This window comes from Lacrimispora sp. (genome assembly GCF_036758025.1).
Classification (GTDB): Bacteria; Bacillota; Clostridia; order Lachnospirales; family Lachnospiraceae; genus Lacrimispora.
Map to the genome: position 1 here is coordinate 1 of NZ_DAIOXM010000005.1, position 57,671 is coordinate 57,671.

Annotated in this window: 47 protein-coding genes and 4 tRNA genes (1 of these 51 running past the window's edge); 8 read left to right on the forward strand and 43 right to left on the reverse strand. The window is 45.3% G+C overall.

Translation table 11 applies throughout. The annotated features are described in order from the left end of the window. Window positions 1-179: 179 nt before the first annotated feature. The gene (locus V7M78_RS06075; protein WP_333647471.1) at window positions 180-1,505 is read left to right on the forward strand and encodes a uracil-xanthine permease family protein; all 1,326 of its coding nucleotides are present in this window, start codon (window positions 180-182) and stop codon (window positions 1,503-1,505) included. Between the two features lie 29 nt (window positions 1,506-1,534). Next, window positions 1,535-2,164, forward strand: a complete 630-nt coding sequence (upp, locus tag V7M78_RS06080; protein ID WP_333647773.1) for a uracil phosphoribosyltransferase — start codon at window positions 1,535-1,537, stop codon at window positions 2,162-2,164. A gap of 88 nt (window positions 2,165-2,252) precedes the next feature. Here upp and V7M78_RS06085 read toward each other — a convergent pair whose 3' ends face one another. From V7M78_RS06085 to V7M78_RS06125, 9 genes are all read right to left on the reverse strand, one after another. After that, window positions 2,253-2,588, reverse strand: coding sequence for a DUF1904 family protein (locus V7M78_RS06085; RefSeq protein WP_333647473.1), 336 nt, complete (start codon window positions 2,586-2,588; stop codon window positions 2,253-2,255). 22 nt (window positions 2,589-2,610) lie between these two features. Next, window positions 2,611-3,810: a molybdopterin molybdotransferase MoeA gene (locus V7M78_RS06090; protein ID WP_333647475.1), complete on the reverse strand. Its 1,200-nt coding sequence runs from the start codon at window positions 3,808-3,810 to the stop codon at window positions 2,611-2,613. A 73-nt stretch (window positions 3,811-3,883) separates the two neighbouring features. Then, window positions 3,884-6,580 carry a formate dehydrogenase subunit alpha gene (fdhF, locus tag V7M78_RS06095; protein ID WP_333647775.1) on the reverse strand — a complete coding sequence of 899 codons (2,697 nt, stop codon included), beginning with the start codon at window positions 6,578-6,580 and terminating at the stop codon, window positions 3,884-3,886. Between the two features lie 47 nt (window positions 6,581-6,627). Further along, entirely contained in the window at window positions 6,628-7,890 is a 1,263-nt protein-coding gene (locus tag V7M78_RS06100) for a complex I 51 kDa subunit family protein (RefSeq protein WP_333647477.1), read from the reverse strand. A gap of 19 nt (window positions 7,891-7,909) precedes the next feature. After that, window positions 7,910-8,395, reverse strand: coding sequence for an NADH-quinone oxidoreductase subunit NuoE family protein (locus tag V7M78_RS06105; protein WP_333647479.1), 486 nt, complete (start codon window positions 8,393-8,395; stop codon window positions 7,910-7,912). Then, the gene (locus V7M78_RS06110; protein WP_333647481.1) at window positions 8,396-9,220 is read right to left on the reverse strand and encodes a formate/nitrite transporter family protein; all 825 of its coding nucleotides are present in this window, start codon (window positions 9,218-9,220) and stop codon (window positions 8,396-8,398) included. Between the two features lie 23 nt (window positions 9,221-9,243). Then, window positions 9,244-9,864, reverse strand: a complete 621-nt coding sequence (locus V7M78_RS06115; protein ID WP_333647483.1) for a molybdenum cofactor guanylyltransferase — start codon at window positions 9,862-9,864, stop codon at window positions 9,244-9,246. Between the two features lie 350 nt (window positions 9,865-10,214). Continuing rightward, window positions 10,215-10,898 carry a UDP-N-acetylglucosamine pyrophosphorylase gene (locus tag V7M78_RS06120; protein ID WP_333647485.1) on the reverse strand — a complete coding sequence of 228 codons (684 nt, stop codon included), beginning with the start codon at window positions 10,896-10,898 and terminating at the stop codon, window positions 10,215-10,217. A 12-nt stretch (window positions 10,899-10,910) separates the two neighbouring features. Continuing rightward, window positions 10,911-12,950, reverse strand: a complete 2,040-nt coding sequence (locus V7M78_RS06125; RefSeq protein WP_333647487.1) for a DNA topoisomerase — start codon at window positions 12,948-12,950, stop codon at window positions 10,911-10,913. Window positions 12,951-13,127: 177 nt separating this feature from the next. Between V7M78_RS06125 and V7M78_RS06130 the strand changes: the two genes are divergently transcribed. After that, a complete protein-coding gene (locus tag V7M78_RS06130) occupies window positions 13,128-13,610 on the forward strand; it encodes a YbaK/EbsC family protein (protein ID WP_333647489.1) in 483 nt (160 codons plus the stop codon). Here the strand turns inward: V7M78_RS06130 and V7M78_RS06135 are convergent. The 5 genes from V7M78_RS06135 to V7M78_RS06155 all read right to left on the reverse strand — a co-directional run bounded on the left by V7M78_RS06135 (window position 13,605) and on the right by V7M78_RS06155 (window position 21,248). Further along, entirely contained in the window at window positions 13,605-14,579 is a 975-nt protein-coding gene (locus V7M78_RS06135; protein ID WP_333647491.1) for a DMT family transporter, read from the reverse strand. The two genes, V7M78_RS06130 and V7M78_RS06135, sit on opposite strands and share 6 nt — an antisense overlap. Window positions 14,580-14,691: 112 nt before the next feature. Continuing rightward, window positions 14,692-15,750: an aldose epimerase family protein gene (locus tag V7M78_RS06140; protein ID WP_333647493.1), complete on the reverse strand. Its 1,059-nt coding sequence runs from the start codon at window positions 15,748-15,750 to the stop codon at window positions 14,692-14,694. Window positions 15,751-15,827: 77 nt separating this feature from the next. Then, the gene (asd, locus tag V7M78_RS06145) at window positions 15,828-16,916 is read right to left on the reverse strand and encodes an aspartate-semialdehyde dehydrogenase (protein ID WP_333647495.1); all 1,089 of its coding nucleotides are present in this window, start codon (window positions 16,914-16,916) and stop codon (window positions 15,828-15,830) included. Between the two features lie 159 nt (window positions 16,917-17,075). Beyond that, complete coding sequence (locus tag V7M78_RS06150; RefSeq protein WP_333647497.1) at window positions 17,076-19,310, reverse strand: DNA gyrase/topoisomerase IV subunit A; 2,235 nt, start codon at window positions 19,308-19,310, stop codon at window positions 17,076-17,078. A gap of 18 nt (window positions 19,311-19,328) precedes the next feature. Then, window positions 19,329-21,248 (reverse strand): DNA gyrase/topoisomerase IV subunit B, encoded by a 1,920-nt coding sequence (locus V7M78_RS06155; RefSeq protein WP_333647499.1) that lies wholly within the window; start codon window positions 21,246-21,248, stop codon window positions 19,329-19,331. A gap of 157 nt (window positions 21,249-21,405) precedes the next feature. Between V7M78_RS06155 and V7M78_RS06160 the strand changes: the two genes are divergently transcribed. After that, window positions 21,406-21,476, forward strand: a tRNA-Gly gene (locus V7M78_RS06160). A 965-nt stretch (window positions 21,477-22,441) separates the two neighbouring features. Here V7M78_RS06160 and V7M78_RS06165 read toward each other — a convergent pair. Together V7M78_RS06165 and V7M78_RS06170 are read right to left on the reverse strand one after the other, a co-directional pair. Next, complete coding sequence (locus tag V7M78_RS06165) at window positions 22,442-24,496, reverse strand: bifunctional diguanylate cyclase/phosphodiesterase (RefSeq protein WP_333647501.1); 2,055 nt, start codon at window positions 24,494-24,496, stop codon at window positions 22,442-22,444. Further along, window positions 24,493-24,717: a FeoA family protein gene (locus tag V7M78_RS06170; RefSeq protein ID WP_333647503.1), complete on the reverse strand. Its 225-nt coding sequence runs from the start codon at window positions 24,715-24,717 to the stop codon at window positions 24,493-24,495. The genes V7M78_RS06165 and V7M78_RS06170 overlap by 4 nt, the downstream gene beginning before the upstream one ends. Window positions 24,718-25,060: 343 nt before the next feature. Here V7M78_RS06170 and V7M78_RS06175 point away from each other — a divergent pair, with 343 nt between their 5' ends. Further along, window positions 25,061-25,273 (forward strand): hypothetical protein, encoded by a 213-nt coding sequence (locus tag V7M78_RS06175; protein ID WP_333647505.1) that lies wholly within the window; start codon window positions 25,061-25,063, stop codon window positions 25,271-25,273. Between the two features lie 120 nt (window positions 25,274-25,393). On the opposite strand, the gene V7M78_RS06180 is transcribed toward V7M78_RS06175, so the two are convergent. The 4 genes from V7M78_RS06180 to V7M78_RS06195 form a co-directional block, all read right to left on the reverse strand. Then, window positions 25,394-27,151, reverse strand: a complete 1,758-nt coding sequence (locus tag V7M78_RS06180; protein WP_333647777.1) for an ABC transporter ATP-binding protein — start codon at window positions 27,149-27,151, stop codon at window positions 25,394-25,396. Continuing rightward, a complete protein-coding gene (locus V7M78_RS06185; protein WP_333647507.1) occupies window positions 27,144-28,973 on the reverse strand; it encodes an ABC transporter ATP-binding protein in 1,830 nt (609 codons plus the stop codon). Before V7M78_RS06185 ends, V7M78_RS06180 begins: the two co-directional genes overlap by 8 nt. A gap of 80 nt (window positions 28,974-29,053) precedes the next feature. Then, the gene (locus V7M78_RS06190; protein ID WP_333647509.1) at window positions 29,054-29,662 is read right to left on the reverse strand and encodes a TetR/AcrR family transcriptional regulator; all 609 of its coding nucleotides are present in this window, start codon (window positions 29,660-29,662) and stop codon (window positions 29,054-29,056) included. Between the two features lie 92 nt (window positions 29,663-29,754). After that, window positions 29,755-30,036, reverse strand: a complete 282-nt coding sequence (locus V7M78_RS06195) for an acylphosphatase (protein WP_333647511.1) — start codon at window positions 30,034-30,036, stop codon at window positions 29,755-29,757. A 161-nt stretch (window positions 30,037-30,197) separates the two neighbouring features. Here V7M78_RS06195 and V7M78_RS06200 point away from each other — a divergent pair. From V7M78_RS06200 to V7M78_RS06210, 3 genes are all read left to right on the forward strand, one after another. Further along, window positions 30,198-30,270: transfer RNA gene (locus V7M78_RS06200), tRNA-Thr, on the forward strand. Between the two features lie 139 nt (window positions 30,271-30,409). After that, window positions 30,410-31,240 (forward strand): pentapeptide repeat-containing protein, encoded by an 831-nt coding sequence (locus V7M78_RS06205; protein WP_333647513.1) that lies wholly within the window; start codon window positions 30,410-30,412, stop codon window positions 31,238-31,240. Window positions 31,241-31,403: 163 nt separating this feature from the next. Further along, window positions 31,404-32,444: a penicillin-binding transpeptidase domain-containing protein gene (locus V7M78_RS06210; RefSeq protein WP_333647515.1), complete on the forward strand. Its 1,041-nt coding sequence runs from the start codon at window positions 31,404-31,406 to the stop codon at window positions 32,442-32,444. Between the two features lie 66 nt (window positions 32,445-32,510). Here V7M78_RS06210 and V7M78_RS06215 read toward each other — a convergent pair whose 3' ends face one another. The 23 genes from V7M78_RS06215 to topA all read right to left on the reverse strand — a co-directional run. Continuing rightward, window positions 32,511-32,966, reverse strand: a complete 456-nt coding sequence (locus V7M78_RS06215; RefSeq protein ID WP_333647517.1) for a hypothetical protein — start codon at window positions 32,964-32,966, stop codon at window positions 32,511-32,513. A gap of 393 nt (window positions 32,967-33,359) precedes the next feature. Then, window positions 33,360-34,028 (reverse strand): hypothetical protein, encoded by a 669-nt coding sequence (locus V7M78_RS06220; protein ID WP_333647519.1) that lies wholly within the window; start codon window positions 34,026-34,028, stop codon window positions 33,360-33,362. Window positions 34,029-34,031: 3 nt separating this feature from the next. Further along, complete coding sequence (locus tag V7M78_RS06225; RefSeq protein ID WP_333647521.1) at window positions 34,032-34,364, reverse strand: DUF4491 family protein; 333 nt, start codon at window positions 34,362-34,364, stop codon at window positions 34,032-34,034. A 189-nt stretch (window positions 34,365-34,553) separates the two neighbouring features. Continuing rightward, the gene (locus tag V7M78_RS06230) at window positions 34,554-35,429 is read right to left on the reverse strand and encodes a GGDEF domain-containing protein (protein ID WP_333647523.1); all 876 of its coding nucleotides are present in this window, start codon (window positions 35,427-35,429) and stop codon (window positions 34,554-34,556) included. Window positions 35,430-35,574: 145 nt separating this feature from the next. After that, window positions 35,575-35,646: transfer RNA gene (locus tag V7M78_RS06235), tRNA-Glu, on the reverse strand. A gap of 4 nt (window positions 35,647-35,650) precedes the next feature. Continuing rightward, a tRNA-Pro gene (locus V7M78_RS06240) sits at window positions 35,651-35,724 on the reverse strand. A 113-nt stretch (window positions 35,725-35,837) separates the two neighbouring features. Next, window positions 35,838-40,319, reverse strand: a complete 4,482-nt coding sequence (locus V7M78_RS06245; RefSeq protein WP_333647525.1) for a PolC-type DNA polymerase III — start codon at window positions 40,317-40,319, stop codon at window positions 35,838-35,840. An 11-nt stretch (window positions 40,320-40,330) separates the two neighbouring features. Next, a complete protein-coding gene (ispG, locus tag V7M78_RS06250; protein ID WP_333647779.1) occupies window positions 40,331-41,395 on the reverse strand; it encodes a flavodoxin-dependent (E)-4-hydroxy-3-methylbut-2-enyl-diphosphate synthase in 1,065 nt (354 codons plus the stop codon). Between the two features lie 20 nt (window positions 41,396-41,415). Beyond that, the gene (gene rseP, locus V7M78_RS06255; RefSeq protein WP_333647527.1) at window positions 41,416-42,474 is read right to left on the reverse strand and encodes an RIP metalloprotease RseP; all 1,059 of its coding nucleotides are present in this window, start codon (window positions 42,472-42,474) and stop codon (window positions 41,416-41,418) included. Between the two features lies 1 nt (window position 42,475). Then, window positions 42,476-43,618, reverse strand: coding sequence for a 1-deoxy-D-xylulose-5-phosphate reductoisomerase (locus V7M78_RS06260; RefSeq protein WP_333647529.1), 1,143 nt, complete (start codon window positions 43,616-43,618; stop codon window positions 42,476-42,478). Between the two features lie 34 nt (window positions 43,619-43,652). Further along, window positions 43,653-44,453, reverse strand: coding sequence for a phosphatidate cytidylyltransferase (locus V7M78_RS06265; protein WP_333647531.1), 801 nt, complete (start codon window positions 44,451-44,453; stop codon window positions 43,653-43,655). Between the two features lie 19 nt (window positions 44,454-44,472). Then, complete coding sequence (locus V7M78_RS06270) at window positions 44,473-45,195, reverse strand: isoprenyl transferase (protein WP_333647533.1); 723 nt, start codon at window positions 45,193-45,195, stop codon at window positions 44,473-44,475. A gap of 66 nt (window positions 45,196-45,261) precedes the next feature. Beyond that, window positions 45,262-45,816, reverse strand: coding sequence for a ribosome recycling factor (gene frr / locus V7M78_RS06275; protein WP_333647535.1), 555 nt, complete (start codon window positions 45,814-45,816; stop codon window positions 45,262-45,264). Between the two features lie 14 nt (window positions 45,817-45,830). Further along, complete coding sequence (gene pyrH / locus V7M78_RS06280; RefSeq protein WP_333647537.1) at window positions 45,831-46,532, reverse strand: UMP kinase; 702 nt, start codon at window positions 46,530-46,532, stop codon at window positions 45,831-45,833. 325 nt (window positions 46,533-46,857) lie between these two features. Continuing rightward, the gene (locus V7M78_RS06285) at window positions 46,858-48,546 is read right to left on the reverse strand and encodes a peptide ABC transporter substrate-binding protein (RefSeq protein WP_333647539.1); all 1,689 of its coding nucleotides are present in this window, start codon (window positions 48,544-48,546) and stop codon (window positions 46,858-46,860) included. A gap of 108 nt (window positions 48,547-48,654) precedes the next feature. Next, a complete protein-coding gene (locus V7M78_RS06290) occupies window positions 48,655-49,632 on the reverse strand; it encodes an ABC transporter ATP-binding protein (RefSeq protein ID WP_333647781.1) in 978 nt (325 codons plus the stop codon). Then, window positions 49,632-50,636: an ABC transporter ATP-binding protein gene (locus V7M78_RS06295; protein ID WP_333647541.1), complete on the reverse strand. Its 1,005-nt coding sequence runs from the start codon at window positions 50,634-50,636 to the stop codon at window positions 49,632-49,634. The genes V7M78_RS06290 and V7M78_RS06295 overlap by 1 nt, the downstream gene beginning before the upstream one ends. Before the next feature lie 15 nt (window positions 50,637-50,651). Next, window positions 50,652-51,692, reverse strand: coding sequence for an ABC transporter permease (locus V7M78_RS06300; RefSeq protein ID WP_333647544.1), 1,041 nt, complete (start codon window positions 51,690-51,692; stop codon window positions 50,652-50,654). A gap of 16 nt (window positions 51,693-51,708) precedes the next feature. Beyond that, a complete protein-coding gene (locus tag V7M78_RS06305; RefSeq protein WP_333647546.1) occupies window positions 51,709-52,626 on the reverse strand; it encodes an ABC transporter permease in 918 nt (305 codons plus the stop codon). A gap of 130 nt (window positions 52,627-52,756) precedes the next feature. Further along, window positions 52,757-53,680, reverse strand: coding sequence for a translation elongation factor Ts (gene tsf / locus V7M78_RS06310; RefSeq protein WP_333647548.1), 924 nt, complete (start codon window positions 53,678-53,680; stop codon window positions 52,757-52,759). A gap of 114 nt (window positions 53,681-53,794) precedes the next feature. Further along, a complete protein-coding gene (rpsB, locus tag V7M78_RS06315; protein ID WP_158373796.1) occupies window positions 53,795-54,535 on the reverse strand; it encodes a 30S ribosomal protein S2 in 741 nt (246 codons plus the stop codon). A 221-nt stretch (window positions 54,536-54,756) separates the two neighbouring features. Continuing rightward, the gene (codY, locus tag V7M78_RS06320) at window positions 54,757-55,560 is read right to left on the reverse strand and encodes a GTP-sensing pleiotropic transcriptional regulator CodY (protein WP_333647552.1); all 804 of its coding nucleotides are present in this window, start codon (window positions 55,558-55,560) and stop codon (window positions 54,757-54,759) included. A 130-nt stretch (window positions 55,561-55,690) separates the two neighbouring features. Further along, a protein-coding gene (gene topA / locus V7M78_RS06325) for a type I DNA topoisomerase (RefSeq protein ID WP_333647554.1) crosses the window boundary here: on the reverse strand, window positions 55,691-57,671 show its 3' portion. The gene runs 89 nt beyond the window's last position; 1,981 of the gene's 2,070 nt are visible here — the last part of the coding sequence; its start codon lies off the right edge, out of view; the stop codon is at window positions 55,691-55,693.

Here is a 57,671-nt window from a genome sequence, read left to right on the forward strand (position 1 = left end):
CTTCTTCATAGGTTCCTGGTCTCCTTTTCCTATTCCAGATATTTCTAAGCTAAATATTAATTATATTACAAGTCATCCTAAAAATCAATTTTTTTATTGGAAGCCACGGTTTTACAGTTGCTATTTACCGCTTTCTTTGATAAAATAGTTCGGAAAATAAAAAGAAATGGAGCAAACAAATGAGTAACAGCACAAAACTTACACCCCGGGATTATTTACTCAGTATTCAGCATTTATTTGCAATGTTCGGAGCTACCGTACTGGTTCCTCTGCTGACGGGCCTTAATCCATCCCTGGCCTTGTTCGCCGCAGGAGTCGGCACATTGATCTTTCACTGCTGCACCAAATTCAAGGTTCCTGTTTTTCTCGGTTCTTCCTTCGCCTTTCTGGCTGCTGTCACCGCAGTGATCCGTCCGGAAGGAACCATCATACCGGAAAACGTACCTCTCGCACAGGGCGGAATTATTGTTTCCGGTCTGGTCTATCTCCTCTTCGCCTTAATCGCTTACCGCATCGGCGCGGACAAGATCAAAAAAGTATTTCCCGCAGTTGTTACAGGGCCGGTCATCGTGGTCATCGGAATTAACCTGGCAGGCACTGCAATCAACGATGCCACCAACAATTTAAGCCTTGCAGACGGAGTGACTCCTACCATTGCCTTAAATCTTGGAATTGCCTTCTTTACCCTTTTTGTGGTAATCCTGTGCTCCATTTTTGCCCGCGGCTTTTTCAAGCTGGTTCCAATCCTCATCGGAATTGCGGCAGGCTATCTCTTATGCGTCATCTTAGGGGCTGCCGGTATCTTTCAGATGGATTATACAGCCATTTCTTCTGCAGCGTGGATTAATATTCCATTTCGAACCAAAGATTTAAACGGAGTGCCCTTTATGTCACTTCCCAAATTCAGCCTGGGCCCCATCCTTTCCATCGCTCCCATTGCCTGTGTCACCTTTATGGAACATATCGGGGACATTACAACCAATGGAACGGTAGTTGGAAAAGACTTTTTAAAAGACCCCGGACTTCACCGTACTCTTACGGGAGACGGTCTTGCCACCTTATTTGCCGGTTTTATCGGCGGTCCGGCCAACACCACTTATTCTGAAAACACCGGAGTTCTGGCAACCACGAAAAATTATAACCCAAGGCTTTTGCGGCTTACTGCTGTATTTGCCATTGTCCTGGGCTTATTCGGTAAAATAGGAGCTATCTTACAAACCATTCCGGGACCGGTAAAAGGCGGAGTTGAAATCATGCTCTTTGGTATGATCGCCGCAGTTGGTATCCGTTCCCTTGCAGAATCCAACCTGGATTTTACCCACAGCAGAAACTTAACCATTGTGGGACTGATATTGGTATTTGGCCTTGGCTTTGCACAGCTCGGGGGCCTTAATATAGCAATTGGTTCTGTTACCTTAAACATTTCAGGTCTTTTCATTGCAGTTGTGATAGGTGTCCTTATGAACCTGATTCTGCCTGAAACGCCTGACACAGTAAATGACTAAAGAAAGGACAAACTATTATGAATCACTCCATGAACAATGTCACAATTTTCACCCATCCTCTGATTCAGCACAAAATCTCCATCTTAAGAGATAAGAGGACCGGAACCAACGAATTCCGTTCTCTTATTGAAGAAATAGCCATGCTTATGGGCTTTGAAGCATTAAGAGATCTTCCCTTACAGGATGTGGAGGTGGAAACTCCTTTAGAAACATGTATGACCCCTATGATTGCCGGCAAAAAAATGGCTATTGTCCCCATTCTCCGGGCAGGACTTGGAATGGTAAACGGAATTTTGGCCCTGGTTCCTTCTGCAAAGGTGGGACACATCGGACTGTACCGGGATGAGGTTACTCATGAGCCTCACGAGTACTACTGCAAGCTGCCAAGCCCTATTGAGCTGAGAACCATCGTTGTCACCGACCCCATGCTGGCAACCGGCGGCTCCGCTGTTGCTGCTGTTGACTTCATCAAAGCCCATGGAGGCAAGCATATTAAATTTATGGCCATCATTGCCGCTCCGGAAGGCTTAAAAAGGCTTCAGGAGGCTCACCCGGACATTCAGATCTACATCGGACATCTGGATCGTCAGTTAAATGAAAACGCCTACATCTGTCCCGGACTGGGAGATGCGGGAGACCGGATTTTCGGAACAAAATAAAAAACAGAAAAGCTGCCCAGCCATGGACTTCCTTGTATAAGGTTCCCTGGCCGGGCAGCTTTTTAATCTTTATTATAGAAGAAACAGGTTAATAATGTTCTCCGTTTTCATAATAATTCTCTTTTTCCAGTTCGTAAAAGATAATGGTGATTTCTCTTGCTCCTCCAAACTGTTTGTCCAGAGCGCTGTGAATTTCAGCAGCAAGCCGGTCCTGAATCTCCTGTTCTCTCTTAAACCAACTGATTTCAACATAAAGGCTTTGCTTCGTAATATCGATGCCTCCATTGAAAACAGTGTTTTCCATGTATTCAAAGGTGATCCAGTCCTGAGGGCAGCCAATGATCCGGGACAACTCCTCCACCCTTTCCAGAGAAAACTTTTTCACATCTTCTTTTTCTATATTTTTAAAAACCAGTCTGGGCATAATGTCTCCTCTCTTTTGCACCTTATTTCCAATAGAGAACCTCCACCGTCTCTCCCGGAAGGATTACGGTACCCTGCTTCTGATCGATGATGCAGTTTGAACTGAGTATGCCGGACAAAACAGAGGAGTGGTGTTTTCTCTCTAAAATATGAACCCCGGCTTCATCGCAGAAAGCCTGGACAAACCGTCTCCTGTTTGCCTCATTGGCCCTTCCTTCCACCACTGTGCGCGTGGCCTTCTTCCAGAAAAGGGATTCATCTCCCGTCATCTTCGCCATAACAGGCCAGAAAAACAACTGAAAGTTGACCATGGCCGCAAGCGGATAGCCCGACAGACTGAGGATGAGCTTGTCCTTATACTCACTGGCCATCACTGGTGTTCCCGGACGCATGTTCACCCCATGAAACAGCCTTTTTGCCCCCATCTTTTCCAATGCTTCCGGAAGAAAATCTTTTTTTCCTACGGAAAGTGCTCCTGTGGTGATGATCACGTCTGCCTGGCCGGTTTTCTGATTCAGCATAGCAAAAAACAGTTCCGGGTCATCAGGACAGATTTCCATAAAAGCCACTTGGGCACCTTGTTCCTTTAGCTTAGCGGCAAGAGCATAAGCGCTGCTGGGATGTACTCCCACCTTTCCAAGAGAGCCTGCCAGAGGCACCAGCTCGCTTCCCGTTGAAATAATACCAACCTCCAGCCTCTGAAACACTTCAATTTCCATGATCCCCATGCTGGCCAGCACGCCGATATGGCCTGCATCCAGGCGGGTATGGCGGGGGATGATCAAGTTTCCCGCCTCAATATCTTCCCCAATCCTGCAATAATTCTGCCCTGCTTCTACCTCCGCATATATGGCCGCCTTCTCCTTGCCGTAGTCCGTATCCTCCTGGCGGATGACACTGTCATAGCCCTCCGGTATGACAGCGCCTGTCATCACCCGGGCTGCTGTCATAGGCTTTGCTGAAACAGAAAGGTATTCCCCCGCACAGATTTCACCAATCACCTGAAGATGAATTGGCCTTTCTTCTGATGCCCCCCTGGTATCCTGGCTTCTGACCGCATATCCGTCCATTCCTGATTTAGGAAAATGGGGAACGGAAAAGGTTGCAGTCACATCCTCTGCCGAAATTCTTCCGGAAGCAGATAAAATGTCCAGTCTTTCTGTTTCTGTTTTACTTTTTACACTGTTTAACAACAGTTCAATAGCTTCTTCCAACTCAATCAATCAGGCTCTTCCTTTCTATATAAAATCCGGCGTTTCCTTATTTCGAAACACCGGATTTTCTTAAATGATAAGTTTATGCGCGCTTTACAGTCACTGCGCAGACTTTGTATTCCGGAATGCGGGCAATGTCATCAATTGCAAAATTAGTGATTCTATTTACGTTTCCATCTTCAAAGTGGAAGGTCATAAATACTTCCGACGGGAACATCTTATCTCCTACCACGGCTCTTGTTTCAATTTCGCCCCGGCGGGAAGCTACTTTAACCCTGTCTCCGTCTTTAATTCCCAAAACAACGGCATCTCCCTCGTTGATTTCAATGTAAGAATCTCCGCAGATTTCATTAAGTCCCTCTGTCCGTCCTGTCATTGCCCTGGTGTTATAATGATAGAGCATACGTCCGGTAACCATCATAAACGGATACTCTTCATCAGGCATTTCCTGGGAAGGACGGTATTTTGCAGGATAGAAATAACCAAGTCCGCGGGAGAACTTTCCAACGTGCATGATGTATGTGCCCTTGCTTTCTTTATCCAGGCAAGGCCACTGAAGTGTCTCGCCGTTATCCAGACGTTCAAAGCTGATTCCTGCAAAGGACGGTGTCACGCCGGCAATTTCATCCATGATTTCAGATGCGGTCTTTCTTTCACAGGCATAGTCCATGCGGTTCATCACATCGTAGAACACATCTGTATCCAGACGCATCTCGCCTTCTAAGGTTACGGCCTTGCGAACCCTCTGGACGCGGCGCTCCGTATTGGTGAAGGTTCCTTCTTTTTCCGTGTAGCTGGTGCCGGGCAGAATCACGTCAGCATATTTGGCTGTTTCAGTCATAAACAGCTCCTGTACCACGAGAAACTCAAGACTTTCCAATGACTTGATTACATGTGCAGTATCCGGGTCTGTGACCATAGGATCTTCTCCGAAAATGTAAAGTCCCTTAATCCGTCCGTCAATAGCGCCCGGAAGCACCTGTGTAGACATAAGGCCTGTGGTTTCGCTGAGAGAAACTCCCCATGCCCGTTCAAATTTTTCCCGGACCTCTTTATTGGCAACCTTCTGGTATCCCGGGAAGTCATAAGGCAGACAGCCCATGTCGCAGGCTCCCTGAACATTGTTCTGTCCACGGAGAGGATTGATACCGCAGCCGGATTTTCCAAGCTTTCCTACTACCATAGCCAGGTTGGATAAGCTCATAACGCCTTCTGTTCCTGAGGAATGTTCTGTCACACCCAGGCAGTAGATGATAGGCGCTTTTTTCGCCTTGGCATACATTCTTGCAGCCTGGCGGATGTCTTCGGCATCGATGTGGCAGATTTCGGCAACCTTTTCAGGAGTGTAATCTTTTACGATTTCAGCCAGTTCTTCAAAGCCTTCGGTCCTCTCACGGATGAAGTCCATATCTGCAAGACCTTCTTCGATGATCACGTGAATCATTGCATTAGCAAAGGCGATGTTGGTTCCTGCCTTAATAGGCATATGAATGGCCGCATCTTTTACTAAATCAATTTTACGAGGATCTACTACAACAATTTTTGTACCTCTTTGGATAGCCTGACGAATCTGAGCACCTACAACCGGATGGGCCTCTGTAGGATTGGAACCCACCAAAAGGATCATATCAACATCCTCTGTAATATCCTGGATGGGATTAGTCATGGCACCGGAACCTAAGGTGGTAGCAAGGCCGTGAACAGATGCGGAATGGCAGACTCTCGCACAGTTATCCACATTGTTGGTGCCAAAGGCAGCACGCATCATTTTCTGGAAAACGTAGTTGTCTTCGTTTGGAGCACGGGAACAGGAAAATCCTGCATTGGCATCTGCTCCGTATTTCTTTTTAATTTCTTTAAAACGACTGGCGATTAAGTCCAGGGCCTCATCCCAGCTTGCCTTTTCAAACTGTCCGTTGCGCTTGATCAGAGGATGGGTGAGACGGTCTCCGGAATGAACAAATTTATAGGAGCCGAATTTGCCCTTTACGCAGAGAAGTCCCCGGTTTGAAGGTCCGTCGGCAGGATCAACTCCTACCACCTTGTTGTTTTTCACCAGAAGGTCCATCTGACATCCAGTGGCACAGTGAGGACAGGTGGTGCGCACCTTTTCCACTTCCCAGGCCCTGTAACGCTTTTCCTGGTCTTTGGAGGAAAGGGCTCCGGTTGGACAGTTGGACACACAGTTTCCGCAGGATTCACAAATAGATTCCCTCCAGGGAAGCTGATAGCTGGGGCTCATACGGGCATCAAAGCCTCTGTTGGAGATGCTGATTACATCCCGGCCCTGAAGCTGCTGGCACACTCTGGTGCAGCGGCGGCACATAATGCATTTTTCCGGGTAAAAGGTGAAAAACGGATTGCTTTTGTCTGATTCGTTGATTCCTACCCGCTTTCCAAATGTATAACTGGTTTTTTCTACCCCATATTCCAGACAGTAATCCTGGAGTCTGCAGTCACCGTTAGCGGCGCAGCTAAAACATGTAAACACATGGTTGCTGCAAAGAAGGTCCAGTATAAATTTCCGGGACTCCACCACTCTCTCTGAACGGGTGGACACCTTCATTCCGGGAGCGCAGTGCTCGGCACAGGAAGGAACAAGTCCGCCCTTTCTTCCTCCCTCAATTTCTACCACGCACATCCGGCAGGAGCCATCAGGAGCCAGCTCCTTCATATGGCAAAGGGTTGGAATTTCAATATCCAGTGTCTTACAGGCTTCTAATATGGTGGTTCCCTTCTGTACGGAAATGGCGCGGCCGTCGATTTCCAGCTCAATCATAGAGTTATTTTTCTCTGTTGATAACACAGTGTTTTCCTCCTTCTCCATTAACTGATACAGGCTTCGAATTCATCTCTATAGCCCTCTAAGGCAGAATTCACAGAAACCGATACCGATTGACCAAGTCCGCATGCGGACAGATAAGTGATATGTTCCAGCATTTTTTCCATTCTTTCCAGATCCCCTGGTTTTCCTTTGTGGCGCTGGAAGGTATGGATCATTTCCAAAAGACGGGTGGTTCCCAGGCGGCAGGGCGTACATTTGCCGCAGGACTCATGAACAAAAAATTCAATGACGCTGGCAATATAGTCCACCACATTTACGCTGTCATCCATGACCACAATGGCGCCTGAGCCGATAGCCAGCTTGTTAAACCAGAAATCTCCGTAATCGTACATACGGCCTTTGATCTGCTCACTGGTTCCGATGGGGCCGGACTGTCCGCCGAAATGACAGAATTTAATGGGCCTTCCGGTGGAAGTGCCTCCGCCGTATTCTTCGCTGTAGAGAATCTCATCCAAAGGAGTTCCAAGAGGAACCTCGTAAATGCCTCTGTTTTTAATGTGTCCGGACAGACAGACCAGTTTGGTGCCGCCGCCGTCCTTTGTGCCAAGCTGGAAAAATGCCTCTCCGCCCATATTGATGACATTTGGAACACAGGCAAAAGATTCCACATTGTTCACAAGAGTTGGCTTTAAGTAAAGTCCTACGTCAGCCAGATGAGGAGGCTTTACCCTTGGACGTCCGGTTTTTCCTTCAACAGAGTTTAAGAGTGCAGAGTTCTCTCCGCAGACATAGGCTCCGCCTCCGGAAACGATGTGAAGCTGAAAGTCAAAGCCCTCGATACCCATGATCTGATTTCCCAGGTATCCGGCATCCAAAGCATTGCTCACTGCCTGATGGAAAACTGCCTGAATATGGCGGTATTCCCCCCGGATATAGATAAATCCGTCATTGGAACCAAAGACGTATGCGGCAATCAGCATGCCTTCAATAATGCTGAGAGGATCTTTATCCAGCAGCATTTTATCCTTAAAGGTGCCCGGCTCTCCTTCATCTGCATTACAGACAATGTATTTGGGAGTATCGGCACTTTCGTATAAATGACGCCATTTGCGTCCCAAGGGATAAGCTGCGCCGCCTCTTCCGCGAAGCAAAGCGGTATCCAATTCTTTTAAAATATCTTCTTTGTCCATTGTTACGGCTTTTTTCAGCCCGTCAAAGCCGCCGTATTCTATGTATTCGTTAATCGAAGTAGGGTCTTTCATTTTCCCAATTCGTTTTAACAGGACCGGTTCTTTCATTGCCATTGTCTTTTCCCCTTTCCTCTTAAACAACTATTTTGTCTCTGCGCAGATCATCAATCAAAGAAGATACTTTTTCGTCGCTGAGATTGCCAAATACGGTATCTTTGATTTTAATGACCGGGCCGATATCACAGGCTCCCACGCAGGGAATATAGTGATAGGCAAAAAGTCCGTCATCGGTTGTCTTTCCCATGGGCACTCCAAGCTTTTTCTCCAGAGATAAGGCCACCTCTTCAGAACGGGAAAAATGACAAGGTGAGCTGTTGCAAATTTTAAGGACGTATTTTGCCTGCGGTTTATCCTTTAACATGGCGTAATAGCTGACAATTTCATACACGCGGGTTTCCGTCATATGCAGCTCTTTTGCCACCAGGGCTGCTGTTTCCTGGTCAATATAACCGTCTTCTGAGGCGAACTGGAGATCAATTAAAATCTCTAAAATATTTTCCTGTTTTTTTCTGTCCTGACGAATGATTCTCAGTTTTTCTTCTCTTACTCTTGTATCCATTTAACTAATCCTTTCTATCACTTTTTTGGCCTCACATTCGCTGGCTTGCTTTACCTTCTTGGTATTGTGCATCAGACAGCAGGGTAAGGCAAAGGCCAGGGCTCCTCCAATGGCGTTGCCGATAAAAACAATAACAAAGTTTTCCATATAAGCTGCCCAGGTAATCTCAGACGCACCTGAAAAGATAGCTGCAGGAACGACAAAAGCATTTGCCACCACGTGCTGGAATCCGATGGTCACAAAAACCATGATCGGGAACCACATACCGAAAATCTTGCCGGCAGAGTCCCTGGCGCTGGTAGCAATCCACACGGCCATACAGACGAAGATATTGCAGCCAACGGCGGAAACCAGAGCCACCATAGGCGGATCATTGATGCGGGCATTTGCAATGGCAAGGGTTTTATTCAAAAAGGCCCCTTCTGTCATTCCCACGATATGTCCGAAAAGAAAGGCGATAAGAATACCTCCTACCATATTTCCCACCATAACCACAATCCAGTTATAGATTAAATCCCCCATGGAATTCTTTTTCTGAAATACACCGATTGTCATGACCATCATGTTTCCGGTGGCTAATTCTCCTCCCACCAGCACAATTGCCACAAGCCCGATAGGGAACAGACATCCGCCCATAAAGTTAGCAAAACTGCCCCACTCTGCAGGCATGGTTCCTGAAATTCTGATGCAGGCTAAAAAGCCTTCTGCAATAAATGTACCTCCCAAGATAGAGAGTAAAAATAACCTTAAAAAAGATAACTTTGTTTTTGCTTTCGCTTTGTCTCCTAAAATATCTAAAGTTTCTGTCGGACTTAAAAATCCCATATTCCCCTCCTGTTCAACACAGTTTATTTTTTTGATATGTTCCGGCTCCATTTCTCTACATCTTCCGGTGTGTTTAAATTGGTGATGGCACTTATCTCCGCCTTACTTAAACAATAGGTGCCCACCTGAAGTTCGGAAAAAGCGCTTCGCAGTTTAAGTTCGCCTTCTTCAATCCGCTTCCTGAAAGCTGGAAGACAGGACTTATGGTAAAAAGCGAACAAAGGTTCCAGCTTTTCTCCATGGCTGCAAAGCAGAACCTGTTCCCGGCCCAGCTTTCCGTACATCCGGTCAATTAAGCCAAGGTTCATCAACGGCATATCGCAGGCCATAATAAAAGCATATTCCGTCTGAATCTGCTCTAAGGCAGTGCTGACTCCTCCTATGGGCCCCTTCTGGATATAGCGGTCCTCTAAAATGCCAAACTCTTCAAAACCTTCCACATCAGCAAATTTTGACTTTGTATCACTGACAAGAACCACCTGCTCAAACAGGCTCTTTAAACTTCTGGCCGTCTCCAGCAGCAGATAATGGTGCTCATCCATGAGAAACGCTTTATCAAAACCCATCCTTTTGCTTTTTCCTCCGCATAAAATTGCGGCTGTCACATTTTTAATTTTTTCATTTGCCTTTTCGAAAGAAATCACCCCCCGGTTTTTTTATTCGTATCATCCGCTTCTCCCGCGGACCCTAAAAAAACTTTTTAACTAAAAAATTTTTTGAAGTTAAAAAACTTTTTTAGCAACTGTTTTTATCTTATCACCATCTCTCTTATATGTCAATATAAATAAAAATGGTCAAATTACCCTCCCTGATTTTGTATGTAATAGACAATTTTTTAACATTTATCCTGTATTTGCACATTCATACCAGAAAACTATGCTTTTGTTTTTTTATAAAAACAAGTAAAAAAATACCGGATATATAGAGAATAAATCTGCTTATTCTCTGCATATCCGGTATACCTAATTTCTTAATAGCGTTATTCTTGATTGAGTTATTCCTCTGTTACAACCTTCTCAACTACTTCACCCTGCTTCTTATATATGGAGTTAGCATCCACACATTCCCTGACACAGGACAGAGGATAAATATTAGATTTTGGACCTACAACAGTTCCTGGATTTAATACAGCGCCGCAGCCGATTTCTGCAAAATCGCCAATGATGGCACCGAATTTCTTAAGTCCTGTTTCAATATCTCCGTCTTCTGCATGAACAGTAACCAGAGATTTGTCTGATTTTACGTTGGAAGCGATAGAAGATGCGCCCATGTGAGCCTTGAAGCCTAAAATGGAATCTCCCAGGTAGTTAAAGTGAGGAACCTGAGCACCGTCAAAAATAATGGCATTCTTTACCTCTGAGGAATTTCCAATCACTGCAAAATCTCCAATGATGGCGTTTCCTCTGATAAATGCACAGTGGCGGATCAGGACACCCTTGCCGATGATGACATTTTCACCCATACAAGCTGTAGGAGGAATGTTTACGGATTTGTGAATCCATACGGCTTTTCCCACATGAACATACTCATCCTTTGGAAGACGCTCTCCCAGAGAAACGATAAATTCGCTGATTTTGGGAAGAACCTCCCATGGGTAAGTAGTCTGTTCAAATAATAATTTAGCCAGAGTATGGTTTGTGTCAAACAAGTCCTGGTTTGTCATATCTTCTTTTTTCATGTTCACAATCTCCTATTTTTGTTTTTTATAATTAGCTGCCGCGGCATCAAATATACTGAAAAGATCGTAGTGATTATTCAGCCTTAACACGCCCGAGGTGCGTCCGGCAACAAAATTCTCAAGTTTCTGCATATATTCCTCCGGGGTTATGCTCCCCTCTGCCACATAGGTCAGGCCCTTTTCCCAGCTTGCCGTCAGCTCCGGGTTTAATAGCTGCCTGATGGAGGTATTGACCACATCAAAGATCATCTCTCCCAAAAGGGTGGGAATGATCACCTGAGTCTTGGTATTTAAGGAAAGGTACTTGATGTGGCACAGCTTTTTCAAAATCTCGGCTCTGGTGGCACTGGTTCCGATGCCGCTGCCCTTAATCTGGGCCCGCAGTTCCTCGTCCTCGATTAGCTGTCCCGCATTTTCCATGGCTAAGATCATGGAACCGGAGGTGTAACGCTTGGGAGGAGAGGTTTCTCCTTCCTTGATGGTCAGTTCTTTTATGGGAAGTTTCATTCCCTTTTTCAAAGAACCCAGCATGGCGACAAAGGCTGGATTATCCATGTTATTCTGGGAGGCTTCCTGAGTCTCTTCATCAGAAGCTGTTCCCTCACCTTTTTCTTCCTGCTTTTTCTTTACGCCCGATACGTCAGCCACCTTTAAATAGCCTTCTTCCAGCATCACCCGGAAATTGGCAAAAAAGTGTTCTTTGTCGGCTTCCAGCTCCAGAGCATACTTCTGGTAAACAGCCGGAGGATAAAAAATGCTTAAGAATCTCCTGGCTATGACCTCATACACCTTAGAAGAAAGACTGGATAAGCTTCTTAAGGCTCCCATACCCTGTCCTGTTGGGATGATGGCATAGTGATCCGTAATCTGCTTGTCATTGACATATCTGGTTTTTTCAATAGTTTTAAAAGAACCCTTTTCCAGCACCTCTGACACTGCCGGAGACAAAGGCTCAAAGCCCTTAAGTCCGCCTATGTTCTTATGGATCTCCTTTGCCACTGCTGTGGAAAGAACCCTGGCGTCCGTTCTGGGATAGGTGACCAGCTTTTTTTCATAAAGCTCCTGGACCACCTTTAATGTTTCGTCAGGACTGATCTTAAACATCTTAGAGCAGTCGTTTTGAAGCTCTGCCAGATTGTAAAGAAGAGGAGGATTTTTCGTCTCCTTTTTCTTTTCTATAGAAGCTACGGCTGCCTCCATAGGATCCATCTCCGAAAGAACCCTGACAAGTTCTTCCGCATGTTTTCTCTCCTTGAACCCATTTTCCTTATAGAGGAAGGGGGATTCAAAGTACCTGGAGCCGGGAGCGCTTTTCCACTCCCCGTCAAAGTCCATGTCCTGAGAGGTAAATGTGCCGATGACCCGGTAAAAGGGAGTTTTTACAAATTCCCGGATCTCCCGCTCTCTGCGCACCACCATTCCCATGACACAGGTCATGACACGGCCCACGGATATGACCGTATTTTTTCCGCTTTTTAAATAATTGGAAATATGCTGCCCATACCTTAGTGTGAGCAGGCGGGAAAAATTAATTCCCATTAAATAATCTTCCTTGGCCCTTAAGTAAGCTGATGCGGAAAGATTGTCGTATTCCGATGCATCCTTGGCTTCACGGATTCCTCTTAATATCTCTTCTTCTGTCTGGGAATCAATCCATACCCGTTTCTGGAGCTTCCCTTTCACTCCTGCCATTTGAGCCACCAGACGGTATATGTATTCTCCTTCCCGTCCTGAGTCCGTACATATGTAAATAGTGTCCACATCAGGCCGGTTTAAAAGACCGCTTACAATCCGAAACTGCTTCTCCACGCCGGGAATTACTTCGTATTTGAATTCCTTAGGGAGAAAAGGAAGGGTGGAAAGGCTCCACCGTTTGTATTTCGGGTCATAGCTTTCCGGGTAGCTCATGGTGACCAGATGGCCGACGCACCAGGTTATGACAGCCTCATCCGATTCTATGTATCCATCTTTGCGCCTTCCGCCTGCCTTTAAGGCATTGGCAAACTCCTGGGCCACGCTCGGTTTTTCTGCAATGTATAACGATTTAGACATATATCACCCTGCTGCTTTTTTTTGATAGTAACTCTTCTATTATATCATTAAAACCCATGAATAGCAAATTTTTACGACAAAGCCTATTATAACATTGAAAAAATAGATTATCAATGGTACAATAACAAACAATTTCTTTATGATTTTATTACATTTATGAAAAGGAGTTTTTGATTGATGTCAGTACAAACAGTAAAAGAATACTTAAAAGAATTTGATAAAGACGGCCTTGTAAGGGAATTTCCCGTGTCCAGCGCAACTGTGGAGCTGGCTGCACAGGCCCTTGATGTGGAGCCTGCCCGCATTGCAAAAACCATGTCCTTTCATGGAAATGAAACAAACGGCTGCATTCTGGTGGTAACGGCAGGGGATACAAAGATCGATAACGGAAAGTTTAAAAAGCAGTTCGGCTTCAAAGCCAAAATGCTGGGAGCAAGTGAGGTGTCCATGCTCACCGGACACGAAATCGGCGGTGTGTGCCCATTTGCAAATCCGGAGCACGTCACCACCTTTTTAGACGTTTCCTTAAAGCGCTTTGACACTGTATTTCCTGCTGCCGGAAGCTCCAACTCAGCCATTGAGGTGACCTGTGACGAACTTACAAGGCTTTCTAAGGCAGCAGAATGGATCGATGTCTGCAAAACTCCTGAGCTTTTATAAGGAGCCTTTTTTTCTGTATTCCGACAAAATGACGGAGGCAAACATCAGCACACATCCTCCAATGAGCCTGGGGGTTATCTCTTCCCCTAAAAAGGCAACGGAAAAGATCAGGCCGAACACCGCTTCAAAGGACAGTATAATGGAAGATGTATTGGGACTTAAATGCTTCTGGCCCATGTTCTGAAATAAAAAGCAGAGCATGGTGCTGAAAATGCCCAGATATAGAATTCCCGTCAGCATGGAACCGTGAATCACTCCGAAATCCAGGGTTCCTTCTAAAAGCGGAGCCACCAGCCAGCTTAAAGCAGCCGCTGTCACCATCTGAAGGACTGTTAGGCCGACAGGATCATGGTCTGCGGTATAGCGGTCAATGAAAACGATATGAATGGCATAGAAGAAGCCGCATATAAAGGTTAAAAAATCACCGATATTGACAGATAAATCCCCTTCCAAAGATAAGAGCGCAAGCCCTATGACCGCGATGACACCCGCTGCCACGTGATTTTTGGAGGGGCTTTTTTTATTGAAAAACCAATGAAGAAAGGGCACCAGAATTACGTACAAGGTGGTGATGAAGGCATTTTTACTGGCTGTTGTATACTTTAAGCCATAGGTCTGGAAAAAGTAGCTGATAAATAAAAATACTCCCAGAAGCCCTCCCCTCAATAAATCCGGCGTTTTAAGAGCCATGACCCGCTTCCAGAATATGATCACCAGCCCAACAGAGGCGATGGTAAAACGCAGGGCCAGTACATAGGTGGGGGGAATGACCCCTATGGAATTTTTCATTACAACAAAAGCGCTGCCCCATATAACAGTGGTTACAATCAGTCCGAGGACGGACAAGGCTTTTACGCCTTTTTCAGCCGTTTGAATCATATGTACACTTACGATGTCCTTTCCTATTTCTTGCCCAAGATTTCTGGGCATCATGGTATGCCCGCAGGGCGCTTCATATATATTGCCCATGTTTTCTGGGCATCATGGTATGCCCGCAGGGCGCTTCTTATATATTGCCCGCAGGGCGCTTCCTATTTCTTTACAGAAGTTCAGGAACGCAGCAGAGCCGCGTTCCTGTAAATTATACTTTAGAAAACTTGTAGATCGTGGTTGTCTGATACTCTTCTCCTGCCTTTAAGAAGGGGCATGGAAATTCCGGCTTGTTGACAGCATCGGGAAAATTCTGAGTCTCAAAGCAATAGCTGCCCCGCTTTTCATATAGGGTTTTTCCCTTGCCCACGATTCCTGGCTTCATGGCATTAGCGGTGTAAAACTGAATTCCCGGCAGGTCTGTATAAACCTCCATCCGGATTCCCGTCTTGTCTGATTCCGCAGCAGCAGACAGAGCTAATTCTCCCGGTTCGTGATTGAGAACCCAGTTGTGGTCATATCCCGCTCCAATGCTCAGATCCTCATAATCCTGGTCAATATCCCGCTCTATAGTCTTCATAACCGTAAAGTCCATGGGAGTTCCCTTAACCGGAACAAATTCTCCTGTTGGAACCAGGCCTTCGTCTGTTCTGGTAAAAGTATCTGCATCAATCCACACCCTCTGCTTCATGGCCCAGCCCCCATCCTGTCCGTCTAAGTTAAAATAGCTGTGGTTGGTGAAGTTAGCCACGGTATCGGCATCACAAACCATGTGATATGAAATCACAAGACTGTCATCGGGAGTCAGGGTATAGGTGATGGTGATGTCCGCATTTCCCGGATATCCCTGATCCTTATCAGGAGAAGCAAGGGAAAAGCTGACTCTGACTCCTAAATCGGTTTCCTCTGCCTGACCTTCCCAAAGGCGTCTGTGGTAAAGGTCGGGAGCACTATGTAAATTGCTGGAGCCATTATTGGCTTCCAGCTTGTACTCTTTTCCGTTTAAGCTAAATGCCGCGCCTCCGATGCGGTTGGAATTGCGTCCGATAGGAGCTCCAAAATGAGGGGGGTTGATCAGGTATTCTTCTGCACTGTCAAACCCCAGGACAACATCAGTCCCTTTTCCGTCTCTATCCGGCACATTCATCGTAACCCATACTGCGCCTAAATCGGTAAAAGAGGCTGACGCTCCGTTTTCATTGCTCAGTGTATACAGGCAAATCTCTTTTCCGTCCGGCATGTTTCCCCAATGCTCTTTCTTATATGCCATGTTTGCTTCCTCCATTTTATTTTTTTCATGAAAGGACTGTTACAAAATGTCATTTTGCAACAGCCCCCTGAATTTCATTATGCTTTTGCTTTGATATAGCCCTTGGCAGTTAAAAGCTCTGCGGAAAGCACTGCTCCGCCGGCTGCGCCCCGGACTGTGTTATGGGATAAGCCTACGAATTTATAATCATAAACACTGTCTTCCCTGATACGGCCTACAGAAATACCCATTCCCTTTTCATAATCCACATCAAGGGTGATCTGGGGGCGGTTATCCTCTTCTAAGTACTGCATAAACTGCTTAGGAGCGCTTGGAAGATCTAATTCCTGAGCAAGCCCCTTAAAGTTCACGATGCGGTCAATCAGCTCCTCTTTGGTTGGCTTTTTGCGGAACTTTACAAAAACTGCTGCTGTATGGCCATTTAATACCGGAACCCTGAGACACTGGCAAGTGATAACAGGACTGCTGGCCTTTACAATTTCTCCGTTTTCAACCTTTCCCCAAAGGCGAAGAGGCTCCTGCTCGCTCTTTTCCTCTTCTCCTCCAATATAAGGGATTAAGTTTTCTACCATCTCAGGCCAATCCTGAAAGTTCTTTCCTGCTCCTGAGATAGCCTGGTAAGTGGTAGCCACCACTTCATAGGGTTCAAATTCCCTCCATGCAGTCAGGACAGGTGCATAGCTTTGGATGGAACAGTTAGGCTTTACCGCAATAAATCCCTGTTCCGTACCCAGACGCTTCCTTTGGTCCTTGATCACTTCATAATGCTCCGGATTGATCTCCGGGATTACCATAGGAACGTCAGGAGTCCATCTATGGGCGCTGTTATTGGATACCACCGGAGTCTCTGTTTTTGCATAAGCTTCTTCGATGGCTTTGATCTCTTCCTTTGTCATGTCCACGGCGCTGAATACAAAATCAACACTGGCTGCAACGGCTTCCACTTCATTGACATTCATCACAGTCAGTTTCTTTACTGAATCAGGCATTGGAGTGGTCATTTTCCAGCGGTCTCCTACTGCTTCTTCATATGTCTTTCCTGCGGAACGGGGGCTGGCTGCCACAGTTACCACTTCGTACCATGGATGATTCTCCAGCAAAGAGATAAATCTCTGCCCTACCATGCCGGTTGCTCCTAAAATACCGACTCTCAATTTCTTTTCCATATTTTTCTCCTCGCTTTTTCATTTTGTAATACGAATCGTTCAGCTAAATTCTTAACTATCCTATAACAAAGTGAAAGAAAAATCAATATTTATTCGCCATAAAAATACATTTGTACGCGTATCAAAGACATTCATTAAAATCTGTACTGCCCTAAAGCACTAAAGGCGCACTTTGCTGCCTTTTCCATCCCGTTTTCCGATTTTCAACCGGTTTAAGTGGACGTCCTTTTCCTTATAACGGATAACCGGGTCTTCTCCCAGAAGGTATACTTCTTCCAGTTCTTCTCCCTGGGATAGCTTGATGCCTCTCACACCTCTGGCATTCTTTTTCATCTCAGAGATTTCTTCTGTTAAAAACCTAAGGAAAATTCCCGACGTTGTCTGAAGCACCACATCAGTCTGCACCTCCAGGGCCTGAATGGAGAGGAGGAGGTCGCCGTCCTGAAGCTTGGTGGCTGCCACTGTTCTGTTGTTAGTTTCAAATTCCTCTCCGGGAACCACCTTGACCAAAGCCTGCCTTGTGGCAAATAAGAACTTCCGTCCCTTTAATCGTGATCCATGACATAAGTATATGATCTCTTCCTTTGTTCCGTCAAACTTACTCAGATTGTCAATGGGCGTTCCCTTGTCCCTGAGCTTTCCTGCCGGAATGTCCAGAATCTTCACCTGATGGAGATTTCCCGTGTTGGTGAAAATACATATTTTATCTGTATTTAAACAGTTTACCACATAAGGATGCTCTGTTTCAATGGTATCTTTATTCCTGTCATAAGAAGCTTTATCAAGAACCTTGCAGTAGCCGAAACGGTCCATGACAAAGGTGACTTCCGACACGGCAACAGCGGTTTCATCGTAAACGGCTTCCTTTCCGTCCTCAATGAGAGTTCTTCTCGGTGTGCCGTATTCCTCTTTGATATGAGCCAGGTCTTTTTTTATCACTTCATCCATATTTTTACGGCTGGAGAGAATCTTTTCGTATTCTGCAATCTTTGCCAAAGTCTCCTTATATTCCTTTTCCAACTGGAGAATTTCCAGACCAATCAGCTTATAAAGGCGCATTTCCAAAATGGCAGTGGCCTGCTTCTCTGTAAAATGCAGGGCCTGGGCATCTTTTTCAAAGCCCTTGACCCGAAAATTAATATTGGAAATATCTCCGGTCATCAGGCAGTTTTTGGCGTCCTTTAAGTTTTTGGAACCTCTTAAGACCGCAATGATTAAGTCAATGACATCACAGGCTTTTATTAAGCCTTCCTTGATCTCTTTCTTTTCCAGCTCTTTTTCCAAAAGAGTCTGGTACTTTCTGGTGGCATTTTTATACTGGAAATCCAGATAGTTTTTTAAGATTCCTCTTAAATTCAAGGTCTCCGGGCGGCCGTCTGCAATAGCCAGCATATTGACCCCGTAAGTGTCCTCCAGCTTTGTCTTCTTATATAGAATGTTGCGGATTCGTTCCACATCTGCATCCTTGCGCAGCTCTAAAACAATACGGATTCCGTCTTTATTAGACTGGTTGGAAATGTCCACCACATCGGTCAGCTTTTTACTTTCCACCAGGTCAGCCACATCCACCAGGAATTTATTGATTCCCGCACCTACCATGGTATAAGGAATTTCTGTGATCACCAGCTTATCCTTATCCGCCTTCCGCTTTCCAAGCTCCACTTCCATCTTTCCACGGAGTTTGATCTTTCCTGTACCGGTTTCGTAAATGGCGGGCAGGTCGCTTTTATTGGCTATGATGCCTCCAGTGGGAAAATCCGGTCCGGGCAGATATTCCATCAATTCCGGAATAGAAATTTCAGGATTGTCAATGTAGGCAAAGACCGCATCAATGACCTCTCCCAGGTTATGAGCCGGAATGCTGGTGCTCATACCCACTGCAATTCCCTCTGCTCCGTTGATCAGAAGGTTGGGAACCCGCACCGGAAGAACCTCCGGCTCTTTTTCCGTTTCATCATAGTTGGGGACAAAGTCCACAGTCTTATCTAAATCCTTTAAATAAACTTCCTCAGCAAACTTTTCCAGCCTGGCCTCCGTATAACGCATGGCCGCCGCCCCGTCTCCTTCAATGGAACCGAAGTTTCCGTGACCGTTAACAAGAGGCATTCCCTTTTTAAATACCTGGGACATGACCACCAAGGTCTCGTAAATAGAACTGTCTCCATGGGGGTGATACTTACCCATGGTATCGCCTACAATACGGGCTGATTTCCTGTGAGGCTTGTCGTGGTTCAAGCGAAGCTCGCTCATATCGTATAAGACACGCCGCTGTACCGGCTTTAGACCGTCTCTGGCATCCGGGATGGCTCTGGCAGTGATTACGCTCATGGAATAATTCATGTAGCTCCTCTGCATTTCCTCGGAATATTCTGTTTTAATGATTTTTTCTGCCATGTTATCCTCTCTTCTTTCCTATGCGTCGATCTCCGCTTCTTCCGCGTGTTCGTAAATAAACTGACGTCTGGGAAGCACGTCGCTGCCCATGAGCATTTCCGTTATTTCAGAAGCCATGCGGGCATCCTCGATTTCCACCTGCTTTAAAACTCTCCGCTCCGGATCAAGGGTGGTTTCCCAAAGCTGTTCTGCGTCCATTTCACCAAGACCCTTATAGCGCTGAAGGGTGAATTCCCCTGTATGGGTCTTTTTGTACCGTTCCAAATCTTTTTCGTCATAGAGGTACTGCTCCTGTCCCCGTTTGGGAATAACCTTAAATAAGGGGGGCATGGCAATGAATACATGGCCGTTGTAAATCAGCTCCGGCATAAAACGGTATAAAAATGTGAGAAGAAGGGTGTCAATATGGCTTCCGTCCACATCGGCATCGGTCATGAGGATGATCTTATGATACCGCAGCTTGGTGATGTCAAAATCATTGCCATAGCCTTCGGAAAATCCGCAGCCAAAGGTGTTGATCATGGTCTTGATCTCCGCATTGGCTAATACCTTGTCCATAGAAGCCTTTTCCACGTTTAAGATCTTTCCTCTGATGGGAAGGATGGCCTGATATCTCCGGTTCCGGGCTGTTTTGGCGGAGCCGCCTGCCGAATCTCCCTCTACAATGAAAATTTCGCATTTTTCCGCTTCCCGGCTTTCACAGTTTGCCAGCTTTCCGTTGCTGTCAAAGGAAAATCTGGATTTGGAAAGCATGTTGGTTTTGGCCTTTTCCTCCGCTTTACGGATCTTTGCAGATTTTTCCGCGCATCCGATGACTGACTTTAGCACTTCCAGGTTGCGGTCAAAGTAGCGCTGCAGCTCATCTCCGGTTACTGCAAACACTGCTTTCGTGGCATCGGCGCTGGCCAGCTTTGTCTTGGTCTGACCTTCAAAGATGGGATCAGGGTGCTTCACTGCCACCACGGCTGTCAGGCCGCTTCTGGTGTCAGCTCCTGTGAAGTTGGTATCCTTTTCTTTTAAAATACCCAGCTCTCTTGCATAGGTATTGATCATCTGGGTGAAGCGGGTCTTAAACCCGGCTAAGTGGGTTCCGCCCTCCTGGGTGAAAATATTGTTGCAAAAGCCCAGGATGTTCTCTTCAAAAGTATCCACAAACTGAAAGGCGATCTCTGCCTCCACCTTATCTACGGTTCCCTTAAAATAAATAGGATCATGGACCCCTTCTTTTCCGGAGTTTAATTCCTTTACATAGGCGATAATTCCGTCAGGCTCGTGATAAATGACGGTCTCTTCTTCTCCCTGTCTGTTATTTTTATAGGTAATATGGAGATTGGGATTTAAATATGCCGTTTCATGAAGGCGGCTTTTCAGCCACTCTGCTTTAAAACGGGTTCTTTCAAAAATCTCTTCATCAGGAAGAAAGTTGATTTCTGTTCCCGTTTCTTTCGTTTTTCCTAACGTAGGAAGCAGGCCATCCACCAGTTCTACCGTTGGTATGCCCCGCTCATATGCGTCGTAATGAATCAGACCATTCTTATATACTTTGATTTTCATGTGGGCTGACAGAGCGTTTACTACTGAGGAGCCTACACCGTGAAGGCCGCCGCTGGTTTTATAGGCATCGTTGTCAAACTTGCCTCCAGCGTGAAGGGTGGATAAAACCACACGCTCTGCTGACACGCCTTTTTGATGCATTTCTACTGGAATTCCACGGCCTGAATCCTTTACTGTGCAGGACCCATCCGCTTCTAAAGTGACCCATATCTGATCACAGTAGCCGGCCAGATGCTCGTCCACCGCATTGTCCACGATTTCGTAAATCAAATGGTTCAGTCCCTTTGTTCCAACACTGCCTATATACATGCCCGGACGCTTTCTCACCGCCTCAAGGCCCTCCAAAACGGTAATACTGTCCGCATTATACTGTGTTTTTGCCATGATACTCCTCCACATCTGGTATTGTCATGCTCCATTATACAACGTATGTTCGGTTTTTGGCAAGTTGCTGGCCGGTTTTTTTACCAAATTTTGTGAAAAGCTATTGATTGTTTGCAAGTAGATGTGATATAATATGTTGCGTTATCAGTGATATTAAGCAGATATAGTTCATCGGTAGAATATCAGCTTCCCAAGCTGAGGAGGCGGGTTCGATTCCCGTTATCTGCTGTATTTATTTACGAGGAAAAAGAGGACTTCCGTCATAATTTGGATAGTCCTCTTTTTGAGTCTTGACACCACTTTTATTTTTTTACAATATTTTTTTATCTTTTTCATCTCCTCGGCTTTTGTATCCGAGACCCCATTCCGGTTGATAAAGCTATGACATAAAAATCAAAGTATACAGATCCTTTTGCATGCTTTAAGAATGCCTGTTGCTCCACTAATGACATTACCCTTATTAACAGCTTTATGAGAACATTTATATTTTCCTTGATAAGGAAAGAATAATTACGACAAGGCGGACCACCTACAACGCAATCTAATAACTATATATAATTTATCATCTATAGATACTTGAATAGTGATACCAGATATGCTATATTAGAATTACAAAAGGAACAACCGCCCCAATACAAGGGGTTGGCCTATAAGAAGATAGAAATCCCCCGATACCGACCAAGTATACAAGGGGGATTTTCTATTGCCCATTTCTGGGACTTTATAGAAAAACGCTACTTACAATTAACGAAAATAAAGGTAAGTAATGCGATTATGAACATACCAAAGGCCATAAGGTCCTTAAAGTCATATTTCATCCGCACCACCCCCCATCTATGTATGATGGAAGGTCAACACCCCTGCAGTGACACGATTGTTCCATGTCACTATGGTAACATATCCCATTTCATTGTGCAATTACTTATGCTGCATTTTCTCATAGTTCCGTAGTTCGCTGCCGCTTTTGGACCGCAATATCCATAATCTAAACAAATAGCAGTATCCATCTTGATCCCTGCAATCTGAAAGGATCAATTTTTATTTGGATTTGTACCTTTTTTGACTGGCTTTCATTTCTTTTGTCCCATACTTAAATCACATTCTATTATCATACTAAATAAGAGCCGGCAACCGCCAGCTCCTAAATCACTATATTATCCCGGAATAATCCATCACATAATTTCTTTGCAGAATCACCCGCAAAGCGCCGCCGGATCTGCCTGCAGCGGCTCCCCCTTCACAATATCCTGTACTCTCAGCTCCTTCAGCGGAAACGGCTTATAGTAATAATACCCCTGTATGCTGTCGCACTCAGAGCGTTCCAAAAGCCTGACATGCTCCTCTGTCTCGGCACCCTCGCAGACAACCGAAATCCCCAGCCCTTTAATCAAACCAATAAGCTGTAAAAAAGTGTGCGGTTCTTTTTCATCCGCATTCTTATCCAGAAAAGCACGGTCAAATTTGATTTCATCAAACGGAAGTGACTGGATTGCTTTTAAAGAAGAATACCCGTTTCCAAAATCATCCATTGACACCTTATATCCCAGCTCATGAATTCTGCGGATAAAGGTATGGGAATCGTCAATATCCTGAATATAAGCACTTTCCGTTAATTCGAATACAACCAGCTTGGAAGAAACAGGATACCTGCTGCCAAGCTCCTTCAGCCGGACAATAAACTGGTTTATTTCCAGAAGATGTACACGGGAAACATTGACGGATATGGGAACATTCTTTTCCCGGAAGCTTTCATTTTCATTCAGATAGGCAAACACCTTTTCATATACATAAAAATCCAGCTCCACAATATCACCGGTCTGCTCCAGAATCGGAATGAATTCGCCCGGATAGACAAAAGCCCCATCAGGCCTCTTCCAGCGCACTAACGCTTCCACTCCGCAGATTTTCTTATTCCCGCAGGAAACCTGAGGCTGGACATAGACTTCAAATTCATTTTGTTCCAGGGCATTTTGGAAGGAATGAATAATGTCAGAACGCTTCTTTGCTGCCTGTCCCAGCGCTTCGCAGTATACGGCTATATCCTGGTGGGAAGCCTTGGCAGATTTATGGGCATAATGGGCATTGTTAATCATTGTTTCCACTGTCTCACAGTGATCTGAAATAAAATAAATCCCGCTTTTTACAATAAACCGGGCACCTTTGTAAGTTTCATTTGCAAGGCGGGAAAATCGTTTGTTCCAGCCTTGGATCATTTCCATCCCCTCGGCCTTAGACATCCCTGAGATATCCGCAAGATATGTAAAATTGTCAGAATACAGGCGGTGGGCACAAAGACAAAAAGTCTGACTGTTCAATTCTGCTGCCAAACGTTTTAAAATATTATCCCCTTCCCTGCGTCCGTATATATCATTGACGTATCCGAAATTATTGATATCCAGGCATACGATTGCCAGACGGGCGTCACTGCCGGAAAACTGTAAAACCTTTCTGACAATGCTCATAAATGCCTTGTAGCCATACAGCTCTGTCAGCTCGTCACGGTCAAACAATACGTTTTTCTTCATATCAAGTATCTTACTAATTTGTCCGGTCTCAGCCGTATCAAGGGCCTTGATCATCTTTTTGTTTTCATACATCTTTTTATCCGCTTCCTTCAGCAGATCATCCATCAGGTAGTAGTGCTCCCTTGTGCTGATCGCATAGCCGCTGGCATAGCTGAGCCGTATGGATTTTCCATTATTAAAGCGGTCTGTCAGTTCACGAATCTGGTCAAGATAGGATTCCATCAGCCCTTCGTCACAGTTTTCAATAATGGTGACAAATTCATCTCCTCCAAAACGGCCGAGAAAATATTTCTCATCAGAAGCCTGACGCAGAATGTGAACGAAATTCTGAATCAGCTTATCACCTTCCTCATGTCCGTAAAAGTCGTTTACCTTTTTTAGGTTATTCAAATCAAACAGAGCAAATCCGATCATTAAGGTACTGTCACTGCAGTCCAGCATTTTCATCCGCTCAAGGCAGGCATGTTTGTTCATAATACCTGTAATATCGGTATATGCCTTCCGTTTCAAACCCCTGTTGACTTCTTCTTTGGAAAACAGCAGGGAAACTGCCATAATGGAAAGAAGAATGGAAACGCCGTAGATAAACCGGATTCGGGAATAGGACATACCGGAATTTATTGCCAGATTCCTGTCTGTCAGTCCATATATCTGTATCACAAGAATCAGCGCAATAACCGCTGCACACGAATAAAGCAAAAAAGTGGTGTATCTGTTTTTCATATTACCTCCTGCCGGATAATAATTCGCTTTGCCATATCCTCGCTGATTCCGATTCTTGACCCCTTGATGCTGATGAGAAAGTAATTATTGAATTTGGACACAAGCACAAGTTTTGTTCCTGTAATAAATCCCAAAGACTCCATGCGGTGCCGGAGCTTTTCATTTCCCGCCAGGCGGATAATCGTATAAGGTACCCCTAAATCAGCTAAAAACAAAGGCATATTATCCCTCCATTAAGCCAATAGTTAGCTTTAGCTAACTAGCGTTATTATGATACCATATAATTCCAGATAATACAAGCGAAAAACCGGGCCTTTATGCAGACTGATTCTCAACAAGACTTCCATAAATAAGTTTTTTATTGTATATTTTAACAGTATATCTGTGTTAAAATATGGTATAAAATGAAATAGAACAGATAAGGACAGCAAATGCAGTTCTTATAAACTTAAAGTCAGGAGAAACTATATTTTATGAGCATACAAAATCAGATATATTATTAATGCCTTCGCATGCCTCCGACATAAGTACGGCATGGAATAAGATAACGGAAAGGAGTATTTCATGAGAAAATTATTGATTGTATTATTAAGCATCTATATGATATACAGCAATGTCACCATGCTTTTAGGTGTCCCTGTAGCTTTATGGAAACTTGAGCAATATCTTCTTGTATTGATAACCATAGCTTTTGCTGCATTGGGTGTCAGATTTTCAATACTATATTATAAGACAGATTTTAAAAAGACCGGCAAAAATTCCAAGGAAAAGGATTGACTCCTGCGTTATATCCTTTAAAAAAGGCTTTGACAAAATAAAAATACCGGATATGGAGGAGAATCCAGTTTTAATCCTTCCATATCCGGCATTTTTATTCTATTTTACTCTTATCAGACCTTACACGCTCCAGCCCAGGCTTTCCTGCTGAATGGTAAACAGCCTGTGATATAATCCCTTCTGCTCAAGAAGCTGATCATGGGTGCCCTGCTCCACAATCCGGCCCTTATCCAGCACAATGATTTTATCGGCTTCAGTGACCGTCCGCAGGCGGTGGGCGATTACAAGAACCGTCTTATTTTCAATCAATGCACCGATGGCCTGTTGAATCAGCGCTTCATTTTCCGGATCAAGGGAGGCGGTGGCCTCATCCAATAGCACAATGGGGGCATCCTTTAACAATGCTCTGGCAATGGACAGCCTCTGACGCTCTCCTCCCGATAAGGTGGAGCCGTTTTCTCCCAGCATGGTCTGGTATCCATTGGGCAGCTTATTAATAAATTCTTCACAGCAGGCAGCCTTTGCAGCAGCATATATCTGGGCCTCAGTGGCATTTTCATTGCCAATGGCAATGTTGTTGTAAACCGTATCGTGAAACAGAGTCACATCCTGGAACACAAAGGATATATAGCTCATAAGGTGCTCCGGATCAAGGGTCTTGATATCCACTCCTCCAATGGTAATCCGTCCACCGTTCACATCCCAGAACCGGCCAATCAGGCGGGAAACTGTACTCTTTCCGCTTCCGGAGGGGCCTACCAATGCTGTAATGCCCCCAGCCGGAATGTCCACGGTCATGTCTTGAATTGTTTCTTCTCCCTGATTGTAATGGAAGTCCACCCGGTCAAGGGCGATCTCATAAGAAGAAATCTCCTCATCCGTCCGGCCTTCCATGGTCTGGGTTTCAAAAAGCCTGCGCATGCGGTTCAGAGCAATCTGGTGGTATAAAAGCTCCGGCAAAAGCACCAGCTCTGTCAAAATAGGTCCGTAAATGCGGGTTACAATGAGCAGAAACATCAGCATAGTTACAATCTCAAGTCTGCCGCTGCCAATCAGAACAGCCCCCACCAGAACGGTCAGACCTACTCCGGCCTGCAGTACCACCTGGGCCCCCGTCACAAATACCCCGGTGCCGAACTCAAACTGAATGGCTAAATTGCGCATAGTACGCAGGGCATTTTCCAGCATTTCAAACTTTTCTCCGTCTAAATTGCAGGCTTTGATCACCTTAATTCCTTCAATGTACTCCTGCACCTGACCGGAGGCCTCCAGCTTGGCATCGGCATGCTTCTGTCCCAGTTTTTTCTGGATTTTACGGCTTCCCAGCACAATGAACAGAGATATGGGAAGGGTGATAAAGGCAGCCAGGGCCATGCGCCAGTCAAAAAATGCCAGTAATGCACATATGACTGTGACAGAAATGCCGTTAGCCGTCAACTGGGGGATGACATGGCTTAACACATGCTCCTGAATAGCCACATCTCCCATAATATTGGTAGTCAGTTCCGTTAAATCCTTGGAATTGAACACGCTCATAGGCAGCCTGCGGATATGTTCAGCCAAGGCAATACGGGATTTTTCACTCTCTTTGTAGGAAACCACATAGGTTTTCCGGTAGTCGTTCTTGCTGCACAAAAATACAGCGCCTGCGCCAAGGATGCCGCAGCCAAAAAGAAGCCACATTTTCTGCCAGGAAACCTGCCCTCCGCTTAAGGGCTTTAACAGTTCAAGAATCATCTGGACCATAATGCCGAAGGGAATCATCATGGAAAAGTTTGTCAGAGTGCAGGCGGCGATGGCCGCTTTTAAATCCCGGTATCCCTTATCAGTCAGCATCAGGGCTGTCTGCAGCCGGGGCTGTTTAGTCTGTTCATGCATGAAATTCCACTCTCCCTTCCCGTTTGATCTGCCAGCTGGCAGTTTCATTGTAAGTACTCCACATGGCACTGTAACGCCCTCCCCGGCTGACTAAATCATCGTGGTTGCCTTCTTCTGCAACATGTCCGTTTTCAATCACGACGATCTTATCAGCGCTGCGGATGGTAGAAAGACGGTGGGCAATGATGATCACTGTTTTTCCTTCCATCAGGGTTTCAAATGCCTTTTGTATCAAATGTTCATTTTCCGGGTCGGCAAAGGCTGTCGCCTCATCAAGCACTACCACCGGCGCATCCTTTATAATAGCACGGGCAATGGCAATACGCTGTTTTTCCCCGCCGCTTAAATGCACGCCCTTTGTTCCGATTACCGTGTCGTAGCCCCTTGGCAGCTTCATAATAAAATCATGGCACCGGGCCGCCTTGGCAGCGGCAATAACCTGCTCCTCTGTGGCTTCTCCATTTCCCATACGGATATTGTCCCTGACACTCTGCTTAAATAAAAATACATCCTGAAAAACAAAGCTGACCTTTTCCATCAGGCTTGGGGAGGGAATATCCCGCAAATCCACATCGCCCAGCAAAATAGCTCCCTTTGCCACATCAAAAAATCTGGGAATCAGATGGGCAATGGTACTCTTTCCTCCGCCTGATGGGCCTACAATGGCAGTGACCTGACCTTGTTTTGCTGTAAAGGAAATACCGCTGAGTGCCTCTGTCTCTCCCTTATCATAAGAAAAAGTTACATCCTTAAATTCTATACCATGGCCCTTCGGCATTTTGGGCGACTGGGGCTGGGCCAGCTCCTCCTCTGAGAGAATGCGGTCCATTGCCGCCACACCGCCTAAAATCTGCATGCTGTTGGAGTTGACATACATCACCTTCATCAAAGTCGATGCAATGGAGGGGACAAAAATCAGGTAGAAAATCAAAGTAGCTGCAAACTTCGGATAATCTGTCGTTCTCATACCCACAAAAATTCCCACCGGTATGATAAAGAGGTAAATATTGTTGATCAGGGTGGAAAATGAAGTAAAAGTATTTTCCCAGCTAAAGGTATAGGGAAGAACCATGTCCGTGTAGGCCTTAATGGTGTCGTGAAGACGCCGGAAGGAATAGACTGTCTGCCCAAAGGCCTTAACCACGGAAATACCCCTTATGTATTCCACCGAGGCATTGTTCATATCCTCCAGGGCAGTCTGGTACTGTGCCATCTTTGCCTGAGCCCCCTCGTTGCCGTACATGGACATTTGCAGGATAAAGGCGATCACAACCCCTAAAAGAGCTCCAAGCCCAAAGCGCCAGTCAACTGCCAGCAAAATTACAATCATGACCACAGGAGCCACAAAGGCAGCCGCCATATCCGGCAGCTGGTGGGCAATGAACCCTTCGACTTTCTCGATGTTCTCATCCATAATCTTACGCAGCTTTCCGCTTCCGATCACCACATGAAGGCCTAAAGGCACCTTTGCCAGATGAGAGGCGAAATTCACCTTCAGTTCGTACAGGGTGCCAAATGCCGCCAGATGGGAGCACACCAAAGCTCCGAAATAGAGCAGAATGTTAAGGGCCACCCCGCCAAAAGCCAGCCAGCCGTACCGGATCATTGTTCCGGTATCCAGCCCGCTTTCATCAGGCCACACACTTAAAACCTCACGGATTACCAGATAAATGGCAATATGAGGGATAAAGCTGGCAACAGAAGCCAGAGAAGATAACACCACTGCTCCGGTTACCAACGGCTTTTTCGTGGCAGCAAGCTCCAGAAGCCGGGCCATACCGGTCTTATAAGGCTTTGCTGAAGAAGATTTTTCAGTATCCATATTTTCCTCCTTTTAGTTAGTTTTCGCTAACCAATATTTATTATAAAAAGGACTTTCGTCCTTTTTATTTCATGAAAAATCTATTTTGCGCCGAACAAATGAATCCATCCGGCCCGGTAAAAGTCAGCAATATGATTCACATACTGCTTCGCCTCTTCTTTTTCCATCCTATGGGCAACCGTTTCAAAAATGGCAGAAAAAAATCCGCGGGATAAGATATGCACCAGGGTTGGGGAAAAGGGCTCCACCGAATATCCATTCTGGCGCAGGATTTCGGCATACTTTAACGTAGATTCATCTTCCTTTTCCACCAGAAATTCGATGTAATCCTCATAGGCTGACCCTGCAGAACAACAGATCAGCAGGCGGAACGAATCGAAATTCTCATAAATATAGTCCATCATACCGTTTAAGGCATTGGTGGAGGTCTCAAAGGTGAGATCAATGGGGGTATATTCGTATCTGTCATGGACATATAAAAACTGTCTGGTAAATTCAGCGGCAGCAGGTTCTACCAGAGCCGTAAACAATGCATTCTTATCAGAATAATACCCATAAATAGCGCCGGTGGTCACTCCGGCCTTTGCGGCAATGTTGCGCAGAGAAGCTTCTGCAAATCCCTTTGTCAAAAATTCTTCTTTGCCTGCCGACAGGATGCGTTCCTGTGTACTGATTTCATCCGCTGGCATAAGCCCTCCTTTGTAACACCGTAATATAACACTGTTATAATACTCTCGGTTTTTAGATTTGTCAAGCCGAAAACAATCCTTTTGCCAAAAATTTAATACGTCACGCGAAATGCTTTTTCCTCTTTAACAGGAATATCCACTGAGCATATATCCTCAATAACAATAGGGCGCTCCTGTCTTAAATACCCCAACAGCTGCCTGATTCCCTCCTCAGTTCCCTGTACCTCCATCTCGACTCTGCCGTCATCCAGATTTTTCACCCAGCCCGTCAGACCAAGTCCAACGGCAAAATGCTGGGTCCTAAAGCGGAATCCCACGCCCTGAACACGACCGCTCACATAAATGTGTCTTCGTATTTTTTCCCATTTTTCCATGTACTTCACCTCTGTTGTTTTTTTTCCATGAAAGGGTTGATTTTTCGCCCTCTAACTGTTATAATATCAAAGGTTTGGCTGCTATGTCAATTTCTGGATTATCTTCTTAGTGCACCTCATTTGCACTACGTGGAATTGGAATAATAACCTTCCTTATATTTGCTACTGTGGCTCAGGTGGTAGAGCAGCTGATTCGTAATCAGCAGGTCAGGGGTTCGAGTCCCCTCAGTAGCTTTAAGAATATTACTGAAAAAGTCGATTGCTTTTGCGATCGACTCTTTTTATTTTATATGCTAAAATAATTTTATATCAGGTAACAAAAATGGATAGGAATTTGTAACGAAAACCGTTTATATATCTCAGGAGTATAAAAATGTTTAAAAAAATGATTGACCGTAAATATTCTGGCTTAGAAGACAGGCTTAAGATAGATTGCGAGAAATGCAGCGGGCTATGTTGTGTTGCTCTATATTGTATGAAAACAGATGGATTTCCCGCAAATAAGGAGGCAGGTGTACCCTGTCAATATTTAAGGACTAACTTTCGTTGTGATATACATGCAAAGTTAGGAAGCAAAAATATGCGGGGCTGTTTAGCTTATGACTGTTTTGGAGCAGGGCAAAAAGTAACACAAAATTGCTTTCCCAAGGTTGATTGGAAAAGCAGTCCCAATCTTGCAAATGGAATTTTTCTGGTATTCCAAATTGTTTTTCAGCTTCATCAAATGGAATGGTATTTACTGGAGGCATTATCTTTGACCCCTGATGAGCATCTTAAAACTGACATTGAATCTCTTATTTCTGAAAATGAACGGATGACCAGTTTGCCCTCAGATGAGATTTTACATCTGAATATTGAAGATTACAGATCGGATGTAAATAGAATATTGAAGCAGCTAAGCGAAATGATTACAGTAAGCTCTGATAAAAAAAATAGAAAAGATTATTTTGGACATAACTTTAAACATGCAAATCTTGACCGAAAAGATTTTAGTATGGCGTTGTTAATTGCGGCAAATTTTGAGGGTTGCAGTTTACATGGCGCAAACTTTTTAGGCGCTGATATGCGTGATACCAATATTAAGAATACTGACTTAAGTTCCAGCGTTTTTTTGACACAAATGCAAATCAACTCTGCAAAAGGAAATGCAAATACAAAACTTCCATATAGAATCTCCCGGCCGATCTCATGGCAGGAAAAATGAATATAATACTTCAACATAAAAACATCTTTTTTACACTGTCTTTTCTTTGTATGGTAAAAGGCAGTATCACTGAGCAGTTCCTAATGCGGCAAGACGCTCTGGAACCGTATTGCAGTCTTTCAATCGCCTTGTAATAAAAATCAAATTGCAAGGTGGTACGGCTATGGAATACAAAATAGCAGAAAAAGAAGTGCCAAGCGCTTTGTTTAAGATGAAAAGGAGCTTACTCATGAAAAAAAGAAATTCTGTACTTATGGTTCTTTTGATGATCACATTTGTTTGCACCAGTTGTACCTCGTCGACTGGTGATCCCGGAGAGCCCGTTCTCTCCTCTCCATCTTTTACAAACGTAGAGAAAACACCGCCAAAGCAGACCATCGAACCCAGTTCAGACATAAGTGATAGGAAAGAACCGCTTCCCTCGCTTTCACCAGCTCCTCAACAGAAAGTCCTGGATCTCAAAGAATATTTTAATGGGATTAATGGATGCGCAGTTTTTTTCCGTCCCACTCGCAATGAGTATCTTCTTTATAACGAGAGCTTGTGCGATCTGCCATCTTCTCCCTGTTCTACATTTAAGATCGTATCCTCCCTGGTCGGCTTACATGAAGGAGAAATCGTCCCTGGCAATCCGCTGTCTTGGAGTGGTGAAAAATATTGGAATGATGCCTGGAACAAGGATATGGATTTTCAAGAAGCGTTTCAAACATCCTGCGTATGGTATTTTCGAGAAATAACCAATCGAGTTGGAAAAGAAGCTATGGAGGAGGCGCTTCAAGAGCTTGAGTACGGCAATTCAGATATAAGCGATTGGGAAGGCAGTCTCAATACAAACAATAGCAATAGAGCTCTGACAGGATTTTGGCTTGAGTCATCATTAAAAATTTCTCCCCGGCAGCAAACAGAGGTATTAGCCCGAATTTTTCAGGGCGAGAGCTTTTTTTCAGCAGAACATATAAGAACTGTAAAGGATGTGATGAAGACTGAAACCAGCGATACTGATATTGCCTTATATGGCAAAACAGGAATGGGCAAGAAAGACGGAAAATGTATAGATGCTTGGTTTGTTGGTTTTTTTGAGAGCAAAGGAGAACCAATTTATTTCGCTGTTCGCCTTGATGATCCTGAAAATAAAACTGTTACGAGCATTGTGGCTAAAGAAATCGCCATGGATATTATCTTTAGTGAACGGTGGCATAATTAACTTTATTATTCCTCAGTGGGAAGAAATCTCTGTAAAAACATGCCGTATTTATAATCTAACTATACCTCACATTGTTTTTTGAAATAAATGAAACTCCTTTTTTTCAGGAAAATAAATAATCACTAAAATGTCGTTGTCATGTTTAACATACTTTTTCCAAACATATTTTTCTGTAAAGTCCGGGCAATACTTTGCTTCTACTGCTAAATCATTAACAATTTCAATACAGAATTCTTCTATTTCCTCTCTTTTTTCCGCTTCAAATCCCTCTAAATCTTCCATTTGATCAATCTGGTATAACGTATGCCTAAATCCGTCTCCATGAAAAGATTTAGTGTTTTTATTATTCACTAATTTTATTTGATCAGGCAATGAAATTCCCCAACTAATTTCATATGCTCTTTTTTCAGAATAAGAAAAATGTCCATATAAATACAATGATAGCGAACAAAGTATAAAGAAAAATAAAAGAATTGCAATTTCAGCCAATAAGATCAGAATCGTTCTTTTTTCTCTTTTCAAGCGCCTCTCCTTTCAGAGCAAATTTCTATAGTCACTGTAGACAACTTCAAATTTAGACTTGTCTTCATCTGAATCAATCATGGATAAATACCCCTTATTATAAAGACACATAAACCATACGAACTGTTTTTATATCGTCATACTTTACAATTACCCGTTAAAGAATTTAAACCGCCTATATAGTACACACAAATACACTGCAAAAATATTGGACAGCATAAAAATAAGCTAACCCCAGGGACAAAGGAATTCTAAATCTTACGATTTACTCCCATTCGGGAACCCAGCCTGATCCTTCACGAATTAACTTATTTATAGTGTAATAATATACCTGCCATTTGTCAACCAAGCAAAACGGCATAGGAAAAACTCACATCTCCTGAAAATGTCAAATCAGAGAAACAAACACATCACCAACATCCACACATAAATACAAGTCTTCGGCAGCATAAGCATCCCCAATTTAGGATTGCGGTGAACCCAAAACACCACCGGAAGATAAAAACCAAAGCTCAAGGTAATTGCAATCCACATGTGATCGATCCCCATAACCCTTCGCCCATGTACTGCAAAAAACACCGCTACCACTGCTCCCAGCAGCAAAAAAGGAAGGTTGCGGTAAATCCCCCACCGAACCGGAGGCTGACTCTCCAGCCAGCCATTCTGAGGAAAGAGGCAGAGCAGAATCCGGCCGGACGCCAATAAATAGACGGCCGTATTCCAGACATCCCAGTCTTTCCCCTCAATATCCATCCCGAACAGCAAAAGTCCAAGCCTCCAAAGAAGCAGATAAAACACAGTCATAGTAATAGATGTAATAAATTTTCCAAATCCCATGGCTTTTGCCCACCGCTCTTCCTGACCGGTCAAAATGGCGGCAATGCGGGGAATGAGATGAAAGAGATCTCCTGATCCCAGCAAAACAGCCATAATACCCGCCAGCTTACGAACAGGAGTCTCTCCTGTATAAAGAAGATAAATTCCAATCAAAAAGGCTGTCAGCAGATAAAGAATGTCAAATGCTGCTTCCACACGGCCAAATACCCTTTTTGATTTTATCATTTGTCATTCCTCCTCGTTTATCTTTTCGCCGCTTTCGGGGCGAAGCTCCTTATGTATTCTTTTTGGATTTGCGGGAAACCAGCCCTTTCGCACTCGTTCTGCCTGTTCCTTTAATTCCCCGATAGACCACAGCATGGCAAAGCCCGTGACTGCAAAACTGCCGGACAAAATGGCGTTGGGAATAAAGAGAGAATACAGACAGAAAATCACTCCTCCGACCAGAAACACCGGCCAGATTTTCCACGAAAAATAGTATTCGCATTTGATAACCACCGGATGAAACAGCCCAATAATTAAAAACGACACAACACCAATGATAATTCCTGACCAGTACATGACCAAACCCTCCTTATAAGCGGATAATAAAAATTTATCCCTGTAATCTAAATTTATCCTATTACTCGCTCCATGTCAATAAATATTTCGACAGATTAAATAAGCTTGTCCCAAATACTGCAATTTTCAAAACAAAACCCTCTTTAATTCTACAACATTCTCCAAATAAAAAGACAGCCTCCGCTGTCTTTATTGAAGCTTTTCTTTTTTTGCCTGATACATCTTCTCATCAGCCCGCCGGATTAAATCTGCAGCAGTCATGGGGGTATCTTTCATGGTTTCTATGCCAAAGGAAATAGAAAGGCGGGTTTTATTGGCAAACCTTGCAAGAGACAACTCCTTAATCTCCTCCCGGATGCGCTCCACGATCTGACGGACCTGATCCTCATCCATATTTTTAAAGTTCAAAAGGAACTCATCCCCTCCATATCTGGCTGCCCATGCATCCCCATAATCCATATGGCGGCTGATTACCTCTCCTGCTGCTTTAATAGCCATATCTCCTGATTCATGACCGTAAAGGTCATTGATTTCTTTAAAATTATCCATATCAATAAAGCAGACCGACAGAGGTTCGTCAGCCATAATTGCTCCTGCCACGTCCACCGGCAGCCTCTCTTCTGAAAAACGCCGGTTATAAAGAGAGGTAAGAGGATCTTTGACAATGATATCATTGAGATCCTTCACATAACGGGTCATCATCTCCCCGTCGTTATAATTTCCCGAGCCCACAAGCATGGAATCTGTCGTATCTTTAAGCAATTCCAGCACAACCGGATTTCCTGGATAGTCGATGGGAATTGCTGTAACGAGAAAGATTTTCTCCCCGCTTTTTTCCATCTTCATAAAGCTTTTTCCCTCACAGTGGGACCTTAGAGAAACACAGTTCTCACAGATCTTTCCATTCCCCCAATAGTCATAGCATATTTCATCTATACCACCCAGGGAAGAACCCCGGCATTCCAATACTTTTTTGTTCAGAGGATCAACCAGACGCACTGCATCATGCACTTTTTCAAAAAAATCCAGTTTATCCTTTATCTCTTCCAGTGAAATATATTTCATTTTTGCCCCGCAATCTGACTTTCATCGTGATGTAAGTGTTTCATGTAGAATTTTATACTATCATAAACCAACCCATATGAACAGTATTATGTAGGAAACTTTGCTAACACAAAAGCCCTCAGGAAATGCCTGAGGGCTTTTTAGATGACCTATCCGGGAATCGAACCCGGGTTTCCGCCGTGAGAGGGCGGCGTCTTGACCGCTTGACCAATAGGCCGGAATCGAGGCGACAAGATTCGAACTTGCGGCCTCTGCGTCCCGAACGCAGCGCTCTACCAAACTGAGCCACGCCTCGATTACGTTAAGTAGTATAATATAATCCCGGCCTAAAGTCAACCTTATTTTCAAATTTTTTTATTTTTGTAAATTACCGGAAAAATTACTGCTTTTTCCGTCAATATTTCGCCATTACCCCAGATCAAATATGGATAACTGGTTGGATTCCGGCAGTTCTCCCAACAGTCCTAAGTCCCCCATTAAATCGCAGACTGTCTTACTGACCTTAGTGCGGTTTCTGAAGTCCTCCCTGGATAAAAACTTCCCATCCTTACCTGCCTCCACCACTGCATCAGCCGCCTTTTCTCCCAGACCGTCAATGCTGCTTAAGGAAGGCATCAGCTTTCCGTCTATAATCTGGAAATGTCTGGCCTTTGCCCGGTAAATATCAATGGGCATGAACTCATATCCTCTGGCATACATCTCCTGCACGATTCTCATATCACGGAGAGTATCCTGCTCCTTTTTAGAAAGGGAATCCATCCTCTTTCTGTAATCCGCCAGATAATGCTCCAGCTTCTCCCTGCCCAGGCACATCAGCTCATAGCTGAAGCCGCTGGCCCGGATGCTGAAAAATGAGGCGTAATAGGCCAGAGGATAAAACACCTTGCAGTAAGCAATACGCCAGGCCATCATTACATAGGCCGCCGCATGAGCCTTGGGGAACATGTATTTAATCTTCTTACAGGACCAGATATACCAGTCCGGCACACCGTGGGCAGTCATTTCCTCCTCCCACTCATTTTTCAGGCCCTTTCCCTTACGGACGCTCTCCATAATGGTAAAAGAAAGCCCTTCGTCCATCCCCTTTGAAATGAGATAGACCATAATATCATCTCTGGTACAGATGGCCGTCTGAATGGTGGCCTTGCCCTCCTGAATTAAGGTCTGGGCATTTCCCAGCCACACATCCGTACCATGGGCAAGACCGGCAATCCGCACCAGGTCAGAAAAGTATTTGGGCTGGGTATCAATTAACATCTGCATGGCAAAATCCGTACCAAACTCCGGAACACCAAGAGCTCCCAGCTTACAGCCTCCAATATCCTCGGGAAGAATTCCAAGGGCAGAAGTGTCCTGAAACAAAGACATAACCTCCCGGCTGTCCAAGGGAATATCCTTAACCGGATCAAAGCCAATCAGATCCTGAAGCATACGGATCATGGTAGGATCGTCGTGTCCCAGAATATCCAGCTTCAATAAGTTGTGGTCAATGGAATGGTAATCAAAATGAGTGGTCACCGTCATGGTGGTCATATCGTTGGCAGGCCGTTGAACCGGGGTAAAGGAATAGATCTCCTCCCCGTGGGGAAGCACAATAATTCCTCCGGGATGCTGTCCTGTGGTTCTTCTTACTCCCACACATCCCTGGACAATCCGGTTGATCTCACAGTTTCTCTTTCTCACTCCATGTTCTTCATAATAGTTCTTCACATATCCGAAGGCAGTCTTATCCGCCAGGGTGCCAATGGTCCCCGCCCGGAAGGTCTGTCCTTTTCCGAAAATTACCTCTGTATAATCATGGGCCTTACTCTGATACTCACCGGAAAAGTTCAAGTCAATATCAGGCTCCTTATCTCCCTTAAAGCCCAAAAAGGTCTCAAAGGGGATGTCAAATCCGTCCTTGGAAAGGGCATGCCCGCACACCGGACAGGTCTTATCCGGCATATCACAGCCTGCCATTCCGGAAAACTGCTTCACCTCTTCCGAGTCAAAGTCATAGTAGTGGCAGGAGGTGCAGTAATAATGAGGGCTTAAGGAATTTACCTCTGTAATTCCCGCCATATAAGCCACAAAAGAGGAGCCTACAGAACCTCGGGACCCCACCAGATAGCCGTCCTCAATGGACTTCCACACCAGTTTCTGCGCAATGATATACATAACCGCAAACCCGTTGGAAATAATGGAGTTCAGCTCCCTCTCCAGCCTTTCCGTAACAATGGTGGGCAGATTTTCCCCATAAATGGAATAGGCCTTGTCATAGCAGATATTTCTCAAATCTTCATCAGAATTTTCAATGACAGGAGGACACTTATCCGGCCTCACCGGAGAGATTTTTTCGCACATATCCGCAATCTTTCTGGTGTTTTTTATGACCACTTCCTCTGCTTTATTGGGGCCTAAGTACTGGAATTCCTTCAGCATTTCCTCCGTAGTCCTTAAGTATAAGGGGGCCTGGTCGTCGGCATCCTTAAAGCCCTTTCCTGCCATAATGATTTTCCGGTATATTCCATCCTCAGGGTCTAAAAAGTGAACATCACAGGTGGCACAGACCGGCTTTCCAAATTCTTCTCCCAGGGTCACGATTCTTTTATTAATATCAATGATATCCTGTTCCGTCTTCACCGCACTCTTTTCATCTCTCAGCATAAAAGCATTGTTGCCTAAGGGCTGGATTTCCAGATAATCATAAAAATGAACCAGCTTTGCGATCTCCGCATCAGGAACACCCCTTAGCAGGGCCTGATACAGCTCTCCCGCCTCACAGGCAGAGCCTATGATTAAACCTTCCCTATTCTGCTCCAGCACGCTTTTGGGGATTCTGGGCCTTCTGGCATAATAGTCAATGTGGGAGCAGGAAATCAAACGGTAGAGGTTCACCCTTCCCACGTCATTAGCCGCCAATATAATTACATGGTAAGTGGGAAGCTTCTTGACCATATCCGGCGTCATGGTGCTTAAGCCGTTCAGTTCATCAAGAGTCTCCACTCCTCTTTCCCGGAGCATTTTTACAAATGCGGCAAATATTTCAGCCGTACATCCGGCATCGTCAACAGCCCTGTGATGGTTTTCCAGGGAGATGTGAAGTGCCTTTGCTACCGTATCCAGCTTAAACCGGTTTAAGTTAGGCAGAAGAAGCCTGGCTAAAGCCACTGTATCGATAACAGTCGGATGAAATGGCAGATGAAGCTGGGCCGCATTGTATGCAATAAAGCCTACGTCAAAAGAAGCATTGTGGGCCACCAGAACCGCATCACCGCAAAACTCCAGAAACTTAGGCAGAATCTCATTAATCTTGGGATGAGGAAGAACCATATTGTCATTAATTCCCGTAAGCTTTTCAATTTCAAAGGGAATTGGCACATCGGGATTTACAAAGGTGCTAAACTTATCTCCGATCACCCCGTTGGTCACCTTTACCGCCCCGATTTCGATAATCTTATTCCGGGAAGAGCTGAATCCTGTAGTCTCAATATCAAATACCACATATGTATCGGAAAAACTCTGGTTTCTGGAATTTTCTGCAAGCTGCTTTAAATCATCCACCAGATACCCTTCCACTCCGTAAATCAGCTTAAAGGGATCGTCCTTTTCCAGAGCATGACTGGCATCGGGAAAGGCCTGGACACAGCCGTGGTCTGTGATGGCAAGAGCGGGCATCCCCCACTTCTTAGCTCTTTTCACAAGGTCCTTGACCTCGGAAACTCCATCCATATCGCTCATCTTCGTATGGCAGTGAAGCTCCACCCGTTTATTTAAGCTGTTGTCATTTCTCTTTCCTGTAAAATCTTCTGCTTTTTTGATTCCCACTACAGAACCTAAAGTCAGTTCCCCGTCAAACCGGTCAATCGTAGTAACACCCTTAAGCCGGATAAAGTTTCCCTTGACAGTAGCTGCCTTTAAGTCCTCAAGTTGTTCCTCTTTGGCAAACACCTTCACTGTAATGGTATCCGTAAAATCAGTCACATCAAAGATAATAATGGTCTTTCCGCTCCGCAGCTCCCTGCTGTCTGTCATTAAGATCTTACCCCGGATGACAACTTCTCCCATTTCGCCTACAATTTCTTCTATTTTAATAGGCTCCCCGTCAAAGTCCCTGCCGTATAACACATCCGGATTGTCTGAGCGCCGGGAACTGAATCCGCCCTTTTTAAAGTCCTTCCACTCCCGTTTCCCGGCAGCAAAGTCCTGCTTTTTCTCCCCTTCTTTGGTCTTGCTCCCTGCACCGGCAGGAGCCTTGGAATTGGCGGCAAAAGGAACCTCATCCGGCTGCCCGGCTGCGGGAGCTTCCGGAGAATTATGATCATCCTTTATGACTGCCCGGCTTACGATCTCCTCCACCTCACGCTGCATCTGAAGCTCCTTCTGCATTGCAAGGACATTTACCTTGGGCTCCACATATTCATACTTCACTTCCACTGGCAGGCCGCACCTTTCATGGAAAATCTTCTCCATGACCCGTTTTAACTCTCCCGCCTTTTCACGGGTGACAATGGTGTCCTCCACCGTCATTGTAAGAAGGTCCGGTTCCGGAAACACGCACTCTGCCTTGCGGAAAATGTTATATTCAATAATGCTGTAATTTTTCAGCTCTATCAAAAGACTATCCCGGTAAGCCTTTAAAAGCTTCTGGGGAGTATACTGGCCTGACAGGCGGAACTTCTCTATAATCTTTATGGTAATCTGCTTGGTGGGGAAAAGCTGATCCTTAATCCCCTTCTCCAGCCCATAGATATTCTGTTTGTGAATGAGTCTGGGGCTGATTATATAAATGCGAATAGAGCTTCTATCTCTGCCTAAAGTGACCTTTTCCACTTCCACCAGATTTAAAAGCTCCCGCAATTCCTCTGTAATATGTAATCCTGGAAAAACCTCCAAAAACTGTTTTGTCATTCCATCACCTGTTACATCTTCATAAGTTCTTCCTGCAGGGCACTAAGCAACTCTTCCTCGGGAACCTTGCGTATGATTTCTCCTTTTTTTATGAGAAGTCCCTCTCCGATTCCTCCGGCAATTCCGATATCAGCCTCTCTGGCCTCACCCGGTCCGTTGACCACGCAGCCCATAACAGCTACCTTCACATCCAGATGGTCGAAACGGGAAACCATTTCCTCCACCTGGTTTGCCAGGGCAATGAGGTCAATTCTGGTTCTGCCGCAGGTGGGGCAGGAAACTACCTCTACGCCGCCTTTTCTCAAGCCCAGGGTCTTTAAAATCAGCTTCCCTGCCTTAATTTCTTCCAAGGGATCTCCGGTCAAAGAAACCCGGATGGTATCCCCAATTCCCTGATGGAGAATAATGCCAAGTCCCACGGAGGATTTAATGGTTCCGGAGGTCAAAGTGCCCGCTTCCGTAATTCCCACGTGAAGGGGGTAATCCGACCTGGCTGCAATCAGCTCATGAGCCTTGATGCACATGAGGACGTCAGAGGACTTAATGCTGATCACAAGGTTTTCATATCCCAGTTCCTCGATCATCTGTACCTTATCCAGAGCGCTTTCCACAATTCCCTCTGCAGTCACCCCTCCGTACTTTTCAAGGAGGTTCTTCTCCAGAGAGCCGCTGTTTACACCCACACGGATGGGGATGTCATATTCCCTGGCCTTTTCCACCACTGCCCGGACCCTGTCAGGAGAGCCGATATTGCCCGGATTGATCCGGATTTTATCTGCACCGGATTCAATGGAAGCGATGGCAAGGCGGTAATCAAAATGAATGTCAGCCACCAAAGGAATGGTAATCTGCTTTTTAATTTCCTTTAATGCCTCTGCCGCCTCCATATCGGGAACAGCCACCCGGATGATGTCACATCCGGCCTTTGTCAGGATGCCGATCTGCCTGACGGTAGCCTCCACATCCTGGGTCTTTGTATTGCACATGGACTGAATCAGCACCGGATTTCCTCCGCCGATTACACGGTCTCCGATGCGGATTGCCCTCGTATTCTGTCTGCTCATAGATTCCTCCATTTTGCCCTTACAGGCAACGGTCAAGTAAACCTGCTGATATCGTTAAATACCACAAAAATCATCAGTGCCATCAAAGCTGCCATGCTGATCATGTTCACCAGCCCCTCTTTTTCCGGGTCCATAGGCTTGCCTCTGACCGCTTCGATGATCAGGAACAACAGCCTTCCCCCGTCAAGAGCAGGAATAGGAAGCAGGTTCATAATTCCCAGGTTTGCGCTCAAAAGAATGCACATGCTGATTACATTCATAAAGGCCGCCATAAAGCTGACTGTAAGCCCTGCCTTGACCGAATCGTCAATCATGACCACAATCCCCACAGGGCCGCTTAAGTCACCGACCCCTGCTTTTCCGGAAATAAGCATTCCAAGACTTTTGACTGTTAATTTTACATCGTACTTCATTTCCAAAAATCCATATTTTATCAGTCCGCCCAGAGATTTTACCTTCTGGTTTTCCGGAATGATGGAAATGCCGATTAAATATTTTCCGCTCTCCGCAGAATACTCAGGAGTGACGGAAGTTTTCAGGACTTCCAGGCTGCCTGTAGAAGGGTTAGCTCTGGAAAATTCCACCAGATTCATTTTTTCATCAGGCCTTAAAACTTTATAGAGAATGTATTCCCGGTACATGGAAACATTTTCCCCGTTGATTTTAAGAAGTTTGTCTCCGGGGCGGATTCCCGTCTCATAAGCCGGGGAATTCTCTGCCACTTCCTTGATGTAGGTGGTGTCATATCCGCCAAGTCCTACCACCAGCATTGCCAGGAAAAAGGCAAGAATAAAGTTGAATACAGGGCCTGCCGCAATGACTGACATCCGGGCCGGAATGGATTTATTTTGAAAGGCCCGTTCATCGGGATTATCTTCATCCTCTCCCAGCATCATACAGGAACCGCCTAATGGCAGCACCTTAATGGAATAAGTAGTTTCTCCTCTCTTAAAGGAAAAAAGCCTGGGACCCATGCCGATGGAAAATTCCACCACTCCGATCCCATTTATTTTTGCAAACAAAAAATGTCCTAATTCATGAATCAAAACAATCAGTCCGAATACCAGAATTGCTACAATAATACTGGACAATTTACCACCTGCTTTCTATATATTCATAAGCCGCCGCCTCTGCTTCAAGAATCTCCTCCACGGTCGGGCTGTCTTTTACAGTATGCCCGTTCATTGCCCCCTCTATCATATCTGTAATGGCAAGATATGGAATTTCTCTGTTTAAAAATTTGGCGACTGCCCGTTCATTGGCAGCGTTAAAGACTGTAGGAAGGGTTCCGCCTGCTCTTCCGGCTTCATAAGCCAGCTTAAGTCCCGGAAAATTGACCATATCCGGTTTTTCAAAAGCAATCTGCCCCATGGTCCAGAAATCCAGACGGTCTCCGGAAAGGGGCCTTCTCTCAGGATAATAAAGGGCATACTGGATGGGCAGCTTCATATCAGGAGTTCCAAGCTGGGCCATAACTGCCCCATCTTCAAACTCCACCATGGAATGAATGATGCTCTTAGGCTGAATCACCACCTGCACCTGGTCCATCTCCACGCCAAACAGCCACTTGGCTTCCATGACCTCCAATCCCTTATTGACCATGGTAGAGGAATCAATGGTAATCTTCCTTCCCATGGACCAGTTGGGATGGTTTAATGCATCCTCAACCTGGACGGACTCCATTTCCTTTCGGGTCTTGCCCCGGAAAGGACCGCCGGAGGCTGTCAGAAGTATTTTATGGATGGTATTTTTATGCTCCCCGTTTAAACACTGGAAAATGGCGCTGTGCTCACTGTCCACAGGCAGAATCTTTACCCCTCGTTCCTTGGCCAAAGGCATGATGATATGTCCTGCCGTCACCAGGGTTTCCTTATTAGCCAGGGCAATGTCTTTTCCGGCTTCCATGGCCGCAATGGTGGGGCGTATGCCGATCATGCCCACAACAGCGGTTACCACCATCTCAGAAGAGGGCTCTATGGCAGCCTCCATCAGTCCCTCCATGCCGGACAGAATGCGGACCGGAAGATCCCGGACTGATGATTTCAATTCTTTGGCCTTTTGTTCATCCCATACGCAGGCTGTCTTTGGGCGGAATTTTCTGATCTGTGCTTCCAGCAGGGCGATGTTGCTGCCTGCCGCCAGAGCAGTGACTTCTATATCCTTCTGAGCCTCTACCACCTCCAATGTCTGGGTTCCGATGGAACCCGTTGAACCGAGGATTGCTATTTTCTTCATCTTATGCTAATAACTCCTTTTGTTTTCCAATTTTTCAGCGCAGAAATGTCATGGCAAAGTAAATGGCCGGAGCAGTAAAGAGCATACTGTCAAACCGGTCCAGGATTCCGCCATGGCCCGGAATCAGCTTTCCGTAATCCTTTGCCTGATGATTGCGCTTAATGGCAGAAGCAGCCAGATCCCCGATCTGGGAAATGACCGCAGCAATGGCACAGGCCAGGGCACAGGCAGCACCCGGGCTTTGAAGCTCTGTCAGTGCTCCGCTGAAAACAGTTCCGTAAATAAGTCCCAAAAAAGCTGATCCTATGGCTCCCCCCACTGCTCCCTCAATGGACTTTTTCGGGCTCAGCACCGGAGCCAGCTTGTGCTTTCCGATCAGCATTCCCACACAGTATGCACACGTATCACAGCCCCAGGAGCTTAAAAACACCAGCCAAACCAGATATTTTCCATCCGGCATGGAACGGACCTGATATAGATAGGACAGCATAACCGCCACGTAAAAAACTCCCAGAAAGGCCACTGTCACCTCTTCTGTCTTATACTTTGGAAAGGTAAATACATAGATGCTCATGAGGATCATCAAAAAGGCGATGAACATCAGCATCATAAATTCTGCCTTTTGAAACCACAAAAGTCCGTAATAAAATACGACTGTCAGATAACCCATATAACCCAAAGGGTTTCTTTCGATTTTCATCACGCGGTACAACTCAAACAAACCGGTCATAGATATAAAGACGGTTGTAGCAAAAAGCAGAAGTCCGCCGCTCCCCACTGTAACAAGAGCGATTAAAATAAGAACGATTCCGCTTATGAGTCTGGTTGTAAACATGGTGCTTCCTCCCTCCCGGTCACTTCACTCCCCCGAATCTCCGCTCCCTGCTATTATAAGCCTCAATAGCCCGGATTAATTCATCCTGATTAAAATCAGGCCAGTAGCAGTCTGTCACATAAAGCTCTGTATATGCTAACTGCCATAATAAGTAATTGGAAAGGCGCAGCTCTCCGCTGGTGCGGATTAAAAGATCCGGGTCCGGGATATCAGCGGTATCCAGATAGGAAGTAAATATCTGCTCCGTCATGTCCTCCGGCAAAAGCCTGCCTTCTTGTCCATCCTTTAATATCTTTTTTGCAGCCCGCAGGATTTCATCCCTGCCGCCGTAATTGACTGCGATCACAAACGTCAGGCCGGTGTTGTCCTTTGTCTGTTCCACCAGCTTTTCAATGCCTTCTATAATATCCTGGTCAAAGCGTTCCCTGTCTCCGATCATCTTAACCCGGACGTTATTGGCTTTAGCCACCTTTAAAAGCCTTACCATGTAGTAGCGGAACAACTGCATCAGCGCTCCCACTTCTTCCTTGGAACGCTTCCAGTTTTCTGTGGAAAAACCGTAGACTGTTAAGTATTTAATGCCAAGGCGGGCTGCATCCTCTACGGTCTTTTCTACCGTCACACAGCCCTCTTTATGCCCCAGGCTCCGGGGAAGGCCTCTCTTTTTAGCCCATCTTCCATTGCCATCCAGTATAATCGCCACATGCTCCGGAATCACCAGATTTTCAATGTTTTTATCCATAAAATGCCGCTCCTTTAAAAGCACAAAACAGGACAGGCAAAATGCCTGCCCCCCTGTTTAAGATTTTTATACGGTAAGAAGATCCTTGGACTTCTCATCAATCGCTTTTTCTACCTGGGCGATCATCTTATCCGTTAATTTCTGAATCTTATCTTCTGCGTCTGCATGCTCATCCTCAGAAATCTCTTCTGCCTTCAGCTGTTTCTTAAAGCTGTCGTTGGCATCACGGCGGATGTTGCGGATTGCAACCTTGGCTGCCTCTCCCTTTTTCTTAACATCCTTTACCAGATCTTTTCTGCGCTCTTCCGTCAGCTCCGGAAAAACCAGACGGATGATATTGCCGTCATTGGTGGGGTTGATTCCTAAGTCAGAAGTGAGAATTGCCTTTTCAATGGCCTTTAATAAGGTTTTCTCCCATGGCTGAATCACGATCATGCGGGCCTCCGGAACGGAAACATTGCCCACCTGTTGAATGGGAGTAGGTGTTCCGTAATAATCCACCTTGATCTTATCCAACACATGAGGATTGGCACGTCCTGCACGAATGGTCATATAATCATTCTCCAGTGCTTTTAATGTCTTATTCATCTTGTCTTCGTAAACCTGTAACTTCTCCTGCATATCGTCCTCCTGATTTATGCGGTCACTATGGTACCGCTTATTTTTCCCTGCATTGCATTGGCAATGCCATCTTTTTCATTCAAACTGAATACCGCGAGGGGCATCTTATTTTCCATACACATGATGGAAGCGGTTAAATCGATCACACCCAGTTGTTTTTCAATGACTTCTTCTATGGTGATCTTTTCATATTTTACCGCTTTTGGATTGAGCTTTGGATCGCTGTCATAGACTCCGTCAATGGACTTTGCTAAAAGGATACAGTCAGCATCCATTTCAATGGCACGGAGAGCAATTCCTGTGTCGGTGGAGAAATAGGGATGGCCTGTGCCTCCGGCAAAAAATACTACTTTTCCTTGTTTAAAGTATTGGTTGGCTTTGTCTTTGGAGAAAAGCTCTGTCATGGAACCGCATGGGAATGGTGTTAAAATGCTGGTATCCATTCCTGCGTTGCGGAAAATCTCTGAAACGTAGATACAGTTCATGATGGTGGCGAGCATACCGATCTGATCCGCCTTAGTGCGGTCAATGGCATTGCTGGTTCTGCCTCTCCAGAAGTTCCCTCCGCCGATGACGATGCCTAGTTCTACACCTGCATCAACGGATATCTTAACCTGCCGTGCAACCTCTTTTACAGTGGCTTCCTCATAGCCTGTCTTTCCGGAACCGGCAAGAGCTTCACCGCTGAGTTTTAATAATACACGTCTTGGATTCATTGCTTTTAGTTCTCCTGTCGTAAAGTTCTCTTGTGCAAGTTTCTTTTTGCATGTCGCTAGTCCGCAGTGCAAGCCAGTAAAGCCTGGGGCTTTACTGGCTCACGGGCATTCGCCCTATAAAATGAGACAAATAAATTTTTTCTTATGTGCGGGCACAACGAAAAAAATTTCCTTGTCCCATTTTGCACTGCTCATTGCTTTCATGGAGATTATACCACACTTTCCCCCCATTGGAAAGAGGAAGTTTGCCGCCTGTGATCAGGTTGTATGGGCAAAAAAACGCCCGGGAGACTTTCCCGGGCGTTTTTTGGAAAACCGTCTTTCCTTATTCCATAGTAGCATACTGGAAGAACCAGTAGCCGTATGGGGAATGCCATGTTCCCTTTAATTTAGGATTCTGTAACCAGAAATCATTGTAGTAAGCAAGAGGAGCAATAGCTGCATCTTCAAGAATCATGTTCTCTGCCTGGTGAAGTTTCTCATAATGCTCTTCGATATCAGCAGTAGAATTTGCTTCGTGAAGCAGATTGTCAAGCTCAGGATTGCTGTACTTGGCGTTGTTGTTGCCGCTTGTGGATATCATTAAGTTCAGCATGTTGGATGGATCATCGTAATCATATACCCAGCCGTCACGTGCAACCTGATAATCTCCTGCACGGCGGGTAGGTGTGAAGGTAGCCCACTCAACAACCTTGATATCCATGTTAATGCCAAGTGCTTCCTTCCAGCAGCTCTGTAAATACTCTGCTACTGCTTTGTGGTAGCCTGCATCATTGGTCATGTATTCAATGGTTGGGAATCCCTGTCCATCCGGATATCCGGCCTTTGCAAGAAGTTCCTTTGCCTCTGCAACATCTGCTTCATAATTGGAAGGATTGAAGAAGTTTCCGCCGTTCTTTTCTGTAGTCACGTCTGCAAAGAAGGATCCGTCTTTTGCATCAGAAATGCCAGGTCCAACGAAGTTTGTTGCAGGAGTATAAATGCCCTGCATAACAGTGTTGGCAACATAGTCACGGTCAATAGCAAGGCTTAAAGCCTTACGTACGTCAGGATTGTTAAAAGGTTCCTTCTGGTTCTGGAAATCGATATAGTAGGTACCCATAATCGGCTCTACATGGAAATCTTCTGTGCCCTTCAGGGTTGGGATTTCCTCTGTAGGAGGCTCTTTGATCATAGCAAGCTCACCAGCCTGGTATGCGCTGTAATAGGAGTTTGTATCTTCCATTAAAGCGAATTTCAAGGTATTTAAAGTAACTGCATCTGCATTCCAGTAATTTTCATTCTTAGAAAGAATGATGTGAGATCCTGGAACCCACTCTGTCATCTTTAAAGGACCGTTGGAGATATAAGTCTCAGGAGTTAAGCTCCACTGCTCTCCGTTTGCGTCTACAGATGCCTGCTGAACAGGAACCATGGAAGCATGAGTTACGAGTTTTGCAAAATAGATACAGGGAACAGCCAGTTCAACTACAAAGGTATTGTCATCTGGAGCGGAAACAGCCAGAGATTCCCAGTCGCCGCCTGCTGCACCTTCAAAGCCCTTGATATAGCCCAGCATGTCTGCTGCATAAGGAGCTGCTGTCTCAGGAGCTGCCAGTCTCTTCCAGGAATATACAAAATCATTAGCAGTTAAAGGGGAACCGTCGCTCCATTTTAAACCTTCACGAAGGTGGAACGTATAGGTAAGCCCGTCCTCAGATACATCATAAGACTCTGCCTGACCCGGAACAATGGTATTCTCAGAATCCACGATCAAAAGGGTTTCAAAGGCATGAACAATGATGTTAGCACCGTCAACCGCACTGTTTAAAGCGGGGTCAATGGTCTCAGGATCCGGTCCGACACGGACTGCAAGGTCAAGAGCGCCTGCTGCTTCTGCCGGGGCAGATGTTTCCCCTCCCGCTGCAGTAGTTCCGGCTCCTGCAGATGGATCAGCAGCTTTGCCGCCTCCGCAAGCGGAGAGAATCATACTGGATGCCATGATTGCAACCAATACAAGTGACATTTTCTTCATAAATTTCCTCCTATAAAAATATTTTTATCGACGCAGTAACACGTTACCCGTCTGCTGCGCCGACTCTTTTCCAGCATAGCATAAAAACTGGAAAATAGCAATGGAAAGTTAGTTAACCTTGTCCAGGTGGTGACATGCTGCATAGTGTCCGGAAGAAACTTCTTTCCATTCCGGCTCCTGGGCAGCACAAAGCTCATCCGCATAAGGACAGCGGGTACGGAAATGGCAGCCAGACGGCGGATTCACCGGACTTGGCACATCTCCTTCCAGAACAATTCGTTTGGATTTGCGGCTGATTTCCGGGTCCGCAATGGGGATGGCGGAAATCAGGCTCTTGGTATAAGGGTGAACGCTGTGGAAGGTCAGCTCCAGGCTGTCCGCCAGTTCCACCATCTTTCCAAGGTACATAACGCCGATTCTGTTTGAAATATGCTTTACAATGGAAAGGTCATGGGCAATGAATAAGTAAGTAAGTCCCATCTCCTCCTGAAGCTTCTCAAACATGTTGACAACCTGAGCCTGAATGGATACGTCCAGAGCTGATACCGGCTCATCGCAGACAATAAACTGAGGATCAACTGCCAGCGCTCTTGCAATTCCCACTCTCTGACGCTGACCGCCGGAAAATTCGTGAGGATAGCGGTTGGAGTGCTCTGAGTTAAGGCCTACCGTAGAAAGGACGGAAATAATTTTCTCCTGTCTCTCTTTTTTATTGGCAGCCAGATGATGGATGTCAATGGCCTCTCCTACAATGTCCCCTACTGTCATACGGGGGTCCAGACTGGCATAAGGGTCCTGGAATACAATCTGCATTTTCCTGCGGTAAGGCAGCATATTGGCTTTTGTGATGTCCTCTCCGTCAAAGAAAATCTTTCCTCCCGTAGGCTCATGAAGCCTTAAAAGGGTACGGCCTGTTGTGGTCTTTCCGCAGCCTGATTCTCCTACCAGTCCCAGGGTCTCCCCCTTCCTGATTCCAAAAGAAACGTCATCAACGGCCTTGACCACCTTTTTTTCAAACAGTTTTCCTCCGGCTACCGGGAAATGCTGCTGTAAATTCTTCACTTCCACAAGATATTTATCTTCCATCATGCATCTCCCTTCTGTGCCTGCTCAAATTCCTGCTTCTGCAGCAGCCAGCAGGCGCTGTAATGAATATCGGATAAATCCGTATAAGGCGGCATTTCCCGCAGACAAATCTTCATACATTCCCTGCACCTGGGGGCAAAAGGACAGCCCTTTGGCGGGTTCAGCATATCCACCGGGCTTCCTTCAATAGGAACCAGCTTATTATGCTCTTTTTCCGTCAGCTTTGGAATGCTTCGGATCAGACCCTTGGTATATTCGTGGCTCGGGTTGTAGAAAATGTCCTCGGCAGTGCCGTATTCCACAACCTTTCCCGCATACATAACAGCAATGCGGTCACACATATTGGCAACCACGCCCAGGTCATGGGTGATCATAATAATTGCCATGCCAAGCTTTTCCTTTAATTCCATCATCAGCTCTAAAATCTGTGCCTGAATGGTAACGTCAAGGGCTGTGGTTGGCTCGTCTGCAATGAGAAGCTTCGGCTCACAGGCAAGAGCAATGGCGATCATGACACGCTGGCGCATACCTCCTGAAAGCTCATGAGGATACTGTTTTAAGCGCTTCTCAGGCTCGTTGATTCCAACCAGGGTGAGAAGTTCTTTTGCCCTGTCGTGGGCCTGCTGCCTGTTTTTATCGGTATGAAGCATGATTACTTCACTGATCTGGTTTCCAATGGTGTAAACCGGATTTAAGCTGGTCATGGGATCCTGGAAAATAATAGAAATCTCATTTCCACGGATCTTTCTCATTTCCTTTTCCGTCATCTTCTCGATCTGATGTCCGTTAAAGTTTAAGGAACCGTCAATCAAACGGCCAGGATAAGCTGTAAGCCCCATAAGGCTGTATGCGGTAACGGATTTTCCGGAACCGGACTCTCCTACAATTCCCAGAACCTCTCCCTCACGAAGATGAAGGGATACGTCATTTAAAGCCTTTACCTCTCCTGCAGGAGTAAAGAAGGAAAGGCGCTCATTTTCAATGTTAACCAAATATTCGCTCATCAGTTCTCTCCTCCTTTAGTCTCTCAGTTTCGGGTCAAATGCGTCACGGAGGCCATCGCCCAATAAGTTAAAGCTCAAAATAATAATTGAAATGGCAATGGCCGGAGCAAACAGCCGGTGGGGATTGCTCTGCATACCATTTAAAGCCTCACTTGCAAGGCTTCCCAAAGACGGCATGGGCGCAGCAACGCCAAGGCCTAAAAAGCTTAAAAAGCTTTCCGTAAATATAGAAGAAGGAATCTGTAAAGTAGTTGTGACAATCAATGTACCGATGCAGTTGGTAAGAAGGTGCTTCTTAATAATATGTCCGCTGGAGGCTCCAAGGGCTCTGGCTGCGGTCACATACTCCTGCTCCTTTAAAATCAAGATCTGGCTTCGTACAATTCGGGCCATTCCAACCCAGTAAAGAAGGGCAAACACCACGAAAATACTGATCAGGTTGACACCGATAATCTGAATCCACTGAAAGCCAGGCCTCTGGGCCAAAGTTTTCAAGGGTTGTTCAAAAGCCACAGACAGCAAAACAATGATCAGAATGTCCGGAACCGTATAAATCATATCCACAATCCGCATCATGATCATATCCACCCAGCCGCCGAAAAAGCCTGCAACAGAACCGTAAATAGAACCGATCAGCAGGATGATACAGGAGGCCACCAGTCCGACAGTCAGAGAAACACGGCTTCCCATCATAACCCGGACTGCGTAATCACGGCCCAGCTTATCAGTTCCAAGGATGTGAGGAAATACACTTTCCCCCGATTCCATGGCTGACAGTTCTTTTTCTGAATACTGCATAGGAGCCAGGTTTTCACTTCCCCTGATCTGCTGCTCATAGCTGTATGGATAAAAATGAGGCACTGCAAATGATAAAATAAATACAAATAAAATTACAACCAGACTGACCATGGAAATCTTATTTTTCCTAAGGCGGCGGACTCCATCTTTCCAGAATCCCACACTTTTTCGCATGACAATAAGACTTTCCTTTTCTGCATCACTTGCCGGGAGAAAATCGTCCACATTGAGCTGCATTGATAGTTTATTCTTTGGCATCTTTATCTCCTTTCTTCTACTTCAAGTTGATACGAGGATCAATCAGTTTGTAAGCTACGTCTACGACTACATTCATGATTACCATTAAGGTAGCAAGGAAAATGGTGGTTCCCATAATAAGAGGATAATCCCGTCCCGTAATGGAGCCTACGAATTCAGAACCAAGACCTGGAATGGTAAATATCTTTTCCACAATGAAGCTTCCTGTTACAGTGTAAGCCAAAAGCGGCCCCAAATATGTAACCACCGGAAGAATGGCATTGCGCAAAGCATGCTTAAAAATGCTGACCAACTGGGAAAGTCCCTTTGCACGGGCTGTTCTCATATAGTCCTGTCCCAACACATCCAGCATGGAGGAACGCATCAGCCGGGCAATGTAGGATGATGGGTAAAGAGCCAGGGCAGCCACAGGCATAATGTAGTTTTTCCAGGAGGTCAGTCCGTAGGTGGGCAAAAGTCCCAGCTTTGTGCTTAAGATATACATCAAAACCGTACAGACTACGAAACTGGGCACCGCAATGCCGAAGGTACTGAAGACAATAATGATATTATCCACCATAGTACCCCTTTTAAAGGCCGCAATGCTTCCCAGGGGAATTCCCACAACAACAGCAGTTAAAATGGCAATGCCGCCGATTCTGGCTGATACCGGGAACTTGGATGCAACAATCATATTTACGGTACGGCCTCTCTGCTTAACGCTCAATCCTAAATTACCGTGAAGCAGATCCTTCATATAAGTTGTATATTGCTCCCCTAAGGGTTTATCCAATCCGTATTTTTCGTTAAGGGCTGCCTGAGCCTGGGGACTGAGGGCCTTCTCTGCCATAAAGGGTCCGCCCGGCACCATATTCATAATAAAGAAAGTGATGGTTGCAACGGCAAAAACAGTGATAATTGCCATAATAACGCGCTTTATAATATACTTAGCCACTTTTGTCGACTCCTTTCGTGTGTTTAGTGTCCGTACAATATGGAAACATTTGTCAACGTGAAACGGACACTATATAATGAAGAAAATCCCATGGATACCCATGGGATCTCCCCAGAATCCTGTTACAAGATTACTGCATCTGTTTTGCAACTTCTTCCGCAAAATTATCTTCTTTTTTCTCAATACCTTCGCCGGTTTCAAAGCGGATAAACTTCTTGACTTCGATCTTTCCGCCTACTTCTTTGGATACCTGCTCCAGATACTTTCCAACTGTCAGATCACCGTCTTTTACATAAGCCTGGTCTACCAGACAGAACTCCTTCAGTTCCTTGTTCAAACGGCCTACGATCATCTTGTCAATGATGCTGTCCGGCTTGTCCGGATTTTCATTCTTGGCCTGAGATTTTAAAATCTCTGTCTCATGCTCAATGAATTCCTGGGAAATTTCTTCTCTTCTTACATACTTCGGTGATAAAGCTGCGATCTGCATTGCAATGTTCTTCAGCGCCTCTTTTACCGCGTCATTGACAACTTCTGCTCCGGCCTCAATCAAAACGCCGATTCTTCCGCCGCCGTGGATATAATCAACTGCCACACCGTCAGTGGTAACTTTTTCAAATCTTCTGATGTCCATGTTCTCGCCGATTACTGCGATCTGGCTGGATAAAGCCTGAGCAACAGTTAAGGAGCTGTCCTTAATCCATGCTTCTGCAAGGAATGCTTCCATATCCTTTGAATCAGATGCCAAAGCCTGAGCTGCAACATCAGCCACATAAGTCTGGAACTGAGCGTTCTTTGCAACGAAATCTGTCTCACTGTTTACTTCTACGATTGCTCCGGACTTTCCGTCCTCGCTTACTACAACAGTAACAAGTCCCTCTGCTGCGATTCTGCCGGCTTTTTTGGAAGCTGCTGCAAGTCCTTTCTCTCTTAAGAACTCCACTGCCTTTTCCATATCACCATCAGTTTCTCCAAGAGCCTTCTTGCAGTCCATCATGCCCGCACCGGTCATCTCTCTTAACTCTTTTACCATTCCAGCCGTAATTGCTGCCATTTGATTTACCTCCATCTATATTATTATTCATTATAATCTGTTAAACTTTTCCAGTAAAAAAGAATGCTCCAGCCCACTTCCCAAAGCAGGCTGAAGCATTCAATCGCCCGAAAATTAAGCTTCTACAGTCTCTTCTGTTTCCTCGGCTGCTTCTGCTTCCTCAGCTACTGCCTCGCCCTGGTTTGCTTCGATTACTGCGTCTGCCATCTTGGATACAATTAATTTAACGGCTCTTATGGCGTCATCATTACCTGGAATTACAAAATCAAGTTCTTCCGGATCACAGTTTGTATCAGCGATACCAATTAACGGAATTCCCAGTGTATGAGCTTCCTGAACGCAGATTCTTTCCTTTTTGGGATCTACGATGAAAATCGCATCCGGAACCTTCTTCATATCTTTGATTCCGCCTAAGTTCTTCTCTAACTTTTCCCATTCCTTCTTAAGAGCGATAACCTCTTTCTTAGGAAGAACATCAAAAGTTCCATCCTGAGACATGGTCTCAATCGCTTTTAAGCGGTTAACTCTGGACTGGATGGTCTTGAAGTTTGTAAGCATACCGCCAAGCCATCTCTCATTTACGAAGTACATACCGCAGCGCTCTGCTTCAGACTTGATTGCGTCCTGAGCCTGCTTCTTGGTTCCTACGAAAAGGATCTTGCCGCCTTCTGCAGCAACATCGGAGATTGCCTTGTAAGCCTCATCTACTTTAACTACAGACTTCTGTAAGTCGATGATGTAGATGCCGTTTCTCTCTGTGTAGATGTATGGAGCCATCTTAGGGTTCCATCTTCTTGTCTGGTGACCGAAGTGCACGCCAGCTTCTAAAAGCTGCTTCATTGAAATTACGCTCATGTTATTTCCTCCATCTGGTTTTACTTCCGCCCGCTTCTTATGCTTCCGGGGAGACCTTGATCAGGCACCTTCCTCTGGAATCCGCAGACGTGTTTTTTAATAAGCTTTGCTAGTATAGCATATCTTTCTGTCTGATGCAAGTGATTTTTTATATTTCACGTCCAAAAAAGTCTGATTTTCGACATCAAAAGGAGCAGAACTCCCGCCCTGCTCCTGTGTCTTTACAGTCCCCGTTCGGGAACACTTTTTCCGTTTCCTGCCTTTATGGTTTTCAACTCATCGAAGACCACATCGTTTAAAACCTTGATATAGGTTCCCTTCATGCCGGAGGATCTGGATTCAATGACTCCCGCACTTTCAAACTTCCTGAGGGCATTGACAATAACAGAACGGGTAATACCTACCCTGTCTGCGATCTTGCTTGCCACCAGAATTCCTTCGTTGCCATCCAGCTCATCAAAGATATGGGTGATAGCTTCCAGTTCAGAAAAGGACAAGGTGCTGATAGCAGACTTGACGATCTGCACCTTTCTGGTCTCTTCTGCATTCTCCTCATTAACAGAACGCATCATCTCCAGCCCCACTACCGTGGTTCCGTATTCGCTTAAAATAATATCATCAATGTCATACTGGGATTCGGATTTGTAGATAAACAGAGTTCCCAGCCGCTCACCTGCAATGTCAATAGGGGTAATAATGGCCTGATACTTTCTGATATCGCCGCCGGTAAAGCCAAGGGTCTCCAAGTTTACGTTTTCCTTTGTCGACAGGATACCCAGCAGACGCTCATTGAGCATAGTGTCAACATAGCCGCCTACCTGATCAGCAATCAGCTCCTGAATCTCATCTATATCCGGTGTTACGCCAACGCCCAGCACCTTTCCCTTCTTGCTGATTACAAGAATGTTGGAATTTAAAATCTCAGTCAGTACTTCACAAATATCATTAAATACAACTTTGTGTGAATTATTATTATGCAATAATTTATTTATTTTTCTAGTTTTATCCAACAACTGTACGCTCATAATCGAAAACCTCCTTTATAATTTATGTGAAAGACAAAAATACACCTGTAATAATTAGATATTATCATTATTATTTTCAAATAACAATAGTTTATTGAAGATTTTCGATTTTTTTAATAATTTATTTTCTTTACTTGTCAGCGCTGTAGCCGCACTGCTCGTTTGAGCATAACAGTTTATTTCCTTTTTCAACCATATAGGACCCACATTTGGGACACTTCTGGGTAGAAGGCCTTTGCCAGGACATGAAGTCACATTCCGGGTTTGCCTCACAGCCATAATAAATTCTGCCTTTTTTGGTTTTCTTGATGACAACCTCTTTCTGGCACTTGGGACAGGGCACTCCGATTTTCTCCAGGTAAGGCTTGGTATTTTTACACTCCGGAAATCCGGGGCAGGCCAGGAATTTTCCGTGAGGGCCGTATTTGATGACCATATTCCTGCCGCAAAGCTCACAGACTTCCTCTGTCACCTCGTCGGCAATGGTCACAGACTCCAGTTCCACCAGAGCTTTATCCACTGCTTCCTTTAAATCCGGATAAAAATTCCTTACAACAGTCTTCCACTGGACTGATCCGTCTCCCACCTTATCCAGGAGGTATTCCAGATTAGCCGTAAAGGTGATGTCCACAATGCTGGAAAAACTCTGCTTCATCATGCTGTTGACAATTTCTCCCAGTTCTGTCACATAAAGGTTTTTGTTTTCCTTTGCCACATATCTTCTGGCTATGATGGTGGTAATAGTAGGCGCATAAGTACTTGGACGTCCGATTCCCTGTTCCTCCATAGCTTTTACAAGAGAGGCTTCCGTAAAGTGGGCCGGAGGCTGGGTGAAATGCTGGCTGTTCTCCAGTTTTTCTAAGTTCAGCACACTTCCTTTTGCCAGATTGCCCAGAAGCACATTGGTTTCCTCTTTGTCATCCTCCTGTACATACACAGACATAAATCCGTCAAAGGAAAGCTTTGAGGCGGAAAGGGTGAAGAAATAATCTCCTGCCCCTACCCTCACTGAGGTAGTCTGGTAAACCGCTGACTCCATTCTGCTGGCAGCAAACCGTTTCCAGATCAATTGGTAAAGCCGGAACAAATCCCTTTGCAGGGATTCTTTTACCCGGACAGGGGTCAGGGCAATATCTGTAGGACGGATGGCCTCATGGGCATCCTGAATCTTTCCATTATTCTTTTTGGCCTGGTCGCCTTTTGCCACATACTCTTTTCCGTACTGCTTTTCTATATAATATCTGGCCGCAACATCTGCCTCCTCCGCAATTCTGGTGGAGTCTGTACGCAGATAAGTGATAAGACCAACAGTTCCCTGGCCTTCGATTTCAACACCTTCATAAAGCTGCTGGGCCAGACGCATGGTCTTCTGGGTGGAAAAGTTAAGCACCTTGGAAGCTTCCTGCTGAAGAGTACTGGTGGTAAACGGAATAGGAGCCTTCTTGACCCTTTCCCCGTTTTTCACTTCATTGACCACATAATTTTGGCCTTCTAATCCTTTTAATATCTGATCCAGTTCTTCCTTGGTATGAATGGCAATCTTGCCTTCTGCATTGCCGTGGAATTTGGCAACCAGAGACTTTTTGCTTCCCTCCTGCTTAAGAACTGCTTCCAGATTCCAGTATTCCTCCGGAATAAAGGCGTTGATCTCCTCTTCCCTGTCGCAGATTAAGCGAAGTGCTACGGACTGGACACGGCCCGCACTTAAGCCTCTCTTTACCTTTGCCCAGAGAAGAGGGCTGATCATATAACCCACCATACGGTCTAAAACTCTTCTGGCCTGCTGGGCATCCACCAGATTCATGTCAATGGCCCTGGGGGTTTTAAAGGAAGCCTTTACCGCATTCTTGGTGATCTCATTAAAGCTGATGCGGTATACCTGCTTGCTCTTTACCTCATCTAACTTCAAGGACTTCAATAAATGCCAGGAAATAGCTTCTCCCTCCCGGTCAGGGTCAGTTGCCAGATAGATCTTATCGGCCTTTTTCACTTCTTTTCTCAGCTTGGCAAGTATGTCACCTTTGCCTCTGATGGTTATATATTTTGGTTCAAAATCATTTTCTATGTCAATTCCCATCTGACTTTTGGGAAGATCTCTTACATGTCCGTTA

Bases quoted from the DNA above. Each gene is read 5' to 3' on its own strand.
- V7M78_RS06205 (WP_333647513.1), top strand. From the start codon at position 30,410: ATGTTTAAAAAAATGATTGACCGTAAATATTCTGGCTTAGAAGACAGG.
- V7M78_RS06155 (WP_333647499.1), bottom strand. From the start codon at position 21,248: ATGGCAAAAACACAGTATAATGCGGACAGTATTACCGTTTTGGAGGGC.
- V7M78_RS06260 (WP_333647529.1), bottom strand. From the start codon at position 43,618: ATGAAGAAAATAGCAATCCTCGGTTCAACGGGTTCCATCGGAACCCAG.
- V7M78_RS06195 (WP_333647511.1), bottom strand. From the start codon at position 30,036: ATGGAAAAATGGGAAAAAATACGAAGACACATTTATGTGAGCGGTCGT.
- ispG (WP_333647779.1), bottom strand. From the start codon at position 41,395: ATGGAGGAATCTATGAGCAGACAGAATACGAGGGCAATCCGCATCGGA.
- V7M78_RS06245 (WP_333647525.1), bottom strand. From the start codon at position 40,319: ATGACAAAACAGTTTTTGGAGGTTTTTCCAGGATTACATATTACAGAG.
- V7M78_RS06120 (WP_333647485.1), bottom strand. From the start codon at position 10,898: ATGAAAAAAGAAGATATGACAAACCAGGACTTGTTTGACACAAACCAT.
- V7M78_RS06295 (WP_333647541.1), bottom strand. From the start codon at position 50,636: ATGAGCGAATATTTGGTTAACATTGAAAATGAGCGCCTTTCCTTCTTT.
- V7M78_RS06185 (WP_333647507.1), bottom strand. From the start codon at position 28,973: ATGGATACTGAAAAATCTTCTTCAGCAAAGCCTTATAAGACCGGTATG.
- V7M78_RS06190 (WP_333647509.1), bottom strand. From the start codon at position 29,662: ATGCCAGCGGATGAAATCAGTACACAGGAACGCATCCTGTCGGCAGGC.
- asd (WP_333647495.1), bottom strand. From the start codon at position 16,916: ATGGAAAAGAAATTGAGAGTCGGTATTTTAGGAGCAACCGGCATGGTA.
- V7M78_RS06085 (WP_333647473.1), bottom strand. From the start codon at position 2,588: ATGCCCAGACTGGTTTTTAAAAATATAGAAAAAGAAGATGTGAAAAAG.
- V7M78_RS06285 (WP_333647539.1), bottom strand. From the start codon at position 48,546: ATGAAGAAAATGTCACTTGTATTGGTTGCAATCATGGCATCCAGTATG.
- V7M78_RS06270 (WP_333647533.1), bottom strand. From the start codon at position 45,195: ATGGATAAAAACATTGAAAATCTGGTGATTCCGGAGCATGTGGCGATT.
- V7M78_RS06165 (WP_333647501.1), bottom strand. From the start codon at position 24,496: ATGAAAAACAGATACACCACTTTTTTGCTTTATTCGTGTGCAGCGGTT.
- V7M78_RS06135 (WP_333647491.1), bottom strand. From the start codon at position 14,579: ATGGGCAATATATATGAAGCGCCCTGCGGGCATACCATGATGCCCAGA.
- V7M78_RS06225 (WP_333647521.1), bottom strand. From the start codon at position 34,364: ATGTACTGGTCAGGAATTATCATTGGTGTTGTGTCGTTTTTAATTATT.
- V7M78_RS06075 (WP_333647471.1), top strand. From the start codon at position 180: ATGAGTAACAGCACAAAACTTACACCCCGGGATTATTTACTCAGTATT.
- V7M78_RS06140 (WP_333647493.1), bottom strand. From the start codon at position 15,750: ATGGCATATAAGAAAGAGCATTGGGGAAACATGCCGGACGGAAAAGAG.
- pyrH (WP_333647537.1), bottom strand. From the start codon at position 46,532: ATGAATCCAAGACGTGTATTATTAAAACTCAGCGGTGAAGCTCTTGCC.
- rpsB (WP_158373796.1), bottom strand. From the start codon at position 54,535: ATGAGCGTAATTTCAATGAAGCAGCTTTTAGAAGCTGGCGTGCACTTC.
- V7M78_RS06230 (WP_333647523.1), bottom strand. From the start codon at position 35,429: ATGAAATATATTTCACTGGAAGAGATAAAGGATAAACTGGATTTTTTT.
- V7M78_RS06175 (WP_333647505.1), top strand. From the start codon at position 25,061: ATGAGAAAATTATTGATTGTATTATTAAGCATCTATATGATATACAGC.
- V7M78_RS06170 (WP_333647503.1), bottom strand. From the start codon at position 24,717: ATGCCTTTGTTTTTAGCTGATTTAGGGGTACCTTATACGATTATCCGC.
- V7M78_RS06290 (WP_333647781.1), bottom strand. From the start codon at position 49,632: ATGGAAGATAAATATCTTGTGGAAGTGAAGAATTTACAGCAGCATTTC.
- tsf (WP_333647548.1), bottom strand. From the start codon at position 53,680: ATGGCAGCAATTACGGCTGGAATGGTAAAAGAGTTAAGAGAGATGACC.
- V7M78_RS06300 (WP_333647544.1), bottom strand. From the start codon at position 51,692: ATGCCAAAGAATAAACTATCAATGCAGCTCAATGTGGACGATTTTCTC.
- upp (WP_333647773.1), top strand. From the start codon at position 1,535: ATGAACAATGTCACAATTTTCACCCATCCTCTGATTCAGCACAAAATC.
- fdhF (WP_333647775.1), bottom strand. From the start codon at position 6,580: ATGATTGAGCTGGAAATCGACGGCCGCGCCATTTCCGTACAGAAGGGA.
- V7M78_RS06220 (WP_333647519.1), bottom strand. From the start codon at position 34,028: ATGATAAAATCAAAAAGGGTATTTGGCCGTGTGGAAGCAGCATTTGAC.
- V7M78_RS06210 (WP_333647515.1), top strand. From the start codon at position 31,404: ATGGAATACAAAATAGCAGAAAAAGAAGTGCCAAGCGCTTTGTTTAAG.
- frr (WP_333647535.1), bottom strand. From the start codon at position 45,816: ATGCAGGAGAAGTTACAGGTTTACGAAGACAAGATGAATAAGACATTA.
- V7M78_RS06180 (WP_333647777.1), bottom strand. From the start codon at position 27,151: ATGCATGAACAGACTAAACAGCCCCGGCTGCAGACAGCCCTGATGCTG.
- V7M78_RS06130 (WP_333647489.1), top strand. From the start codon at position 13,128: ATGTCAGTACAAACAGTAAAAGAATACTTAAAAGAATTTGATAAAGAC.
- V7M78_RS06105 (WP_333647479.1), bottom strand. From the start codon at position 8,395: ATGGATACAAGAGTAAGAGAAGAAAAACTGAGAATCATTCGTCAGGAC.
- codY (WP_333647552.1), bottom strand. From the start codon at position 55,560: ATGAGCGTACAGTTGTTGGATAAAACTAGAAAAATAAATAAATTATTG.
- V7M78_RS06125 (WP_333647487.1), bottom strand. From the start codon at position 12,950: ATGTCTAAATCGTTATACATTGCAGAAAAACCGAGCGTGGCCCAGGAG.
- V7M78_RS06100 (WP_333647477.1), bottom strand. From the start codon at position 7,890: ATGGCAATGAAAGAACCGGTCCTGTTAAAACGAATTGGGAAAATGAAA.
- V7M78_RS06265 (WP_333647531.1), bottom strand. From the start codon at position 44,453: ATGTTTACAACCAGACTCATAAGCGGAATCGTTCTTATTTTAATCGCT.
- V7M78_RS06110 (WP_333647481.1), bottom strand. From the start codon at position 9,220: ATGGGATTTTTAAGTCCGACAGAAACTTTAGATATTTTAGGAGACAAA.
- V7M78_RS06150 (WP_333647497.1), bottom strand. From the start codon at position 19,310: ATGGCAGAAAAAATCATTAAAACAGAATATTCCGAGGAAATGCAGAGG.